This is a genomic window from Desulfoluna butyratoxydans, from assembly GCF_900699765.1.
GTDB classification, from domain to species: Bacteria; Desulfobacterota; Desulfobacteria; order Desulfobacterales; family Desulfolunaceae; genus Desulfoluna; species Desulfoluna butyratoxydans.
On record NZ_CAADHO010000012.1, the window covers coordinates 115,344 to 173,014 of the forward strand.

A 57,671-nucleotide genomic window follows, 5' to 3' on the forward strand; every position below is an offset into this window, starting at 1 on the left:
AAAATTGCCTCCGGCGGCCCTGCCGGGGGCCAAACTTTTAAAAAGTTTGACAAACAGGTCTTAAGTAAGCCTTCCAGGCTACGCCGAAACAATTTCGACATTTTCTGCCTTAGAAAAGTTTTTTGCGGAGCTTTTTTTTAAAAAAAGCGACCCGCCGGAGGCATAGCTGAATAGTTACAGTCAAGGAAATCCAAAACAGCCTTTTAGGGCCATGCCACGAATAAATTACACATGACGGGATCATCCCATAAGTCCTCAGCATGATGCTTTGATCGTTGCTTCGACACATAACGAATTTAAGGTGGAGTATCGTTATGTATTATTATTTTAGGGCATAGCCCTTACCTGTATCCGGAAGAGTGACATGGGCCTCTCCTGCAAAAACGGTTGCCACATGTCACACCCCACGCGAATGCCCCGATAACGCGGGCAGAATGGCTGCCTTCATGCATTCGCCACAGGGTTTCCAGGTGTCCCCACCTGGCCGCCGGAGGCAACTGAACAGTTACCCTTTTCTTTATTACATGAACCTGGGAGGCCGGATGCTGCACGTTGTTCCCCACGATGCCGCCGGGGACGGGACCCCGGTGGTACTTCTCCACGGCTCCATGAACACCCGGCGCCAGTGGCGTACTCTTTTTGACGAACTTACGCCGACCCATCGCCCCGTTGCCGTCGACCTGACGGGCTATGGGGAGGCGCCCTTTCCCGAGGACCCGGAGTGTCACTCCATGGATGCCGAGGCCGAAAGGGTTCATGGGCTTGTGTACGGCCATTTGCAGGCCCGCGGTCCCTGCCATCTGGTGGGGCATTCCTACGGAGGTGCCGTGGCCCTGTGTTATGCGGTCCTGTTTCCCGGGGCCGTCAAGAGCCTGGTGCTCTTCGAGCCCATGTGCAACCATGTGCTCGACGAGACGGATCATCCCCTTCAACACGACGGAAGGGCCCTGATAAGTCGTATTACGGGGCTTCATGATCGTGGCGATGATGAGGGTGCCGCCCGGGAGTTTTTCAACAGCCTTACGGGTACGGATGGCTTCCACCTGCTTCCGGACGGTGCCCGCAAAGCCCTTTCATCGGGGGTAGGCAAGATGCTCCTGGATTACCGCACCACGGTCTCCACCCCCCTGACCCTTTCGGATTACGGGCAAATCGACTGCCCTGTCTGTCTTGCCACCGGTCGGCACAGTCCGGTACTCACCACCGCCATCTCAGCCATTTTGGGCCGCCATCTCACCCGGGTACGGACCGTGACCGTGCCCGGAGATCACATGGCCCCTGTTTTTTACGCCTCTGAAGTGAATGCCCTGGTGAAGGAACATCTGAACTCGGTGTAACCGTTTCGGCGGCTGCCGCCTCAATGGCCTTTTTCTCTTCTGCTTTTGGTGGCTTGTCTTCTCTGTGTGAATAATGTTACGTAATGTAAACATGACGACAGGGCGTCTCAAGTCACCATAATGTTGCGGGCAACCAAAGGGAGAAGGGGATGAAGAGAAGCAGAAGCAGAAGGAGGGTTACAGGCTGGGGTGGGACGGCCGTTTTTGTTGCGGCTTTTTTCTTTTTCGGCAGCGGGGTGTGTGCGGAGGTCATGGTGGCCGACCCCCTCGCCCGGGTGAAGCGGTCCCTTGAGACGAGTCGCTCCCTTTCCGATTACACGGCGGTCCTCGTGAAGCGGGAGCGGTTCGAAGGCAGCCTTGCCCCGGAAGAGGAGATCCTCTTTAAGTACGCCCAGCCGGGGCGGGTGTATATGCGATGGATCGGAAAGGTCAACAAGGGGCAGGAGGCCCTGTACGTCAAAGGGGAAAACGAAGACCGCCTAAAGGCCCACAAGGGTGGCTTTTTGGGGCTGGTTACGGTGAACGTGGATCCCACGGGCAAGATGGCCATGGAGGGCCAGCATCACCCGATATTCCATGCAGGCATCGTTTTTACCACGGAAGTCGTTCTCCGCGATTTGGAGAAAGGCTTGAGCCGCAATGAAGTGCGTGTGATGGACCGGGGCCGTCAGATCCTGGACGGCCGTGAGGTGGTGGTCGTGGAGGCCTTTTTCCCGGAAGAGGTGAAAGGGGCTGTTCACACGGTGAAAAAAGGGGAGACCCTCTGGGATGTTGCGGCCCAATACGATCAGGATATGTTCGTGATTCTTTCGGTGAACAAGGGCGTGGATACGCCGCAGGATGTGAGGGAAGGGCAGGCCCTGAGGATTCCTGACTACTACTGTCGCCGTTCCGTCAGCTATTATGACGCGGCTTCGGAGCTTCTCGTGAAGATCGAGAATTACGACTGGAACAACACACTTTACGAGGCGTACCACTACAGGGACCTGCAGCTCAACGTGGGGTTGAGCAGCTATGACTTTGACCCCGATAACAAAGGGTATTCGTTCTGATGGCGGGCTGAATGGCCCCCCTTTTTGAGCCGCATTGATGGAGCGGACCGTGACAAAAAAACCCGGCGAAAGCCGGGTTTTTCCGTTTTATCCGAGGTCTGGCACGGACCGTGTGAGTCGTGAACGGACGACGGCGTGATCAGTAAAACTCTTCACGCTTGAAGTGGGACGCATCACAGGCATCGTTGAGGTTGCCGCCGGACGTTTCCAGAAGGCTTGCGATGGTGATACTGTCCAGGGATTCGTAAAGGTTACGCGTTGCATCGGCCCAGACGGTGCGCACCCTGCATTCGTCGGAAAGTTTGCACCCTTCGGGGTCTGCGACACACTCCACGAGATCGCTCTCGCCTTCGAATTTTCGGACGATTTCACCGAAGGTGATGGCCTTGGGGTCTGCCATGAGCTTGTATCCGCCCTTGGGCCCTCGAAAGCTGGTGATGTACCCGTCTTTTTTAAGGTCGCGAATGATTTGCTCCAGGAATTTCACGGGGATGTCCTGAAGCCTTGAAATGACGCCCACCTGAATGGGATCGCCCTCTTTATGGCGCGCGAGTTCAAGAAGTACTCTGACGGCATATCTGCTTTTGCTGGATAGTCTCATATGTTTTTTACCCGAATATCAAGAGAGTCTGTGCCACGTTTAAGTCCCTGATGTCTTTTCCCTGTGTATGGTATGCTCCGCGTCGTGGCCCGGGGCACGACCCCCATGGGGCGCTTTTGGCTCGACCCTGAGGTCTCTTGAGCGGAAGCAATCCCGGTAAATGGACGTCTGACGGGACTAAAAGATTATGTTGCCGGGGGAAGTTCTGTCAATGAAAACTTTGGAACCTGGTTCCCTCTGGGGGAAATTTGTACCCATACTGATGAATAAAAATGAATGTCAGTCTCTGTAATAAAAGGGCTGTCAAGGGGCGGGCCATGTTCAGGGCGCGGGGTCCGGCACATCGGCAGAGGGGGTGTCCAGGGCACCGAGCTCTTCCGGGGAGGGCAGGTCGTCCACGCTGTTGAGGCCGAAGAGCTCCAGAAAGTGGCGTGTGGTGGCATAGATCAGCGGGCGCCCGGGGATCTCTTTGCGCCCGGCCACCCGGATCAGTCGCATGTCCAGGAGGCTTCGGATAATCCCGCCGGAATCCACCCCCCTCAGGTACTCCACCTCGCTTCGGATCACCGGCTGGCGATAGGCGATGACGGCCAGGGTTTCCAGGGCGGCCCTGGAGAGCTTCAGGGACGGGGCCTGGTGGAGCTTGGCCGTCCAGGGGGCCAGGTGGGCCGCTGTGCGGAACTGGTAGCCGCCTGCCACCCGGACAAGGTGGACGCCGCCGTCCCGGGCGGTGTATTCGGCCACAAGCTCACGGACCGTTTCCGGCACCCTCTCTTTTTCCGTTTCCGGGACCAGGCGACGGAGTTTGTCCATGGACAGGGGGTGGGGGGCGGAGAAGAGGAGGCCCTCGACGATCTGTTTAAGGGTTGGCTGGGGCATGGAGGGCTGTCTCCTCATGGGCCGGAGGCTCCGGCATGGGGGCGAAAACGCGGATGATACCGCTCTGGACGTGCTGCATGATTCGCAGGCGGCCCTGCTTGGCCATCTCCAGGATGGCAAGGAAGGTGACCACCAGCTCGGCCTTGGACTCTTTGGGGTGGAACAGGTCGGTGAACAGGACGGATCCTTTCTGTGCCAGCTTTGCTGCCACCTCTTCGATTCGCTGGCGGACACTGAGTTTTTCCGTGGAGAAGTCCACTGCATGATCCCGGTAACGCCCTGCCATGAGTTCTTTGTAGGCGTTGACCAGGTCCATGAGGTCGGCCTCCACGAGCCGGTCTTCCCCTGCAGGTGGTTCCGGCGCGGGCTCCCGCTCCTGGCGGACAAAGGTGGCGGTGCCGAGCATCTCCCGGTCCCCCAGCCACTCGGAAGCCCTTTTCATGCGCAGGTACTCCAGAAGAGGCCGCGCAATCTCCATACGGGGGTCTTCATCCTCCTCGCCCCCTGTCGGGGGGAGGAGCATGCGTGACTTGATGTGGGTGAGGGTGGACGCCATGAGGAGAAAATCCCCGGCAAATTCGATGTCCAGGCTCTTCAGCATCTCCAGGTAGGCCATGTATTGCTCTGTGATGATGGCGATGGGGATATCGAGGATATCCATGTCGTTTTTGATGACCAGGTGGACCAGAAGGTCCATGGGGCCCTCAAAGACATCGAGCTTGACGGCGTAGCGGGTACCGAAGAGTCGGTTCATGGCGTTCCTGTTTCCGTGTGCGGGGTTATCCCAGGGGGGTGAATCCCACGGCTTCCCGGATTTCCTTGAGGAAGGGGACGCTGTACTCGCGCGCCCTGTCCCTGCCCTTGATGAGTTCGGCCTCAATGTCTCCGGGGTTGGCAATGAGCCGGTCGTAGGTGTCCCGGAAGGGGGAGAGGGTTTCGTTCAGGTACTCGAAGAGGAACTGCTTCATTTCGCCCCAGGCAATGCCGGCTTCATAGCGCTTTTTCACATCGGCAACCTCGTCTGCGGAGGCAAAGGCCCGGAAGATCTCAAAGAGGGTGCACCCTTCGGTCGCCTTGGGTTCACCGGGTTCCAGGGAGTTGGTCTTGATCTTCATGATGTGCTTGCGCAGCTTTTTCTCCGGCAGGAAAAGGGGGATGGTGTTGTTGTAGCTCTTGCTCATCTTGCGGCCGTCGAGGCCGGAGAGGACGGCCACGGAGTCGTCGATCATGGCCTCCGGGAGCACAAAGTGTTCGCCGTAGTGATGGTTGAAGCGGGCGGCAATGTCCCGTGCCATCTCAATGTGCTGAATCTGGTCTTTTCCTACGGGAATTTTGTGGGCCTTGAACATGAGAATGTCCGCGGCCATGAGGATGGGGTAGCTGTAGAGCCCCATGGTGATCCCCTTGTCCGGGTCGCCGGTGCGGTTCTCTTCGTTGACTTGGACCTTTGCCTTGTAGGAGTGAGCGCGGTTCATGAGGCCCTTGGCCGTCATGCAGGTGAGGACCCAGGTGAGTTCCGGGATCTCGGGGATGTCCGACTGGCGGTAGAATACGGCGTTGTCGGTGTCCAGGCCTGTGGCAAGCCATGTGGCCGCCACTTCCATGCTGGACTGCCTGAGTCTTTCCGGGTCGTGGGAGCTGATGATGGAGTGGTAGTCCGCCAGAAAATAGAAGGAGCGGACATCGGTTCTGCGGCTCGCATCGATGGCGGGCCGGATGGCCCCGACGTAGTTGCCGAGGTGGGGGGTTCCGGAGGTTTGTATCCCTGTCAGTACGGTCTCTTTCATCGCGTTCATCCTTAGGGTGGTGTCCCGCAGGGGGTGCGGAAAACCGGGTATCAATGCAGTCAATAAGGCGGCCCCTTGGCGGGGTCACACGGTGTCTCTTTTTTAATCCTCAAGGCGGGGCTGGCCCACCGGGTGCCCCCCTTCTATGCCGGAAAAAAGGGGAAAGATCAAACGTCAATCGGTTTGCCTCGGGCGGGTCACCCCTATAGGTAACCGGCGGCAAAGGCCAGCTCGTCGTCTCTGTCCTTGAGTTGACCGTCGAGTTTGGCGGCCAGGGTGTCTGCCAGGATCTCACCGTAGCGAGGTCCGGGTTTGAGGCCCAGGGTCTTGAGGTCACGGCCCCTGATGGACAGGGTAATGTGGCGGAGCTGGCTCATGTAATGGGAGATGGATTTTTTGATGGCCTCGCCCTTTGATATGGCCATGACGTACAGGAGCAGCTCGGTCCTCAAGGGGGAGAGCTGCCGGTGCAGGTCGCTGTTGGCGGCGGGCAGGCCGTGGGTGAGCCAGGTGTAAGCCCCCCTGGCATGGAATCGTTCCTCGGTGAGGATTTTTCGGTACTTCGGGGGCAGCATGAGGCGCCTTGCTACCACTTCGGAGACCTCCCGGTCGCACGGGGCCAGCAGGGTCAAAAAGTAGATGATCCAGCGTTCGATGGGTTCGTCCGTGTACATGAGGTCATGCCAGGCCAGGACTTTTTTTGCTTCGTCCAGCTGGTCGATGAGCTCGTTGTGCCGGGTGATGCCCGGGTGGATGATCTCCATGAGGCCCAGGTCGAAAATCCGCAGGATGGACGGGATGGGGTTCTCCTCTTCCAGGATCTGACGGAACTCGTTGAAAACCCGAAGGCCCCCCAGTTCCCGGAACACGTCCAGGTGGATGGCGTTCTTGATCATCTCCCGGGTGACCTTGCCGATGGTGAACCCGAAGCGCTGCTCGAACTTGATGGCCCGGAACACCCGGGTGGGGTCCTCCACAAAACTCAGGTTGTGCAGGATCCGGATGCGTTTTTCCTTGATGTCCCGCTGGCCGTTGAAAAAATCGGTGAGGGTGCCGAATCCGTCCGGATCCAGGCGGATGGCCAGGGTGTTGATGGTAAAATCCCTGCGGTACAGGTCGAGTTTGATGGAGCTGGTCTCCACCTCGGGCAGGGCGGCCGGAGAGGGGTAGTACTCCATGCGGGCCGTGGCCACGTCCACCTTGAACCCGTCGGGGAAGATGATCACCGAGGTGCCGAATTTGGTGTAGGTGTTGATGCGGGCCCCCATCATCTCGGCAAAGGCCTTGGCAAAGGTGATGCCGTCCCCTTCGATGACGATGTCGATGTCGTCGTTTTGCCTTCGCAGGAGAAGGTCCCGCACAAATCCGCCCACCACAAAGACCCCGAAACCCATGTCGCGGGCAACGTGCCCGATCTGCTTGAGAAGGTCGAGGATCTCTTTGCTAAGGCGCTCCCGCATGAGGGAGACCACGGGTTTCTGTTTCGGGTAGTGGGGCGGAGCGCTGACTTCACTGCCTTCGGGGCGGGCGTGTTCCTTGCTGTAGACCAACAGGTTCAGCAGGTCCGTGCGGGTCACCACCCCTGCCACACGGTCGTTCTCCATAATGGGCAGGAGCCGCTGCTTGTCGCCGATGATGCGGTCCACCAGGGTGTTGAAGTCGGTGTCCGGGCTGGCCGTGGCCACGGAGGAGAACATAAAGTCCTGCACAGGGCAGGCTCCCAGGTTGTGGGAGAGGGCCCGTTCAATGACCTGGCGGGTGATGTAGCCCAATAGCTGCTCGCTCTCGTCGTCAAAGGTGGTGACCACCAGGGCGTTGATGCTGTAGCGGGTCAGGAGCCGTGACGCCTCGGACAGGGGAAGCAGCGGTGCCGCGGTGATGGCCGGGGCGCTCATGAGGTGACGGGCCGTGCGGATGGGCTTGACCCGTGCGGCCAGCAGGGCACCGAGTCTCTCCTCCACCTGGGCCAGGGGCATGTTGCGGATGGAGGCCGAGGCGGCAAAGGGGTGCCCGCCCCCTCCGAGGTCGGATAAGATGGCCCCGCAGTCCACCTCGGGCAGGCAGCTTCGGGCCACCACATGGATACGGTTTCCCATGCCGGCCAGGACGAAAAGGACCCCCAGGCTCTCCATGCGCATCATTTTCTGCACAAGGGTCGCCAGGTCCGGGATGTACTCCTCCAGGGCCAGGGTGACCAGGGTGACCTCCACCCCGTTGATCATCCGTCGCTCGGACCGGTTCAGCATTTCGTTGATGAGGGCCACCTGGGCCGGGTCCAGCTCCTTTGCGATGAGGCTGGAGACGATGTCCAGATTGGCTCCCAGGGAGACGAGCCATGCCGCGGCCTCAAAGTCTTCCGGGGTGGTGGACGCGTAGGTGAAGGAGCCGGTGTCCTCGTAGATCCCCAGGCAGATGATGGTGGCCTCTTCCTTGGAGAGCTCGATGCCGCGCTCCCGGATGAGGCCGGTGAGGATGGTGGCGGTGGCACCGGTGGGGCGGATGACCTCAAGGGCTCCGGACAGGGCGTCGGGCAGGTCGGTGTGGTGATCGTAAATGTGGATCTCCGGGGCCTGCTCATTGATGATGGCGGCCACCTCCCCTAAGCGGGAAAGATCCCGGGTGTCCACGAGGACCACCCGGCTGACCTGCTTGCCGGCAATGTCAGTGCTCCGTTTCATGTTGAACAGATAGAGCAGGGAGCTGATGAAAAAGTTCTTCAGGTTTTTTTTCTCTCCGGCATTGGGCAGGACCACCACGGAGCCGGGGTAGAGTTTGTGGGCGGCAAGCACCGAGGAGATGCCGTCAAAATCAGCGTTGATGTGGGTGGTGATGACGGTCAGGCCGTCCTGGCTGGTTGGGTTGGTTTCGTGCACGGGCTCCCCTTTTAAACGTCTGTGGTGGCCGGGAAGAGTGGAACCGGGGTTCCCGGCATGCGGGTTGCGGAAGGTGTTCACGGCCTGGGCTCGGGCGGCAACCGGTTCCTGTTCTGGTCGTCGTTTTTGCGTCTTGTTCCCGGGTGTGCGAGAATGCAAAAGCCTTGAACACGGGTCACGCTGTGGGGGCGCGTCCGGTTACGTGACCGGCGGCCTTGAAATCGCGCGAGAAATTTGTTTAGCTTCGCGGGTCGCGACGCGCATGAGCATGATATAACCAAGTGCCTTCGTCAGGTCAAGGCCGGTGCCGGGCGTCGGAGGCCTTTTCATATTTTTTCAGGAAGTGAGGACGTTTCATGACAGAAGAACCGTATGTCTATCTTTTCGGGCCCGTGCCCTCCCGTCGCTTGGGCCTTTCCCTGGGCGTGGACTTGGTGCCGTCAAAGACCTGCTCTTTGGACTGTGTGTATTGTGAAAGCGGGGCCACCACAAAGCTTACGGTCAAGCGCTCCGCCCTGGTGCCGAAAGAGGCCGTGATGGCGGAAATCGATCGGTATCTCGCCACCCATGAACCCCCGGACGCGGTGACCTTTTCCGGGGCAGGGGAGCCGACACTCCATGAGAGCCTGGGGGAGATTGCAGATCACATCAAATCCCGCTGTCCCGGTGTCCGCGTGGTGCTGCTTACCAACGGTACCCTCTTTGACCGGGAGGATGTGAGGCGCGATGCGGCGCGGACCGATCTGGTCATCGCTTCCTTTGAAGCGTCGGGCAAAAAGGTGTTTCGCGCCCTGAACCGGCCCCATCCCTCCCTGGATCCCGAGGCCATGGCCGAGGGGCTTGTCACTTTCCGGCAGGAGTTTTCCGGCGAACTGTGGATCGAGGTCTTCATCGTGCCCGGCCTCAACGACGACGACGACGAGGTGGCGCGACTTGCCGAGGTGGTGAAACGCATCGGGCCGGACCGTGTGCAGGTGAACACCCTGGATCGCCCCGGCACCGAGGCCTGGGTGAAACCGGCGGACCCGGAGCGGCTGAAAACCATTACCGAGGCCCTGGGCTCAGGGGAGGTCATCGGGGCGTACACCCCCCGTTCAACGGGCGGAGACAGCGACGCGGATGTGGGGTCACGGATTCTGGGGATGGTGAAGAGGCGTCCCTGCACGGCCGAAGATCTGGCCGAGAGCCTGGGCGTTCCGCAGGAACAGGTGGACGAGGCCTTGGAAACACTGACGCGCACAGGGCGGATCCAGCAGGAAACCCAAGCCCGGGGAATGTTTTACAAGCCCTTGTAAAGCGGCGACAAACCAAAAATTGATTGATAAAATGGAGAAAAACATTTAATGAAATCATAACCGCGTTTTCGTTTCCTGAATTTCTGTCTCAGGAAAGATGGGGCATGGCAGGCGGCCCTGCCGTGTTCCCAGGCCCATCCAACCAACCGCAAGGCCGTTTCGATGCCACACCCATGCCCGCGCCGGGCATGTTGATGCCAACCCGCTCTCCAGTTTTTGTAGGAGGTTGACGATGCCTGTTTATCTCTGGGAAGGGAAGAACAGAAAAAACGAAACCCGTAAAGGGGAAATGGAAGCCCGCAGTGAAGAGGCGGTCCGAGCGAACCTCACGCGCATGCGCATTGTGCCGGGCAAGATCAAGCAGAAACCCAAAGATATCCTGGAGAACGTCACCTTCCTGCAGCCCTCTGTGAAGGAAAACGATATCATTGTTTTTGCACGGCAGTTTTCCACCATGATCGACGCAGGTCTTCCCATTATCCAGTGCCTTGAGATTCTGCTGAATCAACAGGAAAATCCCACCTTTAAAAAGGTGATTAAGGAGATCAAAGGGGATGTGGAGGGGGGGCAGACCTTTGCCGCGGCCTTGAAGAAGCACCCGAAGCTCTTTGACGACCTGTTCGTGAACATGGTGGCGGCCGGAGAGGCAGGGGGTATCCTTGATATCATTTTGCGCCGTCTGTCCAACTACATGGAAAAGATGATGAAGCTTAAGCGCCAGGTGAAGGGCGCCATGACGTATCCCATTGTCACCATGGTCATCGCCGTTTTGGTTGTGGCCGTGATCCTGGTGTTTGTCATTCCCTCTTTTACGACGATGTTTTCAGATTTTGGCGCGGCCCTGCCCCTGCCCACCCAGGTGGTCATCAACATGAGCGAGTTCGTCCGTGGAAAAATCCTGTACATTCTGACCGGTATCGTGCTTGCGGTCATCGCTTATAAGCAGTTTGGCAAGACGGTGAAGGGGCGGAAGGTCCTTGACCGGACTTTTCTGAAAATTCCTGTCTTCGGGATTCTGATTCGAAAGGTGGCTGTCTCCAAGTTCACCCGCACCATGGGGACCATGCTCAACTCAGGCGTGGCCATTCTGGATGCCCTGGATATCGTGGCCAAGACCTCGGGCAACGTGGTCATCGAAGAGTCCATCTACGAGGTGCGTGCCGGAATCTCCGAAGGGCGCACCATGGCCGATCCCCTTGTCGAGAGCGGGATCTTTCCCTCCATGGTCTGCTCCATGATCGCCGTGGGAGAGTCCACCGGGGCCCTGGACACCATGCTGGAGAAGATCGCGGATTTCTACGACGACGAAGTGGACCAGGCCGTGGAGAACCTGACGTCTCTCATTGAGCCCTTTATGCTGGTCTTTTTGGGAGTAGTGATCGGGGGGCTGGTCGTGGCCATGTACCTTCCCATCTTCAAAATGGCAAGCGTTGTGGGCTGATGGCCACGGGCGCCGTGGGAACTCCACCGGATCGCCGGGGACAGGGTGCGCGTGCAGGAGATACGGAGTTTGTGCGGAAACTCCGGTGGCTGATGCTCGGACGGGCTCTGTTTGCCATGCTGACCCTTGGCGCCATCCTTGTCTATCGCGCAGGAGAGCGCCTTTCGTTTTTTGTGGAGCCCCTCACCTCCCTGTATGTGGTGGCGGGCTTCGTGTTTCTTGTAAACCTTCTTTACCTGGCGACCTTCCGATGGTTCCGGCATGAAGAGGCCTTCGGCGGGATCCAGATCTTCGGGGACGTCCTCGTCGTCTCCGCCATAGCCTACCTTACAGGGCTTCTCTACAGCCCCTTTCTCTTTCTCTATCCCATTGTCATTATCTGCGGCACCATCATCCTGGGCCGCATGGGCGGGTATTTTACCGCAGGCGTCTCCTGTATAGCCTTTGGGGTGCTGGTGAATTTTCAGCACTACGGCATGTTGGCGCCTCCGGGCTTTGAGTCCTCTCCCTTTGCACAGGATTTTACCGGGCAGGTTGTCTTTTACCGGACCTCGGTGCTGTTTCTCGCATGCCTCGTCACCTGTCTGGTGAGCGGGTACATTGCCGAACAGGAGACCCGGGCCCGGGCGGACCTGGCGGTAATGGAAGAGCAGGTCAAGCGGGTGGAGAAGATGGCCATCATCGGAGAAATGGCAGCCGGTCTGGCCCATGAGATCAAAAACCCCCTGGCCTCCCTCTCCGGCTCCATCCAGATGCTCAAAGGAGAGAAAGGATGGGAGCCCCACCATGAAAAACTCATGGGGATTGCCGTGCGGGAAACCGCTCGGCTTTCGGGGCTGGTGACGGAGTTTCTCCTTTTTGCACGGCCCGGCTCCGGCAGTCCGGTGCCCATTCTGGTGGCGTCAGTGGTGGAAGAGACCGTGGCCCTGCTGGAGCAGGACGCACGGTACGGGCACCATGTGGGGGTGGAGGTTCTGGTGGTGGAGGGCCTGACAGTCCGCATGGACCTGGGGCATCTGCGCCAGGTGATGCTCAACCTGTTGATCAATGCTGCTGAGGCCGTCCCAGACGGAGGAACCGTCATTGTGTCCGGCTACAGGCAGAACCGGAACGCAGTGGCGCTCTCCGTGAAAGATGACGGGGTGGGCATTGACCCGGACATCGTAAAGCACATTTTTGACCCCTTTTTTACCACCAAAAAAGAGGGCACGGGTCTGGGGCTTTCCATCGTTCACAGGCTCCTGGAAGAGAGCGGCGGCGGGATTCAGGTTGTGAGCTGTCCCGGGGACGGGGCGGAGTTTCTGCTTTCGCTTCCCTGTGACCCCGGAGGCCCATCGCCCCGGGAACTTCGGGACCGCTGTTGACAGCGGCAAATGAAATTGGTTAGGTTAGGGACCTTTGGTCGAATCGGGGCAAAGCTGTCTTGAAAACCGTCTGATTCGAGGGCGGAGGTGCGGCCCGTGCGGCCGGGGGCACCTGGGGACCAAAGCGGTTTCGAACCAGGAAATATCCGAAGCCTCGGCTTCTGAACATAATCTAATGATGATGCGACCGTAAAAAAATATGCTGCGAATGGTTCTCCCTCTCCATACATGGAAGGGGCAACCCCGGCATTGGATGTGCCGGGGCAGGGCTGTTTTTTTACGGGGCCATCAATAAAGTGAGCAGCAAAAGAATGAGCAAAGAAAGCGCACAGGACGTCGTTGAGCAGAGACGAGCGAAGAATGAAGAGCTGAAAGGGCGGGGCATCAACCTTTACCCCAATGACCTGCGGGTAACCCATACTGTGGCCGATATCAAGGCCTTCATCGAAGCCGAGCCGGAGAACACCGGAGAAGAGGGAGCCGTCTTTACCGTGGCTGGCCGCATCATGGCCATCAACCGCATGGGCAAATCTTCTTTTGTCCGGTTCCGTGACCGCAGCGGCCTGATGCAGGCCTTTGTGGCCAAAGACAAGGTGGGGGATGAGGCCTACGATCTGTTTAAAAAAATGGATATCGGCGACTTCCTCGGTCTGACCGGCACCCTTTTTAAAACCCGCACCGGTGAGTGGACCCTTCAGCCCACCTGCCTCTCCCTTGTGTGCAAGTCCGTGCGCCCCCTGCCCGAGAAATTCCACGGTCTCAAAGACCCGGAGAAACGTTACCGCCAGCGCTATGTCGACCTGATCATGAACCAGGACGTCAAGGAGATCTTCCGCAGGCGCAGCCGCATGGTCCAGGCCGTGCGCGAGTTCCTCCTCGAGCGGGACTACCTCGAGGTGGAGACCCCCATGATGCAGCCCATTGCCGGCGGTGCGGAGGCCACTCCCTTTGTGACCCATCACCGCGCCCTGGATATGGACCTTTACCTTCGCATCGCCCCCGAGCTCTACCTGAAGCGACTGGTTGTGGGCGGGTTCGAGCGTGTGTTTGAGATCAACCGCAACTTCCGGAACGAAGGGGTGTCCACCCGGCACAACCCTGAGTTTACCATGATCGAATTCTACCAGGCCTACGCCAACTACGAAGACCTCATGGACCTCACCGAGGAGATGTTTGCCTATGTGACCGAGAAGACCACCGGGTCACCGGTCATCGAGTACCAGGGCAACACCATCGACTTCAGCAAGGCATGGCGACGTATTCCCCTCCTGGACTCCCTGGTGGAGATCGGCGGGGTGGACAAAGAGATCCTGGACGACCATCAGGGCCTCCTGGCCTTTGCCGAGTCCAAGGGCATCCACATCACCAAGGCGGACCGCATGGGCAAGGTGATTACCAAGCTCTTCGATGAGCTGGTGGAACCCAACCTGATCCAGCCTACCTTCATCACCGGCTACCCCGTGGAGGTGTCTCCCCTGTCACGGCGCAGCGACGTCCACCCTGAGCTTACCGATCGCTTTGAGCTGTTCATTGCAGGCCGTGAGATCGCCAACGGCTTTTCCGAGCTTAACGATCCGGAAGACCAGCGCGACCGTTTCCTCCAGCAGGTGGCGGACAAGGAAGCGGGCAACGAAGAAGCCCACAACATGGACAGCGATTACATCGAAGCCCTGGAGTACGGGATGCCCCCCACGGCCGGCGAGGGCATCGGCATCGACCGGCTTGCCATGCTGCTGACCGACTCCCCGTCCATTCGCGAGGTGATTTTGTTCCCCTTGATGAAGCGGATTGAAAAGTCATGATAAGACGCCGTCGGCGGGGCAGAGCCCTGCCGACGGTTTTTTTAATACCTCCTGTGAAACGATGGTTGAATGAGCCGAATCGGATCGCCCCTTTCCATATCGTATGAACTCCTCATTGCCTTGCGCTATCTGAAAGCCAAGCGCAGGCAAGCCTTTATTTCCCTGATTTCCTTGCTGTCGGTCGCCGGTGTTGCCGTGGGGGTGATGGCCCTCGTGGTGGTGATTGCCGTGATGACCGGGGCGGAGAAGGATTTCAAGGCCCGTATCCTGGGATTTCAGTCCCATATTACCGTGATGAAACGTGGCGGCGGCATTGCCGACCCGGCAAACCTGCTGGATGTGATCCAGGGGGTGGACGGGGTGACGGTGGCCGCCCCCTTTGTCTACGGCCAGGTGATGCTGCGCTCCGGTTACGGGGTGTCCGGTGCCGTGGTCCGCGGGGTGGATCCTGCTGCCGGTGTGACCCAGGTCGAAGGGTTTGACCCGGATCGCCTGAAAGATAAGCTCGCCCGCAAAGCCCCCTCCCGGGGGAGGCCCCCTGCTCCGGGGGTGGTGCTCGGCAAGGAGTTGGCCCTGAACCTCGGCGTGGGGGAAGGGGACATGATCTACCTGATCTCTCCCAAGGGGATGATCTCCCCCATGGGGCATGTGCCCTCCATGCGGCGGTTTCGGGTGGCCGGTCTCTTTGATTCCGGCATGTACGAATACGACAGCGCCTTTGCCTATATTCACATTGAGGACGCCAAATCCGTTTTTCGCCTTGGGGACAAGGTGACAGGCATGGATGTCTGGATCGATGCCCCCTATGAAGCCCACGAGGTTCGCGAAGGGATCCTCGGGCAGCTGGGGCCCGTGTACTGGGCCCGGGACTGGATGCAGATGAACGCTAGCCTTTTTTCAGCCCTTAAGCTTGAAAAGGCGGCCATGTTCGTGATCCTGATTCTCATCGTCCTGGTGGCTGCCTTCAACATTGCCAGCAGCCTTATCATGATGGTGATGGAGAAGACGCGGGACATTGCCATTTTAAAGGCCATGGGCGCCACGGACGGCAGTATCATGCGAATATTTGTCTACCAGGGCACCCTCATCGGCATGGTGGGCACCTCCATCGGGGTGGCCTTAGGGGTGGCGCTCTGCTTTGTCCTGAAGCATTTTAAGTTCATCGACCTGCCCAAGGTCTACATCTTTTCAACCCTGCCGGTGCGGCTGGAGGCCATGGACGTCCTGGCCATCTCTGCGTCGGCCTTTGGCATCTGTTTTCTGGCCACCCTGTACCCTGCCTGGCAGGCTTCCAGGCAGAACACGGTGGAGGCGATACGTTATGGATGATTCCAAAAGAGGCGCCAGCCTGATCCTGGAGGGCATTTCCAAGTCCTACAGCGCCGGAGGCGTGGACCTGGACGTGCTCAGGGACGTGGACTTTTCCATGGTGGGCGGTGAGCGCATTGCCGTCACCGGAGCGTCCGGTATCGGCAAATCAACCCTGCTGCATATTGTGGGTGCCCTGGACCGGCCAGACGCCGGACGGCTTGTGTGCGACGGCGTTGATGTGTTTGCAGCGGACGACAAGCACCTTGCGGATTTTCGCAACAGGACCATCGGTTTTGTGTTTCAGTTTCATCACCTGTTGCCGGAGTTTACAGCATTGGAAAATGTGATGTTGCCCCGGCTCATCAGAGGGGAAAAGGGAGAAGCACCCGTTAAGGACGCCGAAGCGATCCTCGACAGGGTGGGGCTTTCCAGGCGGCTTCACCATCGGGCTGGGGAATTGTCCGGAGGGGAACAACAACGCGTGGCCATTGCACGAGCGGTGGTGGGACGGCCCGCGATTCTTCTGGCTGACGAACCGACCGGTAATCTGGACGGTAAGAACAGCAGCCAGATCCATGAGTTGCTCGACGATTTGAACCGTGAAACCGGGATGACCGTGGTGGTGGTGACCCACAACATGGAATTGGCCGGTTACATGGACCGCCAGGTAACCCTGGAAGGGGGGCAGCTCGTTGAACGGAATTGATTACAAGGAAAACAGCATGATGACTCGACTGACCAGATCACTTTTCTCTTTTTTGATGATCATGATCGTGGTGATGGCCGGAGCCGATCCCGTTCGGGCTGAAGAGGCGGCGAAACGAATCGCCGTTCTTCCGTTTCGCGTGGTTTCTGAAACAGATCTTTCGTACCTTTCCGATCAGATCCCTGCAACCCTTTCCGGCCAGCTCCAGCGAGATGGGGGCGAGATGGTGGACGCCGGGCCCCTGATGGGTGCCGTGGGAGAAGACGGGGCCGTGAACACCGCTCGCCTTTCCACCCTGGCGACATCCGAGAACATCGATCATGTGGTCTGGGGAACCATGACCCAGACAGGGGATACCTTCAAGCTGGACGCCAAGCTGTTTGACGTGCGCCGTTCAACCACCACCCCCCTTTCCAGCGAGGGCAGGGGCGTGGAGACCCTCATCTCCACGGTGGGGGACCTGGCCGTAAAGATCGGCTCCCGTATCTTCAGCTTTGAGACCGTGGCCGATGTCAAGGTGGAGGGGAACCGCCGTATCGAGTCCGACGCGGTGCTTCGCGTGGTCCGTGTCAAGGCCGGGGACCGTCTGAAAAAGGACGCCCTCACCCGGGACATGAAAGCCATCTACCGCATGGGGTACTTCGAGGACATCAAGGTGGTGGCCGAGCACCATGACGATGCCACGGCCACGGTGGTCTTCCGCGTGAAGGAGAAACCCACCATCCGAAACGTTCTGGTGACGGGGAACCATGTCTTCGACGACGAGAAGATCAAGGAGAACATCACCCTCTCCAAGGGGGCCATCTTCAACACCGGCGCCTTGAACACCTCCATCAAGCAGATCGAGAGTCTTTACAACGAAAAGCATTACTATAAGACCAAGGTGAGCTACCGGCTCATCGACGTGGAGAACAACCAGGCGGATCTTGAGTTTACCCTGGAGGAAGGGGAAAAGATCTGGATCAAAAAGATCTCCGTTGAGGGCAACGATTTTTTCTCGGACAAGAAGATCCGGAAGATGATCAAGACCAAAAAGAAGGGGTTCTTCTCCTGGCTGACCTCCTCCGGGACCCTGGAGATGGCGGACCTGAACGTCGACATGGCGGTGATCAACGCCGAATACCAGAAAAACGGTTTCATCGACTGCCGCATCGCAGACCCCGTGGTGGAGTACAAGGGCAAATGGATCTTTGTCACCATCAAGATCGAAGAGGGCATCAGGTACTCCCTGGGCAAGGTGGATGTTTCAGGAGATATCCTGGATACCAAGGAGGCGCTTTTCGAGAGGCTGACCGTGGAGCAGGATGAGTTCCTCAACCGCGAGAAGGTCCAGAACGACGTGGTGGCCCTCACCGACACCTACAGTGATGAGGGGTATGCCCGGGCCTCTGTGGTTCCCGACATCCGGCGCAACCGCAAAGAGAAGGTGGCTGATGTGACCTACCGGGTCACCAAAGGGAGCCTGGTTTACTTCGATAAGATCATCATCACCGGCAACACCGTGACCCGGGACAAGGTGATCCGCCGCCAGCTCAAGGTCTACGAGCAGGAGCTCTACCGGGGGGCAAGGCTCAAGGAGAGTGTGCGGAACCTCTACCGCCTGGAGTACTTCGGGGACATCAAGGTCAACACTCTGGACACCACGGACCCGGACAAGGTCAACCTCTCCATCGACGTCAAGGAGAAGCCCACCGGGACCTTTACCTTCGGCATGGGCTACAGCAGCGAGGACAAGCTCTTCGGTACCACCTCCATCTCCAAGCGAAACCTCTTCGGCAGGGATCAGTCCCTGGACCTGAAGGCCCAGTTCGGCGGAACCGGCAACAAGTTTACCTTGAGCTTTGTGGAGCCCTGGCTTTTTGACATTCCCCTCTACTCCAAGTATGAATTGAAAAAGTGGGACGACGAGTACACCTCCTATGACAAAGAGAGTGTCGGCGGCGGGCTGACCCTGGGTTACCCTGTTTTCGACTACACCCGCGCCTTTGTCTCCTACACCTTTGAGAAAAACACCATCGACGACATCGACGCCACGGCATCGGATCAGATCAAGGAGATGGAGGGCGAGAATACCCTGAGCAGCGCCGCCTTCAGTCTCAACTACGACTCCAGGGACCGGCGGTACAACGCCCAGACCACCCGGGGCTTCAACCACACCCTCAGGGTGGAGCACACCGGTGGGCCCCTGGGGGGCGACATCAGCTACTCCAAGTACACGGCCGAGTCCAGCTGGTTCTTTCCCGTTGCCTGGAAGCTTATCGGCATGCTCCACGGCGAAGGGGGCCTTGTCCATGAAAACAGCGGCGGGTTTCTTCCGGACTACAAGAAGTTTTACTTAGGGGGCATCAACTCCCTGCGCGGCTTCGACTTTGAGGATGTGCACCTGGAGGACGATGAAGGCAAGACCATCGGTGGTGAAAAGTACGTGCAGTTCAACGCCGAGCTCATCGCCCCCCTGTTCGGGGTGGACGGTCTGGTGGCCCTGATCTTCACCGATGCGGGTAACGTGTACGAGGAGAACGGAAACATCGATCTCTCGGACCTTCGTCACACCTACGGCTTTGGCTTTCGCTGGTATTCGCCCATCGGTCCCATTCGCTTTGAAAGGGGCTACATTGTGGATCCCGAACCCGACGAAGGATCGGGACGCTGGGAGTTCACCATGGGCACGGCGTTCTAAAGCCAAAGCATACTGCGGAATCAAACGGGGGTTATTATGCGATGCATTACCAGGTGCCTGATGGCATTGGCTTTCCTTGCTCTGCTGGGGGGAAGCGTTCAGGCCGCGGACGTGGCAAAAATCGGCGTGGTGGATTTCCAGCGCGTGCTCAAGGAGTCCAAAGCGGGGCGTGAGGCTGCAGAAGCCTTTCGAACCAAACAGGCAGAACGCACGGCAGAACTCGGGCGCCTGAAAAAGCGCATCGGGGTCCTGCAGGGTGAACTGGAGAACCTTGAGCTTTCCGCCACCACCCGCGAGGTGGGCGAAAAGCGAAAGGAGCTGGAGACGCTCTTAGGCGAGTTCAAGGCGGCGGACAGGAAGTACAGCCGCCTTTTTGAAGATATCAACCGCAGGCAGACGGAGAAGATCCGATCGGATCTGGCCGGGATTATCGACCGGCTCGGTCGAAAAGGGGGCTACCTGCTGATTGTCGAAAAAAAAGAAGTGCTCTACGCCCCCGAGTCCATGGATATGACAAGCAGGCTCATCGGCCTGTACGATAAGGCATACGAAAAGAGGTAAGATGAAGCGGACCGTTCAAGAAATCGCCGACATGCTGGGAGGAACCGTCATTGGTGACGGCTCCCGGGTTGTCACGGCTCCGGCGCCTTTTGAAGACGCAAAGGAAGACCAGGTTGTCTTTGCAGGGGATGCAAGCTACCTGAAACGGCTCTCGGAGACAGGCGCCGGCACGGTGCTCGTGCCCGAAGCCCGGGACGACAGCGACAAGGCACTCATTGTGGTGGACAACCCCAGGGTGGCCTTTATCAAGGTTATGGAGTTCTTTGCCCCCAAAGGGGACGTGACCCACAAGGTGAGCCCCCGGGCGTGTATCGGAGAACAGGTCACCTTCGGGGGGCCTGTTGAGATCGGTCCCGGCGCGGTGATCTGCGACAACGTCACCCTGGGCGCGGGTTGCCGCATTTTTCCCGGGGTGGTCGTGGAAGAGGGCGCCCGCCTCGGCGACGGCGTTACCCTGAAATCAAACGTCACCATCGGCCACGACTGCATCCTGGGAAATCGGGTGATGGTCCACTCCGGAAGTGTCATCGGCAGCGACGGGTACGGCTTTGCCCCGGAAGGGACAAGCTACCGGAAAATTCCCCACACCGGCATTGTTCAGATCGACGACGACGTGGAGATCGGTGCCCTGAACGCCATTGACCGGGCCACCTCCGGGCGGACCTGGATCAAACGCGGGGTGAAAACCGACAACCTGGTCCATGTGGCCCACAATGTGGAGGTGGGGGAAGACACCCTTCTGGTGGCCCAGGTGGGCATTGCCGGCAGCACCACGGTGGGCAACCATGTGATCCTGGCCGGCAAGGCGGGGATCTCCGGCCATATTCATATCGGCGACAACACCATCGTCGGTCCCGACGCCGGGGTGGTCAAGTCCCTGGGTGAGGGGGAGGTGGTCTCCGGGACACCTGCCATGCCCCACAAGCTGTGGCTGAGGCTTATCAGCCTCATGCCCAAATTGCCCGAGCTCAAGCGCACGGTTTCCCGCCTCGAAAAGCGGGTCTCCCGCCTTGAATCCGGCGAGTAAAGGCGCAGGGAAAGGGACCGCCCGGTTGCTTCCCGTTGCGAGGTTCCCTCGTAAGGTATACACTGTAGGGGATCTTCGGTGCATCGTGCCGTGATATCAGAACCGATCAAAAGAACTTTGAGAGCATTTGCACCGATTTGGTGTGCAGAATATATAAGGACGTGCCATGACAAACATACACCCGACAGCCATCATTGACCCAACGGCAGAGATTGACGACGATGTCGTCATCGGCCCCTACACCATCGTCAGGGGCAACACCTCCATTGGAGCCGGAACCGAGATCGCCTCCCATGTGGTCATCGACGAGCACACCAGCATCGGCCCGGACTGCCGGATTTTCCAATACGCCTCCGTGGGAGCGGCTCCCCAGGACCTGAAGTTCAAAGGCGAGGTAACCCACCTCAAGGTGGGGCGGGGCACCGTGATCCGCGAATTTGTGACCATCAACCGGGGCACCGGCGTGGGCGGCGGCATCACCGAGGTGGGGGCCGAGAACTTTCTCATGGCCTATTGCCACGTGGCCCATGACTGCAAAACCGGGCGCCGGGTCATCCTTGCCAACAACTCCACCCTGGCAGGCCACTGCGAGCTCGGGGATTTTTCCAACATCGGCGGGTTCACCGCCATCCACCAGTTTGTCCGCGTTGGGGATTACGCCTACATCGGCGGCAAGTCCGTGGTGGTGAAAGACATCCCCCCGTATGTGATTTCCGCCGGTGATCGCGCCACCCTCCACGGGCTCAACAAGGTGGGCATGCGCCGAAGCGACTTTTCCGAGGCCACCATCACCGAACTGAAGCGTACCTACCGTCTCCTGTTCCGCATCGGGCTGACCCTTAACGAGGGCATCGAGCGGGTTCGGGCCGAGGTGAACCAGATTCCCGAGGTCGTGGCTTTCGTCGATTTTATTCAGAACTCCAGCCGAGGGATCACCCGCTAACGATGATACCCGGCAGACACGGCACCGGCACGGCTGACCGGGCACCGGAAAGGAATCACGCCATGAAGGTGGGGATCATTGCGGGCAACGGCCAGTTTCCCCTGCTGTTTTCGCGTGCAGCAAAAGAGAAGGGCTACCGGGTTTACGCCGCAGCGATTAAAAACGAAGCACTGGCCGACGTGGAAGGGCTCTGCGAAGAGACCGAGTGGATCCACATCGGCCAGGTAAAAAAACTGATCCGCTTTTTCAGGGCCCATGGGGTGGCGGAAGTGGTTCTTGTGGGCGGCGTCACCAAGACTAACGTCTTTCGGGATATCCGACCGGACACCAAGGCCCTGGCCTTTCTTGCCCGCATGCGCCATACCCACGACGACACCCTGCTGAGCGCCTTTGCCCTGCTCCTGGAAAAAGAGGGGCTGGCCGTGCGTTCGTCCACCTTTCTGGTGCCGGAGATCCTGGCCGATGCCGGTCTCTGGACCCGGAAGCGCCCCACCGATGCCCAGGCCAAGGACATGTGCACGGGCTGGCATATCGCCAAGGAGATCGGCCGCCTCGATGTGGGGCAGTGCATTGTCATGGGCGGCGGGTCGGTGTTGGCCGTGGAGGCCATTGACGGCACCGACGCCACCATTCGCCGGGGAGGCAGTCTGGGAACGGGCGACGCGGTCCTGGTCAAGGTGAGCAAGCCCACCCAGGACATGCGGTTCGACGTTCCGGCCGTGGGTCTGAATACCCTTCAGACCATGAAGGAGGCCGGGGTCACCGGGCTGGTGCTGGAAGCGGGCCATGCCGTGGTATTCGACCGCGACGCCATGGTGGCCTATGCCGACGAAAACAACATGGCCATTGTGGTGGTGGACGGTTCTCCGGCGTCCTGTCCCGTCCTTGGTGGGAAGTAAGGCGCCGCCAAGGTTCTCTTCTCCAATCAACCCTGTCAGTGATCGCCCCGTGACTCCCGGCGGGGCGTGCCTCTCTGTTGATCCATCCATGCCGCTTTGTTGACCTGCGGTGTGCTGCTCGCCCGAAAGGGGCGGGCCTAAGGTAAGATACATTATCACTATGAAACTATTTCAGGAATTGACCGCCGGTGAACGGCATCGCAAAATTCTGAGGCTCATCCGCAACAGCTGGGCAAAGCTGGGGATTTCCATGGTCTGCATGGCCTTGATCTCGGGCTCCACGGCGGCCCTGGCCTTTCTGATCAAGAATATCCTGGATGATATCTTCATTGCCCAGAACGGCGTGATGCTCAAGGTGGTGACCTTCGTGGTCCTGGGGGTCTCCCTGGTGCGCGGGGTGGCTGTCCTTGCCAAAGAGTACTTCATGAACAACGTGGGGCAGACCATCATCACCACCCTGCGGAACGAACTCTACGGAACCATCCAGGACCTGTCCCTCTCCTTTTTCCAGAAGGAGCGGACCGGGGTCCTCATGAGCCGCATCACCAACGACGTCACCCTTATACAGGCCATGGTCTCCACCTCGGTGACCGCCGCCATCGAGCATGTGTTCACCATCATCGGTCTTACCGGGGTGATCATCTACCGGGACTGGAAGCTGGCCCTGGTGGCTCTGGTGGTTGTGCCGGTGGCTTTTTATCCCATCGTGAAACTGGGCAGGCGGGTCCGCAAGGTGAGCACCGGCACCCAGCAGTCGGTGGGGGAACTCAACACCTTTCTCCACGAGACCTTTGCCGGGGCCAAGATCATCAAGGCTTTCGGACGGGAAGAGTACGAGAAACAGCGGTTTTACAAAAAGTCCTGGGACCTGTTCCGCTTTGAGATGAAAAAGGTGAAGGCCAAGGCCCTCTCCTCGCCCGTGACGGACGTCTGCGGTGGTCTGGGGATCGCGGCGGTGGTCTGGTACGGTGGCCACGGTGTGATCAAAGGCACCTCCACCACCGGGACCTTTCTCTCCTTTTTGACGGCTGTGATGCTGCTTTATGAACCCTTGAAAAAACTCAGCAAGCTCAACAACACCGTTCAGGAGGGCCTGGCCGCCCTGGACAGGGTGTTTGAGATCATCGAGATGGAACCGGAGATCACGGATCGTCCTGGGGCTGTGGAGCTTTCGCCGAGTTCCCACCGGGTGGCTTTTGAGGATGTTACCTTTTCCTATGGGGAAGATCCGGTGCTCAAGGGCATCAACCTCAGCGCCGAGCCCGGAGAGGTCATTGCCCTGGTGGGAATGAGCGGGGGGGGGAAATCCACCTTTATCAATCTTATTCCGCGCTTCTACGATGTGACGTCAGGGCGTATCGCCATTGACGACGTCGATATCCGCAACGTGACCCTGGCTTCCCTGCGCAGCCGCATCGCCATGGTAACCCAGGACGCCATTCTCTTTAACGAGTCCATCCGGGACAACATCGCCTACGGCAACAGCGATGCCACCTGGGAGGACATCGTGGCGGCGTCCAAGGCTGCCTATGCCTATCGGTTCATCATGAGCCTGCCCGACGGTTTTGATACCCGCATCGGTGAGCTTGGGAGCCGTCTCTCAGGAGGAGAGAAACAGCGCCTCTGCATTGCGCGGGCCCTGCTTAAGGATGCCCCCATCCTGCTGCTGGACGAGGCCACCAGTGCCCTGGATACAGAAGCGGAGAAGGTGGTGCAGGATGCCCTTGAGAACCTCATGAAGGGACGAACCACCTTTGTCATTGCCCACCGGCTTTCCACCATCCAGCACGCCGACCGCATTGTGGTGGTTTCCAAAGGGGAGATTGTCGAAGAGGGTAAGCACGACGACCTGCTCGCAAGGGACGGGGAGTATGCCAGGCTCCATACCATGCAGTTTGCAAGGCGGCGTGCCGGAGAAAAGAGCTGAACCGCTCGTAGCTACTCAGCCCAGAAGGGAGCCTCCGGCGGTAAGCCGGGGGCTCCTTGAAATCCTGTGCGGTTGTTGTGATACGAGTGCTCACACAGCTTTTTAAGGCCTGTGTTTGTTAAATCCGTCTTTATAAAATCAGCACAAACTAAAAAAGGCGACCCTTTTCAGGGTCGCCTTTTTTTGCATCTGGGATCAGCGGTTGAGGTTAGTCGTCACCGTTGATTTTGTCGCGGAGTTTACCGGAACACTTGAAGGTCACTACCTTGCGATCCCGTAAAATCATTTCGGCTCCGGTGGCAGGGTTGCGGCCCTTTCGCTCACCCTTGGTTTTGATGCAGAACTTGCCGAAACGGGAGATGAGGACATCCTCGCCTACGGCCAGGGTGTCTTTCATGATGGCCAGCAGTTTTTCGATGATATCTACGGAACGCTGCTTTGAAAATCCCATCTCGCTTACGCGCATCACAATGTCGTTTTTTGTAAGTGTCATACCAACATACTCCTGAAATTTTTGCTGCTTTGAATGCCCCCACTTGCGGGCATTGATAATACATATGGTGAGTTTTAGACTCGACGTCCCCTAAGCGGGGTAGGTGCCGTGTCTGAAAATATAGTCAAAATAATAGTCGTCGTATCCCTGGTCCACGGGGGAGGCGCTCCTGTCCTCTTCCTTGGCTTTGAGGGAACGTTTCCAAAGATCCCGCGCGTATTCGAACAAAACGGTCTTCAGCAACTCGGGATTGGGCGTGATCTCACAGTTGTCCACCACGAACTCGCCGGTCCCGTCGATGAGGACCCGTGTGCTTCGTGCAAACTCAGTGTCATCCATCTCTCCGGATTCATGCATGGCATAAAAATCGGAGATCACCTTTTTGGCCGTTCCTTCAATGGCGTCGATACAATTCATAGCTCAGCTGACGATATCCTTGGTCTGTGTGGCTGTTTCGGACATCCACGGCTCGGCTCCCCTTGATTCCACGGTTGTAACAGCATGGTGTGTTGCAACGCGGATGGGCTACGACATCATGTATGTCGTCGCCCCTTGGCAGAGGGATTTTGTGCCTCCGTGACGGATGTTCTTACACAAAGTTTTTTTAGATATACGGATATGTTATCCTTGTCAAGCATTGAGTGTAAAAGATCTTCTCGACTTCAAGCCCCAAGACCGGGAGACCCCCATGCAACGATGGTTTCTGTCATGCATGGTGCGGTTCCCTGCAGGGGATGCAACTGTCGCGATTTCCCATACCCACGTGTGGTTATATCGTTTGAGGGTTGCCTGTCAAGGGGTTTGTCCCCCACCAAGGCTTTTGGTATGCAATATGAAAATCAAGCGGGGGCGGCTGCCCGGTGCCTTCCGGGGAGAAGGCGTCCCTTGGCAATTGATTTCCTGCTCTAAAATTCATATGCTCGACGGAAAGGATTTGCCCCTGGGGCGTCCCGGGAAGGGCTCGCCATGGGGTGGGGCCGGGTAACGATCATTGTGTTTCAACGTGTATGGGAGTGACTATGGGTGATGAGGGGCTTGGCCGGGCGACGGTTGAGGTGGTGCGCCGCCTCCGGGATGAAGGGGTAACAAACCAGGTGGTGCTGATGCGGCATTCGGCACGCCATTACAGCGACGATCCCAGGCTGGATCCTTTTATGGGGCTGACGGACGAGGGCAAACGGGCCTCCCTGGCCTTTGGGAAAGACCTCGGGGCAGAGGTGCCTGTCACCCCGTGCTCCAGTTATATAGGCCGGTGCATTGAAACTGCCTACCTTCTGCAGCGGGGAAGCGGTTGTGCGGCGGAAAACCTCAATACCCTCGAAGAGGCCCTCTCTCCATTTTATGTAAAGGACATTGAGCGCACCGTGGGCCTGATTCTGGAACACGACCTCACCGGGTTTATCCGGCGCTGGATGGACGGGGCGTTTCCCACAGAGGTGATGGAACCGGCAGACCATGCCGCCTCCGTCATGCTGTCCTTTGCGGACGCGCGCCTTGCCGAAGGGGGCCCGGGGCTCACTGTGGCCGTGACCCATGACTGGAACCTCTTTGCCGTCAAGGAGCACGCCCTGCAACTGGCCCATGAAACCTGGGGCAAGGTGGGGTACCTCGAAGGGGTGGTGCTGTTCCGTGACGGTGAGCGTCTTATGGCTGCCAACCATCAGCGGGAACCCGTTGCTGTGGATGAGGCCCTTCGGTCGGTGACGGAGGTGTCGACGGTCCATGGGTGAGGACAGGAAACCAAAGCAGCGGGATAAACTCCGGCGCCACCTTGCCTGGCGAGTGGCCAGGGCCGTTCGGGAATACCAGATGGTGGGGGAAGGGGATCGCCTTATGCTCTGCCTCTCCGGCGGGAAAGATTCCCTGACCATGGTGGATCTCATGGTCTCCTACCGACGGCAGTGCAAAGAGCGGTTTGACATGGCGGTGGTCTTCCTCGATCACGGCTTCCCGGGCTTTGATGGGGCGTTTTTGCATCGGCACATGGCCGGGGTGGACCTTCCCTTTGAGGTGATCCGCCAGAATATATGGAAGACCCTTCAGGAAAAGTGCCCGGATGGCAAAAACATGTGCGCCCTCTGTGCCCGGCTCAGGAGGGGCGCCCTTTATGCCCATGCGGCATCCAACGGATTTTCCCACCTTGCCCTGGGCCACCACATGGACGACATGGTGGAGACCCTGCTGCTCAACCTTTTTTACGGGGGAATGATGAAGGGGATGCCCCCGAAGCTGGTCACCCGCAAAGGGGACTTGACCGTGATCCGGCCCATGGCCTTTGTGGCGGAGGCGGATATCGTCCGGTACCAGCGCCTTGCCGGGTATGAAACAGCGCCAAAGGATCTGTGCGGGGCAGGTGAAAACGAAAAACGGCGCGAGATCAAAGAGATTCTTGCCGGGTGGCGGAAACAGCATCCCGGCCGTGTGGAGAAAATTTTTCACGGGATGGGGCACGTGGTCCCTTCCCATCTTGCGGACACCTCGCTTTTTGACTTTTAAGCCGGAACGGTCCGGAGTAAGGTAGACCGTTAACCCATGCATCTCCAACGATGAGGAGCCGATGGCCATGATGTCTACACATCCGCCTGCACATGCCGGGGGGCTTCCCCGGGCGTTGTCCTGCCCTGGGGGCACAGGTTGTTTTATTCCCATGGAAACCAGGGATTGCCCGAGGAAAAAGGGGGGGCGCACCGGAAAGGCCTGGGAGCCAGCGCGCGAGAAAGGGATCGCCACCGAAGCGGTGGGCCATTCCGGCGGCGGGGTGGTCATTGTCTGCGCTACCTGCGGGTTCCCCATTACGCGGGATAACGCCCGCATGGAGGTGGGGGGATCCCATACCCACGGTTTTGCCAACCCCCACGGCCTTTATTACGAAATCGGGTGCTTTGCCTCGGCTCCGGGTTGCAGCTTCTCTTCGGATTCGTCCGCCGAATTTTCCTGGTTTGCGGGGTATCGGTGGCGACTGGCCGGTTGCCGGGGGTGCGGTTCCCACATGGGATGGCTCTTTGAGTCCAAAACCGGTTCCTTTGCGGGCCTGATCCTTTCCGCCCTGACCCGGGAAGAAGAGGGGGGAGAGGCGAGAGGGTGAAAAATAAGGTCAAATGGCCAAATGACCAAATGGCTAAAGGCTAAAGGCTAAAGGCTAAGGGCTAAGGGCTAAAGGTGAAGGGCTAAGGGGTTAAGCATTGGGTTCGTCGATTGGGTGTTATGGCGAGAAAGAGATTTTCAGGGAGGCAGTTTTTGGCACAGCGTATTGTTTTTTGTGATTTTGACGGCACCATCACCGAGCGGGACGGGTTTGTTAGCGTATGCAAAACCTTTGCGCCCGAGGCGGTAAAAACCTGGCTTCCCGGAGTTATGGACGGAAGCATCACCCTTCGGGAGGGACTCACCAGGATCCTTGAGACCATTCCCTCCTCACAGTATCCGGCCATGCTGGACCATTGCGAGACGGTTCCCATGAGGCCCGGGCTGGAAGAGCTTATCGACTGGCTGGCCGAGCGGGAGGTGCCCTTTGTGGTTATCTCCGGCGGGCTCAAGGGGCTGGTGCTTCGAAAGCTTGGGGACCTGGCCCATAAGGTTGCGGCTGTCTATGCCCCGGACCTTGAGGTGAACGGGCCTTTATTAAAGGTGGTCAGCGATTTCCCCGGCGAGACAGAGCTCCTGGCCAAGGCCGATGTCATGGCCGCCTATACCTTTGATGAGTCCGTGGCCATCGGCGACGGGATTACCGATTATAATATGGCCAAAACGGCTGATCGGGTCTTTGCACGGCGGCAGCTGGCAGAGCACATGGAGGCCCAGTGCCTTCCGTTTCATCCCTGGACGGATTTTCATGCTGTTCGTGAGGTCCTGGCCTCGGTATGGGACACAAAGTGAGTTGCTGCCCTGTGGACGTTTGCTCTATCTTGGGGCAATGACAACCATTGTCGCATGTGCCATGCTATGAATAACGGGTCCGAAATAGAAATTGTCCGGCCTTCGGGGGTGTGGTAAGGGTAAACCCACGGGGGGCTTGTAACTGCCGGACGATGCGCGGTGAATCCGATGTGGGTACGTCGGGGGCTGCTTCCGGCAGATGGTATATTTAAGGAAAGGGAAACGTAACTATTCAGCTCAAAAAAATAGCCTCCGGCGGCAAGGTGTGCCACCTTGAAAGCAGATAGCAGATGTGTTTCGCCCCTCGTTCCTCGGGTCAAATCACATCTGCCTTTAAAGTAAAAATTCACTCAAAAAGTTTTTTAAAACCTGTTTGTTAAACTTTTTAAAAGTTTAGCCCCCGGCAGGGCCGCCGGAGGCATAAGCTGAATAGTTACAGGGAAACAAGCCAAACCCGTCGTGAGGCGGGGACGGAAAGCCACGGGTCTTGATGGGTCAAGACAGCCGGGTTGCCCCCCGGGTGATTTCGGCTCATCCCCATGGGATGGGCCTTTTTTGTGCCCCCTTGTGGGGACGGACGGGAGGTCTGTCCGGCGCAGGTCCCGGGCCCGTTTTCCTCCGGTAGTCTCTTTTTTTGTGGGGATGCGTATGAGTCCGCAGAGTTATCGTCGGGTGCCCGTGGGGTTCGGTACATCCCGGGCTATGGGGTCTTGGGTCACATCATGTGTGGTGATGGCCTGCCTCACTGTGTTTTGCGTTGTCGCGCCCAATGCTGCGAAGGGCGAGGAGCCGGATGCGGCCCCCATCTCCTGGGATCGGTTCAGCGACACGATCATTCCTTCCTGCAGCCGTAACCTGGGGCGCAACCTGTCACCGACGGCCGCCGACCTGAACGGGGACGGGCGGGCCGAGCTGTATGTGGGGGCGTATGGAAAGCGGGTGATGGCCCTGGCCTGCTCTGCCATGGGCGGGGGAGCCTCAGGTGTCACCGCCAACCCTTTGGACGCCGTCACCATGTCCTATGAAAGCGATACCCCTTGCGTGGCCCTTGCCGATATCGACAACGACGGAGACAATGATGCCGTCTGGTTTGATTTTCGTCCCATGGACAACCGCATGTCATCCGTTTACCTGAACAGAATGGTTTTCCTTAAAAATCAGGGGAGCCCTGTGGCTCCAGACTTCCAGATCGTGTCCGAGGAAGAAAATCCCTTTGCGGGCATTTCGTCTGAATGGCAGGGGACACCGGCCTTCGGTGATTTCGACGGAGACGGCGATGCAGACCTTATTTTCGGTGATCGCTCCGGGACGTTTCGCTATTGTCGGAACCTTCTTGTTGAAGAAGGGGGGGCCGTCTATGCCGAGATGATGGGACGGCTGAACCCCTTCTTCGGCATTGATGTGGGGGACAACTCCAGCCCCGCCGTTCTGGATGTGGATGGCGACGGCGATCTGGACGTGGTGTCCGGGGAAATCCGCGGGGGGCTTCGGTGGATTGAGAACATCACGGCATCAGGCGGTCCTCTGACTTTTGAACTCAGGGAGCCCTCCCGTTGCCCCTTTGCCGCGTTGTCCGTGGGGATTGCCACCATGCCTGCCGTCCTGGATTTGGACGGAGACACCGATCTGGATATTGTTGTGGGAAGCAGCCAGGGCCGTCTTGCCTTTTTGGAGAATCCCTTTCTTCAGCCCGAGTCACCGCCACTCCAGGTGAAAAGCGCTGCGCCCAAGGATCATCAGGAGAACGTGGACCTGTCCGATGCACTGCTGGCGCTCAAGACCCTGGGGGGCGCCCTTGCAAAGGCCCTGGACCCCAAGACAGGCCAAGGCCCGGGTGACGGGGACGGTTCCCAGGAATGAATCACGCCCGGTATTTTTCCCAAAAGGAACTCACAGCAACGGCTCCTTATTGAATTGGCTTGACCGTTTTCCCATGAAATATCCGGGGTAGGGAGGGGGCCATACCATATGCCCTTGCAAATGGATCATTGCGGGTATATTTTGAGTATATGCTCATAATTGCTACCGGGAGTGGAGGCACACGGCCTCCGAGCTTTTACCCACGGCGGCCGATCAGTTGCCAAGGACCGTTTTTTATCCTTATAGGTTTATCATGAACTCATCACAGCCCACAGATCCCATGACCTCCGCCATTCTGGAGAGTATTTCCGACGGCGTGTTCACCGTGGACGAAGCCTGGCGAATTACCAGCTTCAACCGCGCAGCCGAAGCCATTACCGGTGTGGATCGTGAGGAGGCGCTGGGGCGGCCCTGTTGCGAGGTGTTGCGTGCAAGTCTCTGTCAGTCGGCCTGTCCGTTGAGACAGACCATGGCACAAGGCAAATCGCTTCTGGATATCCCGGCCTGGTTTGTGGATGCCGATGGTGAGCGGGTTCCGGTGCGACTCTCCACGGCCATCTTGAGGGACGCCAACGGCAAGGTCCTGGGAGCTGCTGAAACCTTTCGGGACCTTCGGGAGTCCGTGGGAACGGATCGAATCCGTGAGGCCATGCGTCGATTCGGGGACCTTACAAGCCGCAGCCCGAAGATGCAGCAGATTTTCGCCATTCTGCCCAAGGTGGCGGCCAGCAGGAGTACGGTGCTTATCACCGGGGAGTCCGGCACCGGCAAAGAGGTGTTGGCACGGGCCATTCACGGGGCGGGTCCCAGGGCCTCAGCCCCCTTTGTTGCCCTGAACTGTGCGGCGTTTCCCGATACCCTCATTGAAAACGAGCTGTTCGGGCATGAAAAGGGGGCTTTCACCGGTGCGGACCGCAAGCGGGAAGGCCGCATTGCCCAGGCCGGTGGAGGAACCCTTTTTCTGGATGAGATCGGAGACATCTCATCGGCCTTTCAGGTGAGGCTGCTGCGACTGTTGCAGGAGCGAACCTACGAGCCCCTGGGGACGGGACGGACCGACAGCACCGATGCGCGATTTCTTGCCGCGACCCATCAGGACCTGTCGTCCCTGGTTCAACGGGGTCTGTTTCGAGAGGATCTGTTATGGCGGCTGGATGTCATTCGGATTCATTTGCCCCCTCTGCGCGAACGCAAAGAGGATATCCCCGATCTGGCCGACCGGTTTGCCCGGCGGTTCGGGCGACTTGCCGGGCACGAAGAGATGCGGATTCATCCTGTGGCCATGGAACGGCTCCTGGCCCACGACTGGCCGGGAAACGTTCGGGAGCTCGAAAATCGCATCGAGCGGGCAGTGGTTCTTGCCGGCAGCAATGAAATATTGCCGGAATACCTGATGGAGTCCTCGGAGCAGGGGGAAAAAAAACAAGAAGGGTTGGTGTCCGGCCGGGATGCCGCGGAGATTCGCATGATTCGCGACGCCCTGTCCCGTACCGACGGGAATCGCACGGCAGCCGCCAAGATCCTGGGCATCCATCGGAGCACCCTCATCCGGAAACTGGCGAGGTATGGGGAAACAGGAAATCGGGCATAGAAGAAAGGGGCAGGCTGTCACCGGGGAAAAGGACCGTCACTCGGTATGGGTGAATTCTATGGATTGCCCTGACGTCACTTACCCTTGCCTTATGGCCTGTTGCATCCTTGCGACAGGTGCAACAGGGGGTGGTGCAAGATTGCGACAGTTGCCACAGGCATGTGTGAAGATGGTTTTGGAACTATGGTGCATGATATCGATGTGTTAAATGGAGAAAGCCCTCTTGGCATCGTTTATGCATTTTCTCCGGGTAAGAAAGGAGGTCTGCGATGATAATCGCTCTCTGCGTTTGGCAGAATCGGATTGCGCCGGTGTTTGATGTGGGAACCACCCTGCTCCTTGTGGAGCTGGAGGGGAACCATGTGGTACGCCGGACCATGGAGAGGGTCCCTGAGGATCCGGCGGGAAAGATCCACTGGCTCGTAACGGCGGGGGTCTCGGAGCTGATCTGCGGGGCTGTCTCCCGACCGATCCGGATGATGCTGGAGGCAGGGGGGATTGTGACCCACGATTTTCTCGCAGGCGATGCGGACGCCCTGCTCGCAGTGCGCCTTGAAACCGGAACAGTACCCGAGCATTTTCGGATGCCGGGTTGCGGAAGACGGCGACGGAGAAGGGATGGACGCGGAAAAGGACAACATCAATGCAAAGGAGGACGCCATGCCTCGAGGTGATGGAACAGGACCCAATGGACAGGGACCGCAAAGCGGCTGGGGAACCGGCCCGTGCGCACGTAACAATCAGGGAAACCAGCAGGGGGGCCGAGGCGGTGGCCGGGGCGGTCGCGGATTAGGCGGTCGTGGCGGCGGCGGAGGACGATGCCGAGGGGGGATGGGAGCGGGCTTTGGCCGTAACCCTATGCCCGCACCGCCCAAAGAGACCCCTTCTGACGAGTCTTAAGCAAGGGGCCCGTCGGGCACTTATTGCCCGGGGGGCTGTGAAATCGGCGAATAAGACGGCCTGATGCAATGGTGTGTTCAAGAGTGTCGGGCCGTAAGGGCCGGTCTTGCCGGTAAAGAGAATCTACACCCGCGGGTTTCAAGAGACGGGAACGAGCTTTTCACAAAGGTCGTTCCCGCTTTTTTTATCGGGAGAGCTCCCTGGGGCTTTCTTCGAATGGGTCCTCACTCTCCTCAATAGAGAGGCCTGCTGGAAATTTTACCAGGATTCTTGTGCCCGCCCCCTCACGGGAGTGGAGGGTCAGGGTCCCGCTGAGAAGGTTGACCCGCTCTTCCATGCTTTTAAGGCCCATTCGTTTTTCTTTCAGGGCAGACACCATCCTTACTTCGGGGTCAAAGCCCTGACCGTTGTCTTCGATGCGGAGGATGATGTCCGGGTGGGAACAGAGCAGACGCACCTTGATGATGCTGGCCTCTGCATGCTTGGAGGCATTGTTCAGGGCCTCCTGGATGATTCGGAACAGGTTGATCTTGGTGTCGGTATCAAGCTTGATTCTCTCAAGGCCTGCGGTATAGAGATCCACTGCAATGCCCGTCTTTCCACTGAACTCGACGCAGTACTGGTCGATGGTTTTCACAAGGCCGATGTCAGTCAGGCCAGGTGGCCGCAGATCATAGACAAGGTCCCGTATGGAAGCAATGGTATTCTTCAGGATTTCAGAGAACTTTTTATTGCGTTTTCTCACATCCCAGGGGATGTCCTTGTGATTTTCAAAGAGGGTGTCGCTTCGGATGATAAGGGACGCCAGGTCCTGGGCCACATTGTCGTGGAGGTCCCGCGCGATGCGCCGTCGTTCGTTTTCCTGGGCTTTGATGAGCTCTTGGGTCAGCAAATGGATCTGCTCGTGGGCCAACTTTAAACCGGTGATGTCCCTGGAATACAGTGCCAGTCGATCCACTTTTTTTTCGGAGTTGAACACAGGGTAGATGGTGTTCTGGTAGTACAGCCCGTTTAACTGGCTCTCGAAAAGAGCCGGTTCCCCTGTCGTGAGTACCCCTTTGAGATGGGTGGTGGTTGTGTCAACCATGGCTTCAGGGAAAAAGTCAGCGATTCGGGCCCCTTTCAGCGTGATTTGATTTTGTTTCATAAATGCGGAAAAAGCCTTGTTGACGGAGATGATGGTGCCGTCGGACTGGATAAGCAAGGCCAGGTCGCTGGTGGCGTTGAGCAGGGCCCGCGCGATCTCTTCACTCTCCCTCAGTGCCACCTGGGCCATGGTCCGATCTCGGAACAGTTCATCAATGTCCGACTTGATTAAGGCGATGGCATCATAGACCGTTTTAAAAGGATGCTCATCATCCTTGGGCTCAGTTAATTCTTTACCGCCTTCGACTTCCCAGTTGATGTTGCCTAAAAAACCGTTGAGTTCATCGGCATAGTGTTTGACCGCGTTTTTTCGGCCCACTTTTTTCGTAAAAAGACCGGATGTTGCGAAAGACTTATTTTCTTTATGTTGCTGGATTGTTTCCATTGCCTCATTGAAGCTATCGGCAAACACAAAAGAAAATGGACTGTTGTAAACTGCGACACTTAATCCTGCCCGCAAAAGCCGGTTTGCACCATAAACAATCACTTGACATATCTCTGGGTATTTCTCAATCCACTCGGCAAACAAGCGAGAGTGTTTTTTCCTTGCCTTCAGGGATGACCCCTTGAGTTCTTTGATGTCATTTACAAGGTAATAAGGGTGCCCAGAGAGTCCGCAGCTTTTGAATATTTTTTCCTGCAGCTCGTATACAGGCAACACATATTCAGCGCTGAGATATCCTTTGGAAATTTTATGAATTATGTTGTCGTTAATCAGTTCGTACTGAACAGAGTAGTCTGGAAATGAAGCTTGCCAAGTCTTTCGAGTAAAGCGTTTGAGTGGAATAAATTCTTCTTTTGCTTTTTGAAAGAATGGTAAAGTGGATTGAATTAAACGATTTATCTTCCGGCCATAAGGCTTTTTATCTTGGGTTTCAGTTAACGGAATATCCTCGACGGCATTTTTTTTAACATTTGCCGTGCCATGAAAAGCTTGTGCTCTCCATGCTGCTTGCTTTACAGCAGCGGAATAGTTTTTTTCAACAGTAAGGCCGAATTTAATGATTCTAAACTGCCGCGTAAGGTTGGCTGCAAGCATCATTATGGGGGATGGAGAGCATAGTACAAAGGTTTTGAGTTGTCTGAGGTTGTTTAAATAATTGATATAATATTTTCTGGCCTCTTTTGTCACTCCGGTGACGCCTGTAAAGTCACCAATATAAAATAGCTCTTTTTCTTTGGGCAAATAAGCGTGAATAATACTTTTGGTAAAGTCCGTCGATTCTGCAACGACGTCGAGGGTCGAGAAGCCGTTTATTTTGACGAATAAAATACAATCCCCAATGATTTTCAAAGAGAATAAATAACTTTCTCCGAAAATAAGGTCGGTCCATTCAGGGCAGGTATATGTTGTCAGCCCGGTGTGTGGGCAAATGGACTCTGTTAATTGGTACGCTTTATTTTTTTGCTTTTCAAGCATGGCTTATCGTGACCGTTCATTGGGTTCAAAAAAGTCGTGGAAGATATCGTGAAAATCAACTTCGAAATGATTATCTTACCATAGGCATATAAAAAAAACATTCTTGAGTGAAGTAGTACATTGTCGTTTTTTGTGACTCAGTTGATGTGTGTTCCAGATTTGATGTTGTATCGGTATTACTCAAGAATTTAAAGTGGAATGAGATTTAATATTATCTTCTGTTACAGGTCAGTAAATTTTATATTTATGAGCCTTTGTTCATCCCGTCAAGTATTTCTTGCTTGATAGACTTCTTATGAACAATGCCGATAAACATAAATTTCCCATTTATTATACTGATAATGTCCGAGTATCGGGTGTCCCAGTGGTGGAAAAATTCAATGCAAGAGATTAGATGAATTATTTTTTATTCTCCTGCAAAGACATTACAATGCCTTTGCAGGAGGTGGGTGGTGTTGGTTCTCTATGGTTAAAGTTTGTTGAGAAATTCATCGATAAATTGAGCTACCTGTTGAGGCTTTTCAAATTGTAATGCATGAGCCGTATCGATGAATTTGAGTGTGTTGCTTGTGTTGGTATCAAACTGATTGCCTATGACAGAAATGATTTTTTTGTTGTCTACAATTCGATCATGATTTGCGAGTATGGCAATGGTTGGGCATGTGTTATCTTGAATTGCTGAAATTGCAAGGTTCTGAATTTCATCCATAATATTGGCTGATTTGAGTGTTATTTTTGTCGTTTTGAGTGTGTCACCCTCAATATAATCAAGCCACGACTCATTCATGGTGAAGTCCGCAGGCTCCATAGGGATGGGAAGCCACGCATGATTTCGATCTGGTGTGAGGTCAAATTCTGAAATCATGTCCATCATCACATTTTCAGAAATGGTAATCACCGAACGGAACCGCTCGTTCCAGAAGAATCCAGGTGTCATAAGAATCAGGCTGTCCGTTTTTTTTGCAAGCTTTGCGGCGGCTATGGTTGCGTATTGTGCACCCTGGCACCACCCGGCAAGGTGGACGCGGTCAAAGTGCGCCTGAAGGAAGGTCACGTGCTGAACCACATCGTCAATGACCTGGTGGATGGTTCCCAAGTCACCACGGTTCGGATTGAGGCCGCACCCCCTCCGGTCAGCAGCCATGATCGTGATGTTGTCGCGGCGATTTCGTAACGCCTCGGCCAAAGGAGCCTGCCAGCCCGAGTGACTCATCCCACCGTGGAGGATAAGAATGACGTCTTTCCCCCTGTCCTCTCCCCAGATTCGGTAATGAATAGGGTACCCGTCGGGCATGGTTAGGGTTTCGATGCGGGGGGCACCGTCATTGATCGTTTTAGGCATTCTTCCTTTGACGCCCAGGCCCTTGTTCCATGCATCCGGTGGGACGCATTCCAAGCCCCGGACAGTCTTCAGAAAGTAGGGCCGTCGCAGGTTGAGGTTGCCTTTCCGGTTGAATGTCAGGGTGGGGAAAGCAGGCTCACGGTCCATCAGGTAGTCTCCGAAGGCTCCCTCGTGTGCAAGGAGGGACTTTCCGGCCATAGAGGCCGCAACCAGGCCACATCGGGTGAGGGTTGAGGTTTCCCCCACGTGACATCCGATAATGATCTTCCACCCCATGGATTGCAAGCTGTTTATGAGAGCTTTGGTCCTCAGCAACCCGCCAACACGCGATATTTTGATGTTGGCGATAAATTGTCCGGGAAGGTCGCGATAGCTTTCTAAGTCTCTCATCGTGCAGAGGCTTTCATCCAGAATGACAGGGAGTCCCGTCTCTACAGAAAACTGGCTTAGCATCTTTGGCTTTTTCGCCTTTAAAGGTTCTTCAACGGCGAAAAAATCGCCCTTGAGTTGGTTTATGTAGGTGACGGCTCCGGCCAGGTCCTCCGCCCAAAGGTTGTTTGCGTCCAGTCGTATCCTGAGACCCTCGGCCTGGTGATCCTTTGCCAGTGTCTCTAAAATAGTCAGTTTTTCCTGGTCTTTTTCCATTTCGCCGCAAAGCTTTACCTTGAAGTCAGTCATTCCCTTGGTGAGGTAGAGATCGATCTGGCCTTTAAATTTCCATGGCTTTTCGTTGCCAAGCACAGCAGAGTACCGGGTGGACAGTTCGGGTTCGGCAAGGCCTAAGAGCTTCTCCACCGACTGGGAACGTTCCTGTGCAAAAAGGTCGAGGAGTGCGGTTTCCACAGCGCACCAGGCCGATGGGTAGGTATCAATGGGAGCATTGTTGTTATCTACCCACCGGGTGATATCTTCAATATTGCGAATAGATGGAGCATCGTCTGCGAATTTTTGGGTGACCCATGCCAGGCTCGTTTCCAGATCGTCTCCCGCAACGTAAGAGCGGGGACAACCTTCGCCGTACCCTGTGAGTTCCCCTCTGCGAGCTTGTACCCATATGCTTTCGCCGTTTTTTCGCGATGCACTGGCGTGGCGAACTGTTGTTTTTAATGGGATTTTAAGGGCTGTTGATTGGATTTGAATAATTTCTGATTGGAATTTTGAGTACATCATTTGTTCCTTGTCCTATTTGATTCTATAGACATTAAAGCTTCATGCGGACTATTTAGCCAAAGCGAAAACTACGATATTATCAGTGAACTCGTACTGCAATGAGTTTGATTCGAATTCGTTAAATCGCTTGATTATGTTACTCTTTAACTGCTTTCTATGTCTCAAATAAAAAGCATATTGATCTTGGACTTAGTCTTTAGTGTGACTTGTGAGATAAAGGTGCTGTGTCGGCGACGTGTTGCATGAAATCATCAAAAAAACGGTTGTTTAGTACCCAGAAGTGGTATCGTTTCTGATAGTTGAATCCAGTCCGATCGACCCAGTCTAACGGATGAATAAGCACAGGTGTTCGGTGTGTCTTGTAGTTTTTTATAAGTATATTTAGTGTGTTGGTGAGAGTTTGTTTGTCAAGTATGTCTGGTCTGATAATGCAGACCTTGATACAGTTGGTAAGTTCCGACATGTTAAGAGCTATATCGGATGTATTTACTATGAGTATGGCTGCTGTTACGTTTTTGTGTCGAATGGCCCATATTTGCCGGTTTCTGTTTAACCCTGCATGGCTGTATCGTTCTCTTAGGACTTCAAAAGAGGCTTGCCTTTGAAAAAGATCTAATGCTTCAATCAACATACCTTTAGATGTCTGATTGTAGTACGCCTCCAGCTCAGTGAGGTCTTTCTCAGTTGCTTCATTTAGTTTCCATTCGTCTGGGAATTTTGTATCATCATTACTCTCACTTTTAAAATAGACATATGCAAATAAGTCTGAGGAACAGATTTTGGGGTCGTTTTTTTTCTTTCTAAAGCCATCGAAAAAAAAGTTAGGAAAATGATTCTCCGGCCTAAAATAGCATATTAGGTATTTAAAGCATTCCGGCTGGATATATTGCGATGCAATAATGTAGTTTCCAATTTGGTTAAGAACACCAAGTCCAACTCTTATAGATGCACCTTTTAGGGCTGCGTGGTGATGAACGAGCCAAGCCCCTTCTGAATATCTGAGCATTGAAATATGTCCCATTGTTCTTCCATTTTCTTGATACGCTACATGACAAGTGACATTTGATGGTGTCGAGTAGATTGTTTCATAGGTTTTTTTGATATTTTTCTTGTTTTCAAGGAATAGTCTGTATTTATTTTTGTAAATAAAGCCTGTTTCAAAAAAAAAACGCCATAAATCATCTTCCTCTAATGGGTAACATATACGAATGTCTTTGTTTTCGGCCTTGTGTACCATGGTCTGGAGTTTTCTATGGTTTTCAGGTGACATCTCCAGAAATGAGATGTGACATTTTTCTTCTTTTTTAGCTTTGTATTTTTGAGTGCAGCATTTTGTTACTTGAGCAGTTAATGGTAATCTATAAAGGTCGCCAAGTGTAATTGCAGCATCCTCCAGTAACATTCCAGGAATAAGGGGAGGGGTTTCTTGGTGAAGTGTAAGGTGCATATCTACTGCCGAGAGCGAATCAATAACAGCTGTACACACGGTTTCTGTCAAGGGGTGAGAGAATACAAAGTCAGGAGCAGGAATCATTTCGAATGACTTTTTTCCAAAACATTGACCAGTGTGAGGATCAGGTATCGATTTTGCTGGCTTTAAGTTTATAATGACGCTCTCTCCGTGGTATTCCTTTTTGAGAAATCTTGCTTCGGTTTGAAAAAGGGGGATCTTTTTTTTGCAAAACGTGAGGTTCAGGGGCTCTTCGGGGATGATCCCACTGAGATAATGGGCACTCAAGGGAGAGAGTGTGATTTCGATGGTATCGGGCTCAAGGGACGTCAGGCTCCCTTTGAATTTGATTCCCCTTTGCAGGAAGTGAACCCGGATGTCTCTGTATGAGCACTGAACCCGTTGTCCTGTTTTTGGCAAAACGATGCTCAGCCCTGTTGAGCTTGAAGCTCGCAGAAGGGGAATCGCGTGAATTTCGCCGTTTCCGTCAGGGATAATTAGACCGGTAAGGTGCTCCGGGAAAACCCCTTGGGGGAGGGGTTGCAGGGGCTTGAAGGTTGGGTAATCGCTTAACACGGGCATGGGGTATGCCTCGATGCGGAATGATGCATCATTATATGGCTCTGTAAACACAAGGGTTACGCTTTCTTCTTTGAAGTTGATGTGGTTGAGAGCGTTGATCAGATGCTTTTTGCTTACCTCCTTTCCTTTCAGCAGTTTCGTTGATTTTTGGTTGACGTTGCGTGACGGCAAGTTGAGGGTCAATACTGCTTGCGATGCGGTCATGGTACGTTCTCCTTTGTCATGGATAGACCCCAACGCGGTGCACGCATGGGTTTCGGATTGAATTCGGATTGTAAAACACCCCGTAAACAGGTCAGCCGGTAATGCAATGCCTTGTATTGCCGTTGTCGCAATTCCATCTGTCTCTTTACGCCGCACATGTGGTGACGTTGGGAGGGGAAGCTTTCACTGCTCCATGCTTCGGTAGAGTTTTCAGGTCCGTACGTGTTCACCACGCTGGGATTAATTAAAAAAAAGGTTTTGTTTCTATCTCGAAGGAATCCTTCGAAAAATCGTAATCGGATTAGGCGTGAAACGTTGGATGAGGAGCTTTCTGCTGCCTTGGGCGATGATGATGTTCGGCGGTCAGGACAGTGGGAGGAAAACACTGAGTTGTATCGTGACAAGCGTTTGTGTCTCTTGCCACGGATCGTTGTGTCGATGTGGCGAGATGGAAATAGCATTTGCCCGGCACACTTGTTCTTTCCCATAACACATAGCTCATGGGCACGGTGATAGCCCCTGAGCCTGCATGCGCAGCCCTGCCGTCGCAGGTGGCTCACCTGGCCCCTGCGGCATCGGTTTTTTTTCATTTGGTTTGGTTTTATTCCCTGATAGTGAGGGCGAGCTTTCCTTCTGCCGGGGTTCGGGGCATCACCGGTAAACCTCTATCCGGTGGCCAGCGACCCCTAAAGCGCCTCTGTATATGGCTATATACAGTAAAACTAGAAAAGTAAATCTTTGACGTAACTTCAAGGGCATCTCGGGTTGGAAGGGGCAAGGTGCCGGGGCGGGCTTCTGCTTTTCCAGTTGTTGCATTTTTGATGGCAGTGATTTAGAATTATTCAACTTTTCCTTCGCCTTCGAGAAAGGACCCGCCCATGAATCCTCCACTCAACATTGCCGTCATAGGTGCCGGTGTGTCCGGGATCACAGCGGCCTGCCTGTTGCAAGACCACCACAAGGTAACCCTTTATGAAAGGAACGGGTATATCGGCGGTCACACCCATACGGTGGTGATCGACCGGGGACCCGACGCCGGAACTCCCGTCGACACAGGTTTTATCGTGATGAACAACAGGACGTACCCGCTGTTCACAAAGCTCCTTTCCCGTCTCAAGGTGCCCCTTGTTGAGACGGACATGTCTTTCAGCTATACCTGTCGACGTACGGGGCTGGAGTATGCCTCTACCAGCCTCAACACCCTGTTTGCTCAGCGAGAAAATGTGTTGAGGCCATCGTTCTGGCGATTTTTATGGAGCGTGCGTGCTCTGATGCAGGCCATACGAAAGGACCTGGCAGATGGGCGCCTTGCAGGTGTTACCCTCGGGGAGTACCTGGCGGGGGAAGGGGTCAGTCGTGAGGTGGTCGATCGCTTTGTTCTGCCCATGGCTGCAGCGATCTGGTCAGCCCCGGATGCGCAGATGGCCGAGTTTCCCATGGAGACCTTTGCGAGGTTTTACGAGAACCACGGGTTGCTGACCTTGACCGAGCACCCTCAGTGGTCGGTGGTGGCCGGGGGCAGCCACAGCTATGTGAAAGCGTTTTTGAACGGATTTAATGGAAGGGTGGTGGAGGGGACGCCCGTCACGGGTATTCGGCGGACGGAATCAGGTGTGATGGTCACGGCGGAAGGGGCGCACCCGGAGACCTTTGACCGGGTGGTGGTGGCTGCCCATGCGGATGAAGCCTTCAGGATGCTGGAGGATCCGTCCGACGAGGAGACCCGACTGCTTTCACCCTGGCGCTATGCCTCCAACCGGGTGATTCTCCATACCGATGCCTCCCTGCTCCCGTCGCGGGCCAGGGCCCGGGCATCCTGGAACTATATCCGTGAGGCGGGCTCCGGACAGGGAGAGCCCATTACCGTCACATACTTCATGAACCGGTTGCAGCACCTGAAGACCCGCGAGACCTGGTGCGTCACCCTGAACCCTGCAAAGGAGATTCCGGCCTCATCCGTCCACCGGGAGCTGCTCTACGATCATCCGCTGTTTACTTTTGAGTCGGTGGCCACCCAGGAGGGGCTCAAGGCATTAAACGGAAAGCGTGATACCTATTTTTGCGGAAGCTACTTTGGGTATGGTTTTCACGAGGACGCTGTTCGGTCAGCGGTGGATGTGGCCGCTGAGCTGGGAGGGGCACTGTGAATTCATGCATCATCAAGGGAGTTGTCGAGCATGCTCGCCTGAAACCAGTAGAGCATCGATTCCGGTATCCGGTGTATCTGTACTGTTTTGATCTTGATGAGTTGGAGGCCCTTGATCGCCGCTTGCCCTTTTTCGGGTACAACCGTCTTCGCCCGGTATCCCTATACGATGCCAGGTATCTGGATAATGGGCCCGGGAGCATCAAGGAGAAGCTTTATCGCTACCTTAGGGAGAAAGGCTGCCATGACACGGTTCGGCATGTCATGCTCATCACCTCCCCAAGTTACTTTAATCGCGTGTTCAATCCCGTGAGTTTTTATTACTGCCTTGCTGAAGACCGTCGGCCTGTGTGTATCGTGGCCGAAGTCAACAACACCTTCGGGGACAGGCATTTGTACCTGCTGAGTAAAGACGAGCAGGTGGCCGCCGGTCCCGCATCGGGCTTTCCGGTGGAGTACACGGCTCCCAAGGCTTTTCATGTCTCTCCTTTTAATAATATGGAAGGAACCTACCGGTTTTACATCTCCTCACCCGATGGAAAGCTGTCTATCCGTATCCACCTGATGCGTGACGGGGACAAGGTGTTGTCTGCTTCCCTCAAGGGAGAGAGCATCCCCCTGACGCAGAAAAATCAGTTGCGGACCCTGGTCTCGCGTCCCGTGATGCCGTGGAAAACCGTCCCGCGCATCTTAAGGGAGGCCCTGCGTCTGTTTGCCGGGAAGAAGTTGCCTGTGTTCGATCGTCCCGTTCCCAAAAGCCCCATGACCATCCGGCACAGGGGGGGGACGATTCTGGAACGCCTTTGTGAAAAACAGGTGCTGGGGTTGCTTCACCGTATCGGAAACGGGTGTGTAACGGTTCGTTTTCCGGGTGCTTTGAAGGGCAGGGCGGGAGGCGCCCAAAGGGTGTATGGCGATACATCCTCCCCGCTTCAGGCCGATCTGTCCATCGCAGATCCCCGGTTTTATCCGCGGGTGGTCCTCGGCAGCGATATCGGTTTTGGGGAGAGTTTCATGGAGGGGATGTGGACAAGTGAAAACCCGGCGGATCTGATTCGGATCCTTATCCGCAACATGGATACGGCAACGGATTCCCAATTGCCCCTGGCCTGGCTGGCCCATGGCATGGGGCGTTTGCTGGATCGGGCTCGCCACAATACCCTGACGGGCAGCCAACGGAACATCCGAAAACATTACGACCTGAGCAACGATTTTTTTGCCCTGTTTTTAGACGAGACCATGACTTATTCCGCGGCCCTCCACGGCGATCCGGGTGAGACCCTTGAAGCAGCCCAGATGAGCAAGCTGCACCATCTGATCGATAAAGCCCGGATTTCACGGGATCACCATGTGCTGGAGATTGGCTTCGGGTGGGGTTCCTTTGCGGTGGAGGCTGTGAAGCGCACCGGGTGCCGGGTCACGGGGATTACCCTGTCCGAAGCTCAGCACGCCTTTGCCCTTCAGAAGGTCAGGGAAGAGGGGTTGGAGGATCGCATCACCCTGCTCATCAAAGACTATAGGAACATGTCCGGGACGTTTGACAGGGTTGTCTCCATTGAGATGTTGGAGGCCGTCGGCCACAGGTACTTAGGGACTTTTTTTCGGCAGTGCGACAGGCTGTTGACACCGGAGGGCCTCGTGGTGCTCCAGGTGATTACCGTGCCGGACCAGCGCTATGATGCGTATCGGACCCATGAGGACTGGATCCAGCGCCATGTCTTCCCCGGAGGTCACCTGCCGTCCCTTTCCGTGCTCTCCCGGGCCATGACCCGGTCGTCACGGCTCATCGTGGAGCACCTTGAGAACATTGGCCCACACTATGCCCGGACCCTCAATGCCTGGCGGGAGCGCTTCCTTGCCAACGCAGACAAGCTTGCCGCCTTAGGGTTCGATGAGGTGTTCAAGCGCAAGTGGCTCTTCTATCTTGCCTGCTGTGAAGCCCAGTTTGCCGAACGATCTCTGGCCAACCTGCAGCTGGTGTTGAATCGGCCGGGAGGCGCGGGCACGGGGTAGGCATGGTTGCAAAGCCACACAAACAAAAAAAGCCTCCGGCATTTTTGCCGGAGGCTTTTTTTACGGTGTCCTTGCAACCAGTAAAGGCATCAGCTATCGGACGCTTTTTTTCTTTTAAGCCGGGTTATCCCCAGGAGGCCCACTCCGAGGCCGAGGAGAACAGCGGTGGTCGGTTCGGGAACCGGGGCGGGTGCCGGAGAAGGGGTCGTTTCCAGGGTGACCGTGGCAAAGATGTCGGCGTCGCCTTCGCTCCAGCAGGGGCCGTGGGGGCCAGTCCACATGGAGCTTGAAAACGTGGCGTCGCTCAGTTCAATGGAAAATCGTCCCCCGTTTCCGAAGTCCACATACACAGGATCATCCCAGATGACCTGCCAGCCCTGATTGAACTCGAATTTTCCCGAAAACCCGGTGGATTCTCCGGATATATCCTGGGTGATGTCCGGGAGGTCAAAATCCATGTATGCCGTGACCTCCATGGCCTTGAGGTCGTCCTCATTGATCCAGCTCTCGTGTGTTCCCATGTGTGCAAACTTGAAGCTGAAGGATTCTCCCGGGTCCAGTAAAAAAGCCTGGGATGAAACCGATTGGTAGATTTCGGCCCACATGGACAACCCCTGGGTGGTTTTGGAGACGTCGATGGAGGAGGAGTCTCCCATCTCAAAGGTGTACGGTGTCGCCAAGGCGGAGCCGCAGGTCAGCAGCATGGAAAAGATGAAGCATAAAATCCGGATCGATCTGTTCATTGGGTCTGGTCCCTTCATGTGTCCACGGGCAAGGGGCATTCGAGCTCCCTTGTCCGTGAATGGTTTTTAGTGTTTGTCAGTGTTCCGCTTCAGGCATTGGGTAGTAAATGATCAAGGCCTTCCTTGTTATGTATGGAAGGCCTGTAGATTGACTCATTTGTAAAGCAATATAGCAAAATATATGCCACGGATCGTGGATGTGAAATGGCCATGATCAGGAATGGTTATCTCCTGGGAGAAAGACGCCTGTGTAACGGGTTACATAATGTGGTGGGTAATGGAGCGGATAGAGGGAAGCGAGGTAACACTACGCCCTGTTGGTCTGGTAGGGTTGAATAATGTAGAGGCACTTGATTTTGCCCTGGAGAGTCTGGGCCTTTATCAGTTCTGGCCTGAACTGAGGGAAACACCGGTGAGCCCATTGGTATCCCGTTCAAACCGGACCTGGCTGCTGTGCTTGTCTGAAATACGCTCAAGAAACACAGGAAAAGCTGACTGCTCTACCTGGGGAAAGCTGTAGGTCAAGCCACCTTTGGTTTGGGCTTTGTAATACCCACTCTTCCCAGAAGAGCTCGGCCCCGCTGGGCTCATCTGTGACGCGCCTTGAATCCCGGAGGTATTGAAACACGGACCCTCCGGGAGACCGGTCGGAACAAGGTGGCCAGCCCGGCATCGTCCATGGCGAGGTACGCATCCGCCGGTGTCCGCCCGCCGTGGCATTGAGAGCCTGTCCCCTTATCGTTTGAGCTCAAGCCGGAAGGCGACTTTTTAACACCCTTTTATAATACTGTTGGATCTTTTTTTAATCTTTTTAAAAACTCCTTACATGCATCACTCTCACTCTTAAAGGTCTTGCATGATGACCTTAACCCCCGCTCACTGTAATAAACAACCCACGTCCCAGGTCCATCACACGATATTACATAACATTCATCACATGCATCCCCCTTTAAAGAGTATGCATCGGGGTTAATCATAAGTTCATTTAGTTTTATTTGTAGCTCGCTAAGATTCATTCCAAGCCTCTCTTATGGTATTCGTCTTATTATTCCTTGTTCAATTAAATCTGCAACAGATGATGGCAACTCGTATTGAACACCCATTCCTGGCTCCCCAAACCATGGGGCTACATAACCAGCTTGAACATCAATTGGTTTTATAACTTCATATACATTATAAGGCTTAGAAGCCGATGTTGGGTGTAATGCACGATTCTTAAAAGGAACTCCTTTTGGCGATACAAAACTACCACCTTCATAACCATACCTATCAATCACAGTACCGGGATTAAGTGTCTGGTTTTTTGGCTTTCCAAAAAAACCGCGATTAGGAGGCCAAGGAGAAGTGAGAGCCTTTGTTGCCGGTACTTCATTACCCACCTCTCCACACAACCCCAACGGGTCAATCCATCCCCACACATTCGGAGCATACCGATAAAGGTTCGTCCCCGCTTCCAGCCCAAGAGGGTCCCTGCTTATGAACGAGCCTGTTTTTGCATCAAAATATCGATGCCGATTGTATGAAAGACCTATCTCTTCGTCGTAATACTGCCCCTGGAACCGAAGAGGGTTGTCGATGTCGTTCGCATAAAGCTTTTCGATGGTGCCCAAGCTGTCGTAGCGCGCCGACCAGGCTATGTTTCCGTGGGCGTCGGTGATTTCCTGTGGGAGACCAACGGCGTCGTTATGAACGTAAAAAACATGCCGGTCTTTGTCAATGAAGGCCAGGGGTATAAAGGTACCGGGGTAAAAGACAAACTCTCTCGGGTTGTTGCCGCCGACATTGTCGGAGAGCAGGTGGTCGCCGTCCCAGGTGAACGTGGTGGTGGTTTCTCCGGTGGTTTTGGAGAGTCTTCGGCAGGCGGCGTCATAGGTCATCTCTGTCTTGACGCCGTCAGGTGTGGTGGCAGAAATCAGTCGTTCGGCGGCATCCCACTCAAAGGTCGTGGTGCCGTTCTTGTCGTTGCGCTTAACGAGGTTCCCGGCGGGGTCGAGGTGATCCTCTATCCCCGGGTAGGCAAGGTGCCTGCCGCCGGTTTTCTCGTTTTTTCTCTCTTTGAACAGGTTCCCGGCGGGATCGAAGAGGAACTCTTCTATTTTTTGTTCGGGGTTGATGGCCTTGGTGATCTGGCCCTGGGGGTTGTAGGTGAAGTAGCTGCTTCCCTTTGTCGAATCTGTCCGGGAAGTGAGGTTGCCAGCGGGGTCGTATTCGTAGGTCCTCTCAATGGCAAGGCCGTTTTGACCCAGGATGCGCTGGTTTGTCAGAAGTCCATCGGTGTTGTGCCGGTATTCCCGTTCCATGCCGGTGGAGAACGTCTCTTTGACGGGGAGGCCTGCGGCATCCCGTGCGATCTCCACATACGCGTCGTTGTTGATGCTGACCCGGGTGGGGTTGCTCAGCTGGTCGTATTCGAACTGGATGTCGTTGCCGTGGGAGGTGCGCCGACGCACCCGGTTCCCGCTCAGGTCGTATTCGTTGATGACCTGATGCTCTCCGCGGGACTCCATGACCACCCGGTTTTCAGAATCGAAGAGCCGGGAGACCGAAGCGGTCTCATTCTCGTGGAACGTCAGGTTCCCGTTGGGATCATACCCAAAGGATTCAAGGGTTCCGTCGTACCGCTTTTTGGCCGTAAGGCGTCCGAGGGGGTCAAATTTAAACTCGGTTTTACGGTTCAGGGGATCGATGGTGAGCGCAAGGTTGCCCGCGCTGTCGTATCCGTAGGCGCGCCTGTTTCCGTAATAATCGATCTCTTCGATGATGCGCCCGGCATGGTCCCGCCTGAAGACAAAGGACTCGCCGACTTCGTTGGTCAACCCGGTGAGCCGGTCTTCCGTGTCGTAGGTGTAGCCGATGGTGGTGCCGTCCGGGTTGATCCGACGGGCCACCTTGTTCAACCCGGTGTATTCAAACCGGGTGATCAACCCGGCTTCGTCCGTGTACTCGATCAGGTTGTCTTCATCATCATACCTGCACGCGATGGTGTCGCCGGACGGCTTGACGCTGCCGATCAGCCGGGACTTTACGTCATAGGTGTAGGTGGTGGTCCGGCCTGACGGGTCCGTGGACGAGATGACATTGCCGTACGGGTCCATCTCAAGGCCGATGGTTTTACCCGAAGGGTCGACAATGCCCGTGATGTGACCATTCTCATCGGGTTGGAACCGGGTCACCGCGCCTTTGGGGTCGGTGACGGAGGTCAGGTCGCCGTGATCGTTGTACTGGTAGCGGGTGGTTGCGCCGTAGGGGCTTGTGCGGGGGATGAGCTGGTTATTCTCGTCCCAGGCCTGCCTCCAGGTGTTGTGGTTGGGATCGGTTATTGCAACCGGGTTGTGATTTGAATCGTAGGCAATGCACACCCGGGTTCGGTCCGGCCGCGTCACCTCCAGCAGGTTGCCGTGGCCGTCGTAGAGATACTCTGTGCGGTTACCGGACGGCTCCGTGATGGCGATGGGACGCCCCTTCGAGTCGTACTCGTAGGTGGTCAGGCGGCCTTCGTGGTCGTAGACCTTTACCGGCCGGCTGTTTTCGTCATACTCGAATACTTCGGTGTGATTCAGGGAGTTGGTGATGCGGGTCCGGTCACCGGATTCTGAGTACTCAAACCAATACTCGTAGAGACGGTCGTCCCCGAAGGTGTGAACGCACCGGGCGTCTGGCGCCGGCAACGAGCAACTTGATTAATACAATAATGATAGAACTTCTAAAATCTTATGCCCCCAAAGACTGCCATTCAATATACAATTTTGGTTCAAAAAATACTTTGAGAGTAGTTTTGCTTATCAAAGATCCACACTCACACTTAAGTATCTTCACTCCTTTTTCTTCAATAATATCAATTTTATTTACGCCTTCATATGAAACACTCATAACCTCATCTCCATTTAGATAAAGGCTTGACTGAATTGATTTCTCTATAATATTGAACGACAGCCTTAATAAGGCTCCATTAATATCGCCTCGTTCATAGCTCCAAAACCCGTCATTAGGATATGACTCTATAGGTTCTGATTCAAAAAATTCCAACAATTCAATTTCATCAGGAATATCTGTACAGTTATTTACGTCCACTCTTATTGTCCTCCATATGGAATAATAGTCGTAAGGCGTCGACTACCATCGGGAACAACCTCCCATGTCGACTCGAATTTTGAAAATTTGCCTGATGGTCCAGCAAACAAGGATTCACGTACTTCATATGTGCCAAATTTATTTTGAAAACTTCGCATAATATTGTCATCATGCTCAAGTGTATTTCTTAAATGGTTTCTTAGTATTTCATGCCCTGACTTTGTATCGGGTATACCTAGACGTTTCATCTGCATTGCATTCTGATTTGATCGAGGTTTATTATGTATTGCATTTTTTGAGCCCTTAACCCGGCCAAAAAGATAATCAAACTTACCATCCTCAATATTTGCTATTCTTTTTGGTATAAAACTATCAATATCATCACTATCTATCTGTTTCAATCTTGAAACAGGTAAAGAATCCTCATTTCCTAATGGTTTACTTCCCGGCTCAATTTCAACAAGTGTTTCAACTGTAACCTCCTGCCGCTTGACAGGTACCGAAGAGACAGGCTCATCAAGATTAATATGCGTCTCGGAATTTTCAATATCCGCTTTGGTAAGCCGCGTCTTGTTGGCCTTGAGGTTATCGATATCGGCTTTTGTCCCCTTCATGGACACATAGGTAACCATGGCGGCTATGCCCGCAGAGCGAAGCACCTCCATGATCCTGTTCAGGCGCTCGTCAGGAGAAAGGGTGTCATCGTCCATGACGGTTTGATAATCGTTGTAGAACTCTTCTCCCAGCAGGATCCCCTGAAGCCCGTCTGTTGAGACCTGGCCGATTAAAAAGGTTTTTGTGGCGCCAAGGGAAACCGATGAGACCCTCGCCCCCGCTTTCCACGCCATACCAGCCCCGGCAAAAAGGTTGCCCACAATGGAAAGGCCGTCAAATGCGTCCTCTTTCCAGTTGCCAAACCCCTCGCTGTGCCGCTGGGCAATGTTGATGGTGGCAGCGGTGGTGCTGGTGAAAATGGATGCCCAGATGGCGGCGGAGACCACGCGGGATCCCGGCACCGGAAGTACCAGGGTAGCCACACCGGCAACGACGGCGCCCCCGAGGGCCACGTAATCAAGCCAGCTCGAAACCGCATCCAGAAAAGATTTGCCGTCGGTTTCCATCTCTCCGGAAAGGGACACACCGTGGTTGGGAACCTTGAACTCATAGGAGAGGACCCCGATGGGATACCTGTTCTTGGTTTTCCAGTCATCCAAAAGGTTTCGGATGGCCTCCTCGTGGGTCTCGCCGCTGCCCTCGTAGCGCCCTGTGGTGAATTTGTACATGGGGTTGGTCCAGTCAACCAGCGTCCAGGACGGCACCCCGTCATCCCCCGTTGTGTTGACCAGGTGAACCAGCAACCGGGTCCGCTGAGAGCTCCTCTCAGCCATGTGCATGGCATCCACAGCCAGGCTTTCTTTGCCCTCAAGCCCTTCAAGGTGTGTGCTTAAATGCCCGATGTACGACTCATATTCTTCCACCTGCTTTTCATGGGCCTCCCGTTTCTCCTCCGGGGGCGGTTTTACCCTGGCAATGTCAAGGAGGACCTTCAGGGTCATCTCTCGGTGCCGCAACACCTGAAACGGCCCCGGCTCCCCGTCGTTTGAGCTGGGATCAAACTCCCGGCCCAGGATGTGTGAGGCCGAATCCACCCACTGCCTGCGTTCGTAAACATCTTTTGTGCCGTCCGGGTGGGTGACGTACAGGGCAATGGTGTGACGGCCCGCCACCACCCATCGCGCCGTTTCCCAATTCTGGGTTTTGGGGCCATTGAAGATATGGGAGCCATACTTGCGCAGCGTGGTGGGGTCGTTGAAACAAACCCATCTGAAGGTGGTGCCTTCGGGAACCGGGCCGCTTTCGGGGTCCACAAGCTCAGCATGGTACGACACCATGGCACCGGGGGAGATGCACTGAAAATCAGGGTAAGAGACGATTTTGAATTGGGGGTTGCTCATGCCGGTTGCGTCTCCTCGTAGAGTGTGAGCGTGCCATCATCAGCCAGGCCTGTCTTCACAAGTAAAAAATCAACCACATCTTTTTGGGTGTCGGAACTGAAGGCTCCTCGTATCGCCTCGCCTGCATCGCCTTTGTAATTCTCTTGGTATGCCGCGCGGACAGCGCTGAAATCCACCGCGCTTTGCAGCAGGCACATCAGGCTCTCCATGTCTGCCCCCTTGATGGCAGCATGCATGTTTGCAGCATGGCTTTTTGCCATGAGATCCCCCTCGTCGGCATAGGTGATTTCGCCCTCAAGGTCGGAAGGAACGCCTGTAAACAGAGCCACGCCGTCTTCATCGGAGATGGCCGTCACAGAGGAGTCATCCCCCAGGGTGAGGGTCGCCTCTACATTGGGAATCGGATGGTTTGCACTTGTCAGGAGCCTGGCCTTTACATCCCGTTGCCCGGCCTTCTTCAAAAAGGCCACGTGCTGAGTGCTCGTGGAAAGGCCCGTTTTCTCGACGGGGTCGGGAATATAGATCGTTCCTTCGTTCAGATAGTATTCTTCCCCTGAGGGAGCCAGCTCTCCACACGTGAATCTCAACTGTTGCTGCTCAGGAATCCTTTGCTTGTCTTTGGAGCCCCAGTTGAAAAAAGCCAACTCTTCCAAAGAGAAGCCATGTTTTTTTGCCACACTGCTGAAAAGTTCACCCTTTTGAACCTGGTGAGCTTTGATTTTACATAAATGCTTGAACGCGGAGTGATGCCTGCTTTGGTTACCCTTCCCGCCGGAGGGCTTCAATTTTTCCAACTCACCGGCACGGGGCTGATCCACTTTCTCAAGTGAATAGCTGTTCCCTATCCAGGCGGCAGGATTCTTGCCACTGAACCCTGCCAGGGTGTAGCGCCCTTTTTGAACATCCTTCAAGCAGTAGCTGCCGTTTCGTGAAGAGAGCACATTCTGGGATTTCCCGTCCGGGTGAGTAATTTTTGCGTTTACATTGCCGACGACCTCCATGGTGTCGTGGTCCACAAACATAAGATTGAATGTCCCCGGGTCTTCAACACTGGGAGGCAGGGCCGCCCCGGAAAGCAATTCAGATTCCTCTTCCGGGTCATGGAGCAGTTTTTTCGAATCCGATGTTTCTGTCAGGCCGAGTTCATCCACCCAGCGAATGGTCCGGTATGAAAAAGAGACATACTCCATATGCCGATATCGCTCATTCTCCCGGAGAAAGGTCAACTTCATTTCAGGGGAGACATCTGTGATGATGGCATCTTCCAGTACGATGGTGTGATAATTGATTTCTTTGCCACCGGGTCCATATTTATAAAATCGCATGGTTACATCGGAAAGCAAGCCACCGGTCACTAAGTGCTGGTAGAGAACAGGGCTGGATTTGTCAATCTCCTTGCAAATGGTCAGAGGATCGTGGAATCGCAACCCGCCGTCATCACCATCCGGATTATCGCGTGAGACATGGACACGATGCTCAAAACTGTAAGCGAGTACCACAGCGCTCAGGCCGTACATTTGACTCGAGCCCTTTATTTTACCGGTCGATTGACTGGTTATCTCAACAATAAACGGGAGAGGCATTGGAGAGTTCTCCGGCATCCGAATGAATATATTCGCGAAAATTTCAAAAATACGAAGGGGGGAATACTATAAGTTTGGAAGTTATTTATATTTCGTCGACAACACAACTACAGGTGTAGTTATATGTCAAGTGAATTATGGACGTGTTAAAACCAATGCGCATCGCTAATGGTTCGGAAATGTAGATAATTCTCTTTTGAATTCTTGGCTCTGATAGCCATGGAATAGACAGCTATTCGTCTTGTCTCGGGTGTTTTGTGAGAAATTGATGAAGTCGCAGGGAGGGCATTATAATGCCCGGCTATTCCAAGGGAAAAGCCGGGCTGTTCGAAGTGGTAAGCTATTTTTTGGCGGCGGTCTGTTCCTCATTTTTTATCAGAGCCTGGAAAGCTTCCCGAACCCTGGCCGTATCGGGGCCGGGGGTGCCGGTTCCGATGGTCCGGCCGTCGATGGTGGTGACGGGGATCATCTCAGCGGCGGTTCCCGTAAGGAAGCACTCATCGGCAGTGTAGAGATCGTACAGGGTGGACGGGGTTGCCCGTGTCTCCATGCCGATGCCTTCGGCTGCCTCGATGACGGCGTCCCGGGTGATGCCCTTGAGGGCTCCCTGATCGGAAGCAGGGGTCAGGAGTACCCCGTCCCGGATGTAGAAGATGTTGTCCCCGGTGCATTCTGCCACCTTGCCCTCGCGGTTGAGGAGGATCGCCTCCAGGCACCCGGCCTGCTGGGCCTCCAGCTTGGCCATGATGTTGTTGAGGTAGTTCAGGGATTTGATCCTCGGGTCCACGGCGTCCGGGCTGTTTCGGCGGGTGGAGGCGGTGATTACCTTGATTCCCCTGGTGTAATGCTCTTCAGGGTAGAGGCTGATGTCGTCCACGATGACAATGACCGACGCCTCAGGACAGGTAGCCGGGTTGATGCCGAGGTCGCCCACCCCCCGGGTAATCACCAGGCGGATGTACCCGTCGGTTTTTTCATTTTTAGCCACGGCTTCAAGCAACAGCTCTGCCATCTCTTCTTCGCTCATGGGGATGGTGAGCAGAGTGGCCCGCGCGCTGTCGTAGAGTCTGCGCACGTGCTCCTTTAATCGGAAGATGGTTCCGTTGTAAATGCGAATGCCTTCGAAAACCCCGTCTCCGTAAAGAAGCCCATGGTCAAAGACCGAGATTTTTGCGTCCTCTTTTCCAACCCAGTTGCCGTCGATGTATATCTGCATGGAAGTCTCCTTGGTTTCCCGTTGGGTGTTTTTTGAAACGTGTTACGCCAGATCGGTGTCGTTGAATATATCCCGCAGGTGGTGATAGCGGTCTCCGAAGGTGTCATGTAGAAGGCCGTCGAAGCGGCGGACGATCTTCATGATGTAGATGTCGTGTTTGATGTAGTCCTCGGCCAGGGTGATGAACCCCTGGTTGAGGCTCCATGCCCCCTCCACGCGGTTGGTGTTGGTGATGGTGGCCACGATGGCCGCCGTGGCGTCTGTCACCAGCACAAAGCCCCGCCCCCCTTTCTCTTCAAAGAGGGTGTCTTCGATGGGGTGCTCGAAGATGCGGCCCGCCGCTGTTTTAATCTCTCCGAAGTGGACCGTGGCAATGCGGACCCCCCGGGCTTCGGCCTGGGACAGGGCAGGCTCCAGAGTGGCCGCTTCGTCGGGCCATGTGGAGAGCAGCAGACTCTCTTTGGCGCCTTCGATCATCCGCTCGGCCTTGTCGATGAGCACGTCGTACTCTGTGATGTTCCAGATGAAGGAGACGTCATCGGCCTTGACCGAGAGCTGCTTAAGGCCCTCTTCAAGGGTGTCGAAGGTTCGGTGGAAAAAGCGGCGCCTGCTCTCCACGAACTCCTCGGGCGGTGTGCCCACGTATTTTTTCTTGCGTCCTTCGCCTTCCACAAAGACAACGCGTTTTTCCACAAGGCGCCCCAGGATCTCATAGATCTTGGATGACGGAATGCCTGATGCCTGGGAGAGTTCATACGCAGAGGCCGGTTGCACCGCCAGAAGGTGCACGTAGGCCTTGGCTTCGTATTCGGAAAATCCCAGGGCCGTGATTTGTGGGATAATATTGTTAACTACCATAGTAGTTAATATTGCGCCGAAGGGCCTTGTCTGTCAACGGAAAAATGAGGACGCCCGCAGGGTGAATCATTCAGGAGATGGGGGGCTGGGCCCTGGGTTTCGGGCACCGGAAGGGATTTGAGGCACAAAAAAAGGCGGATCGTGTCAAACGATCCGCCTTGCTCCCGTCGTGTTGGTCCGAAGGATTCACACTTGGTCAAACCAGTCATTGGTGCTTTTGGGAAGGACCCATTTGTTCTTGGCCTTCATCACCACAAAGGATTCGCAGGACTCGATGTCCCCTAAGGCGGGAAGGTCCTTGGTCATGAACTCATAAAGGGCGGGCATTTCCGGGACCACCACCTCGATGAAGATGTCGAAGCGTCCCGTGACCACCATGGCCGAGTGGACCTGTTTGAGTTTGGAGATCTGCTCCAGCCTCTCTTCAAGTTTGGTGCCGTCGACGATCTTGAACGCCACAATGGCCATGATGAGGTCTTCGGTTTTAAAAATATCGATGAGCCCGGCAATCTTGAGAACCCCGGAGCTGAGCATACGCTTCATCCTCGAGTAGAGGGTGGGGGGGGTGACGCCCAAGTGCTCCACAAGCTTGTTCACCGGCATGCGGCCGTCGAGGCTGAGCTGTTTGATCAGGGTGCGATCCGTGGCGTCGAGTTGTGATTTCATGGTCGGTCCTTTGGGCGGAAAGGGTGGTTTCCACCGGTTCGTATGGTTTTACAGAGGCGTCGTTGTCGGCGCCGGAGAGCCGTATCTTGCGCCCATCATACCAGAATGGAATTCACCTCGAAATGCCAAATTAAGTGTTCCTTTTAAGCTGAAAAAGCGCGGGCTTTCAAGGGCCGTTGACGAGGCTGAAAACGCGTTCCTGCAACAGCCCTCTTTGCCTCCATCTGCTTACCCGAGCACCCGGATGCCGATTTGCAGCACAATTCCGGCCATGACACCAGCGGCCACATCGTCCATGACCACCCCTGCGCCGCCGGGCAGGAGTTTTTCCAGGGTGCGCACCGGAACCGGCTTGAGGATGTCGAAAAAGCGGAAAAGAAGGAACCCGGCCAGGGCCACTTTCCAGGTAAGGGCAACCCCTGCAAAGGTGACGAACATGCCTGCAAATTCGTCGATGACCACGCAGGAGGGGTCTTTTTCCCCCAGGAGCTTCACGGCCTCTTCGGCCACCACCACAGAGAGGATCACCAGGGCAGTGACGAGGAGAAACGAAAAGGGCGTACCAAAGGCAAGGCCGGAGAGCCAGATCAGGACGCAGAAGGGCAGGGCGGCGGCGCTGCCGAAGGTTCCGGGGGAAAAGGGAGCTTTGCCGGAGCCGAAGCCCGTGGCAAGTAAGAGAATGTGCTTGTCAGAGAGCCGCATCATGTCAGTCCTTTTGTGATGTTTGTATAACCTGTTTGTCTAACGTATCTAAAGCCTGGCCCCCGGCAGGGCTGCCGGAGGCATCGTTTAGTTCAGCAGGGCCTGGGCTGCACCCAAGGCTTCGGTGTAGATCTCAGCCAGGGAGCATCCCTTTTGTTCGGCCAGGGCTTTGCACGCTTCATATTCCGGGGTGATCCGGCGTGAACCACCCGGGAGCGTCACCTCTTTGGCGGCCACCTCCCCGGAGGGACAGGCCAGGGTGATGGCCTTTCGGGTCAGGGTGGTGCGGCTGAGGCGCTGCCAGCGGACCCCGATGGTGGTGGTCTCGGAAAGGATCTTTTCCGTGAGGTGTTTTCGGTCCTCTTCCCGGCAGAGGCAGGAAAGCTGGCTGGCGGGCCGGTTTTTTTTCATCTGGATGGGCGTGAACCAGACATCCAGTGCCCCGGCATGTAGCAGGGTCTCCATGGCATGGCCGAGGATCTCCGGGCTCATGTCATCGATGTTGCAGGAGAGTTCCACCACGGTGTCGGCGGATTCGGACGTCTCGCACAGCACCATGCGTACAAGGTTGGGGAGGCCCTTGGTCTCGCGTTTTCCCGCCCCGTAGCCCACGGCAGCCATCACCCGCTCGGGCATGGGGCCAAAGTGGTCGGTCAGCTCGGCGGCCAGGGCCGCGCCCGTGGGGGTGAGGACCTCACATCCGGCGTCGTTTCCGTAGACGGGGATTCCTTTGAGGATCTCCAGGGTGGCCGGGGCGGGCACGGGAAGCTCGCCGTGGGCGCAGGTCACCGTGCCGCTTCCCAGGGGCAGGGGAGAGCAGCTGACGGATGTGACGCCCAGGTAATCCAGGGCCAGGATCACGCCAACAATGTCTGCCACGGCATCGATGCCCCCCACTTCGTGGAAGTGCACGGTGTCGATGTCGCAGCCGTGGATTTTGGCTTCGGCCACGGCAATGCGGTGGAACACGCAAAGGGCGCGCTCTTTTACCGCATCCTTTAAAGGGGAACCCTGGATGAGAGTCCGGATTTTTCGGTAATCCAGGGCGTGATGGTGGTGATGGTCTCCGTGGTGGTGGCTGTGGCTGTGATCGTGCACCGTCACGTTTACAGCATGGATCCCCCGCTTGAGAACCTGCTCGCAGGTGATATCGAACCGGTCCTCAAGGAGCGGGGTGAGCTGCTCCTTGAGCCAGTCCA

45 protein-coding genes and 1 riboswitch (1 of these 46 only partly in view) are annotated in these 57,671 nt (G+C 55.7%); of the genes, 24 read left to right on the forward strand and 21 right to left on the reverse strand.

What is annotated here, in order from left to right:
• The first annotated feature begins 542 nt into the window (after positions 1-542).
• Both MSL71_RS23400 and MSL71_RS23405 read left to right on the forward strand, forming a co-directional pair.
• On the forward strand, positions 543-1,337 hold the full coding sequence (locus MSL71_RS23400; RefSeq protein WP_180145875.1) for an alpha/beta fold hydrolase: 795 nt from the start codon (positions 543-545) through the stop codon (positions 1,335-1,337).
• A gap of 149 nt (positions 1,338-1,486) precedes the next feature.
• Entirely contained in the window at positions 1,487-2,389 is a 903-nt protein-coding gene (locus MSL71_RS23405) for a DUF1571 domain-containing protein (protein ID WP_180145878.1), read from the forward strand.
• 139 nt (positions 2,390-2,528) lie between these two features.
• Here MSL71_RS23405 and MSL71_RS23410 read toward each other — a convergent pair whose 3' ends face one another.
• The 5 genes from MSL71_RS23410 to MSL71_RS23430 all read right to left on the reverse strand — a co-directional run bounded on the left by MSL71_RS23410 (position 2,529) and on the right by MSL71_RS23430 (position 8,529).
• A complete protein-coding gene (locus tag MSL71_RS23410; RefSeq protein ID WP_180145881.1) occupies positions 2,529-2,990 on the reverse strand; it encodes an RrF2 family transcriptional regulator in 462 nt (153 codons plus the stop codon).
• A 321-nt stretch (positions 2,991-3,311) separates the two neighbouring features.
• Complete coding sequence (scpB, locus tag MSL71_RS23415; protein WP_180145886.1) at positions 3,312-3,869, reverse strand: SMC-Scp complex subunit ScpB; 558 nt, start codon at positions 3,867-3,869, stop codon at positions 3,312-3,314.
• Complete coding sequence (locus MSL71_RS23420) at positions 3,850-4,623, reverse strand: segregation and condensation protein A (protein WP_180145889.1); 774 nt, start codon at positions 4,621-4,623, stop codon at positions 3,850-3,852. The genes scpB and MSL71_RS23420 overlap by 20 nt, the downstream gene beginning before the upstream one ends.
• Positions 4,624-4,648: 25 nt before the next feature.
• On the reverse strand, positions 4,649-5,656 hold the full coding sequence (gene trpS / locus MSL71_RS23425) for a tryptophan--tRNA ligase (protein WP_218951123.1): 1,008 nt from the start codon (positions 5,654-5,656) through the stop codon (positions 4,649-4,651).
• A gap of 203 nt (positions 5,657-5,859) precedes the next feature.
• Positions 5,860-8,529, reverse strand: coding sequence for a CBS domain-containing protein (locus MSL71_RS23430; protein WP_180145895.1), 2,670 nt, complete (start codon positions 8,527-8,529; stop codon positions 5,860-5,862).
• A 356-nt stretch (positions 8,530-8,885) separates the two neighbouring features.
• On the opposite strand from MSL71_RS23430, the gene MSL71_RS23435 reads away from it, so the two are divergent.
• From MSL71_RS23435 to MSL71_RS23490, 12 genes are all read left to right on the forward strand, one after another.
• Entirely contained in the window at positions 8,886-9,824 is a 939-nt protein-coding gene (locus MSL71_RS23435) for a radical SAM protein (protein WP_180145898.1), read from the forward strand.
• Between the two features lie 232 nt (positions 9,825-10,056).
• Entirely contained in the window at positions 10,057-11,265 is a 1,209-nt protein-coding gene (locus tag MSL71_RS23440; protein ID WP_180145901.1) for a type II secretion system F family protein, read from the forward strand.
• 71 nt (positions 11,266-11,336) lie between these two features.
• A complete protein-coding gene (locus tag MSL71_RS23445; protein ID WP_180145904.1) occupies positions 11,337-12,629 on the forward strand; it encodes a two-component system sensor histidine kinase NtrB in 1,293 nt (430 codons plus the stop codon).
• Between the two features lie 311 nt (positions 12,630-12,940).
• Complete coding sequence (gene lysS / locus MSL71_RS23450; protein ID WP_180145907.1) at positions 12,941-14,431, forward strand: lysine--tRNA ligase; 1,491 nt, start codon at positions 12,941-12,943, stop codon at positions 14,429-14,431.
• 69 nt (positions 14,432-14,500) lie between these two features.
• A complete protein-coding gene (locus MSL71_RS23455) occupies positions 14,501-15,760 on the forward strand; it encodes a lipoprotein-releasing ABC transporter permease subunit (RefSeq protein ID WP_246317892.1) in 1,260 nt (419 codons plus the stop codon).
• Entirely contained in the window at positions 15,753-16,448 is a 696-nt protein-coding gene (locus MSL71_RS23460; RefSeq protein WP_180145910.1) for an ABC transporter ATP-binding protein, read from the forward strand. Before MSL71_RS23455 ends, MSL71_RS23460 begins: the two co-directional genes overlap by 8 nt.
• Positions 16,449-16,464: 16 nt before the next feature.
• Positions 16,465-19,128 carry an outer membrane protein assembly factor BamA gene (gene bamA, locus MSL71_RS23465; protein ID WP_180145913.1) on the forward strand — a complete coding sequence of 888 codons (2,664 nt, stop codon included), beginning with the start codon at positions 16,465-16,467 and terminating at the stop codon, positions 19,126-19,128.
• Positions 19,129-19,188: 60 nt separating this feature from the next.
• A complete protein-coding gene (locus tag MSL71_RS23470; RefSeq protein WP_180145916.1) occupies positions 19,189-19,689 on the forward strand; it encodes an OmpH/Skp family outer membrane protein in 501 nt (166 codons plus the stop codon).
• 1 nt (position 19,690) lies between these two features.
• A complete protein-coding gene (gene lpxD / locus MSL71_RS23475) occupies positions 19,691-20,716 on the forward strand; it encodes a UDP-3-O-(3-hydroxymyristoyl)glucosamine N-acyltransferase (protein ID WP_180145919.1) in 1,026 nt (341 codons plus the stop codon).
• 166 nt (positions 20,717-20,882) lie between these two features.
• Entirely contained in the window at positions 20,883-21,659 is a 777-nt protein-coding gene (gene lpxA / locus MSL71_RS23480; protein WP_180145922.1) for an acyl-ACP--UDP-N-acetylglucosamine O-acyltransferase, read from the forward strand.
• A 62-nt stretch (positions 21,660-21,721) separates the two neighbouring features.
• On the forward strand, positions 21,722-22,558 hold the full coding sequence (locus MSL71_RS23485; protein ID WP_180145925.1) for an LpxI family protein: 837 nt from the start codon (positions 21,722-21,724) through the stop codon (positions 22,556-22,558).
• Between the two features lie 160 nt (positions 22,559-22,718).
• Positions 22,719-24,485, forward strand: coding sequence for an ABC transporter ATP-binding protein (locus MSL71_RS23490; RefSeq protein ID WP_180145928.1), 1,767 nt, complete (start codon positions 22,719-22,721; stop codon positions 24,483-24,485).
• 208 nt (positions 24,486-24,693) lie between these two features.
• Here MSL71_RS23490 and MSL71_RS23495 read toward each other — a convergent pair whose 3' ends face one another.
• Positions 24,694-24,978 (reverse strand): integration host factor subunit alpha, encoded by a 285-nt coding sequence (locus MSL71_RS23495; protein ID WP_180145931.1) that lies wholly within the window; start codon positions 24,976-24,978, stop codon positions 24,694-24,696.
• Positions 24,979-25,068: 90 nt separating this feature from the next.
• Positions 25,069-25,395 (reverse strand): hypothetical protein, encoded by a 327-nt coding sequence (locus MSL71_RS23500; protein ID WP_180145935.1) that lies wholly within the window; start codon positions 25,393-25,395, stop codon positions 25,069-25,071.
• 602 nt (positions 25,396-25,997) lie between these two features.
• Here MSL71_RS23500 and MSL71_RS23505 point away from each other — a divergent pair.
• From MSL71_RS23505 to MSL71_RS26990, 8 genes are all read left to right on the forward strand, one after another.
• Positions 25,998-26,708 carry a histidine phosphatase family protein gene (locus MSL71_RS23505; RefSeq protein ID WP_180145938.1) on the forward strand — a complete coding sequence of 237 codons (711 nt, stop codon included), beginning with the start codon at positions 25,998-26,000 and terminating at the stop codon, positions 26,706-26,708.
• Entirely contained in the window at positions 26,701-27,474 is a 774-nt protein-coding gene (gene ttcA / locus MSL71_RS23510; RefSeq protein ID WP_180145941.1) for a tRNA 2-thiocytidine(32) synthetase TtcA, read from the forward strand. Before MSL71_RS23505 ends, ttcA begins: the two co-directional genes overlap by 8 nt.
• 151 nt (positions 27,475-27,625) lie before the next feature.
• Complete coding sequence (locus MSL71_RS23515; RefSeq protein ID WP_180145944.1) at positions 27,626-28,063, forward strand: cereblon family protein; 438 nt, start codon at positions 27,626-27,628, stop codon at positions 28,061-28,063.
• A 152-nt stretch (positions 28,064-28,215) separates the two neighbouring features.
• Entirely contained in the window at positions 28,216-28,854 is a 639-nt protein-coding gene (locus tag MSL71_RS23520) for an HAD-IB family phosphatase (RefSeq protein WP_218951124.1), read from the forward strand.
• Positions 28,855-29,291: 437 nt separating this feature from the next.
• A riboswitch (cyclic di-GMP riboswitch) is annotated at positions 29,292-29,371 on the forward strand.
• A gap of 215 nt (positions 29,372-29,586) precedes the next feature.
• A complete protein-coding gene (locus MSL71_RS23525) occupies positions 29,587-30,714 on the forward strand; it encodes an FG-GAP repeat domain-containing protein (RefSeq protein WP_180145951.1) in 1,128 nt (375 codons plus the stop codon).
• Positions 30,715-30,967: 253 nt separating this feature from the next.
• The gene (locus MSL71_RS23530; protein WP_180145954.1) at positions 30,968-32,305 is read left to right on the forward strand and encodes a sigma-54 interaction domain-containing protein; all 1,338 of its coding nucleotides are present in this window, start codon (positions 30,968-30,970) and stop codon (positions 32,303-32,305) included.
• Between the two features lie 269 nt (positions 32,306-32,574).
• Positions 32,575-32,979 (forward strand): NifB/NifX family molybdenum-iron cluster-binding protein, encoded by a 405-nt coding sequence (locus MSL71_RS23535; protein ID WP_180145958.1) that lies wholly within the window; start codon positions 32,575-32,577, stop codon positions 32,977-32,979.
• The gene (locus MSL71_RS26990; RefSeq protein WP_180145961.1) at positions 32,966-33,205 is read left to right on the forward strand and encodes a DUF5320 domain-containing protein; all 240 of its coding nucleotides are present in this window, start codon (positions 32,966-32,968) and stop codon (positions 33,203-33,205) included. Before MSL71_RS23535 ends, MSL71_RS26990 begins: the two co-directional genes overlap by 14 nt.
• A 184-nt stretch (positions 33,206-33,389) precedes the next feature.
• Here the strand turns inward: MSL71_RS26990 and MSL71_RS23545 are convergent, their stop codons facing one another.
• From MSL71_RS23545 to MSL71_RS23555, 3 genes are all read right to left on the reverse strand, one after another.
• A complete protein-coding gene (locus MSL71_RS23545) occupies positions 33,390-35,771 on the reverse strand; it encodes a PAS domain-containing sensor histidine kinase (RefSeq protein WP_180145964.1) in 2,382 nt (793 codons plus the stop codon).
• 469 nt (positions 35,772-36,240) lie between these two features.
• Positions 36,241-38,283, reverse strand: a complete 2,043-nt coding sequence (locus tag MSL71_RS23550; RefSeq protein ID WP_180145967.1) for an alpha/beta fold hydrolase — start codon at positions 38,281-38,283, stop codon at positions 36,241-36,243.
• Positions 38,284-38,479: 196 nt separating this feature from the next.
• Positions 38,480-40,519 carry a hypothetical protein gene (locus tag MSL71_RS23555; RefSeq protein ID WP_180145970.1) on the reverse strand — a complete coding sequence of 680 codons (2,040 nt, stop codon included), beginning with the start codon at positions 40,517-40,519 and terminating at the stop codon, positions 38,480-38,482.
• Between the two features lie 878 nt (positions 40,520-41,397).
• Between MSL71_RS23555 and MSL71_RS23560 the strand changes: the two genes are divergently transcribed.
• Both MSL71_RS23560 and MSL71_RS23565 read left to right on the forward strand, forming a co-directional pair.
• The gene (locus MSL71_RS23560; RefSeq protein WP_180145973.1) at positions 41,398-42,666 is read left to right on the forward strand and encodes an NAD(P)/FAD-dependent oxidoreductase; all 1,269 of its coding nucleotides are present in this window, start codon (positions 41,398-41,400) and stop codon (positions 42,664-42,666) included.
• Positions 42,663-44,678, forward strand: coding sequence for a DUF1365 family protein (locus tag MSL71_RS23565; protein WP_180145976.1), 2,016 nt, complete (start codon positions 42,663-42,665; stop codon positions 44,676-44,678). The genes MSL71_RS23560 and MSL71_RS23565 overlap by 4 nt, the downstream gene beginning before the upstream one ends.
• Before the next feature lie 89 nt (positions 44,679-44,767).
• On the opposite strand, the gene MSL71_RS23570 is transcribed toward MSL71_RS23565, so the two are convergent.
• From MSL71_RS23570 to larC, 11 genes are all read right to left on the reverse strand, one after another.
• On the reverse strand, positions 44,768-45,421 hold the full coding sequence (locus tag MSL71_RS23570; protein WP_180145979.1) for a PEP-CTERM sorting domain-containing protein: 654 nt from the start codon (positions 45,419-45,421) through the stop codon (positions 44,768-44,770).
• 779 nt (positions 45,422-46,200) lie between these two features.
• Positions 46,201-46,437: a hypothetical protein gene (locus tag MSL71_RS23575; RefSeq protein ID WP_180145982.1), complete on the reverse strand. Its 237-nt coding sequence runs from the start codon at positions 46,435-46,437 to the stop codon at positions 46,201-46,203.
• Positions 46,438-46,449: 12 nt separating this feature from the next.
• Positions 46,450-49,089 (reverse strand): glycohydrolase toxin TNT-related protein, encoded by a 2,640-nt coding sequence (locus tag MSL71_RS23580; protein WP_180145985.1) that lies wholly within the window; start codon positions 49,087-49,089, stop codon positions 46,450-46,452.
• A 43-nt stretch (positions 49,090-49,132) separates the two neighbouring features.
• The gene (locus MSL71_RS23585; RefSeq protein WP_180145989.1) at positions 49,133-49,492 is read right to left on the reverse strand and encodes a hypothetical protein; all 360 of its coding nucleotides are present in this window, start codon (positions 49,490-49,492) and stop codon (positions 49,133-49,135) included.
• A 2-nt stretch (positions 49,493-49,494) separates the two neighbouring features.
• Positions 49,495-51,447, reverse strand: a complete 1,953-nt coding sequence (locus MSL71_RS23590) for a hypothetical protein (protein WP_218951125.1) — start codon at positions 51,445-51,447, stop codon at positions 49,495-49,497.
• Positions 51,444-53,030 (reverse strand): type VI secretion system tube protein TssD, encoded by a 1,587-nt coding sequence (gene tssD / locus MSL71_RS23595; RefSeq protein ID WP_180145993.1) that lies wholly within the window; start codon positions 53,028-53,030, stop codon positions 51,444-51,446. The genes MSL71_RS23590 and tssD overlap by 4 nt, the downstream gene beginning before the upstream one ends.
• A 340-nt stretch (positions 53,031-53,370) precedes the next feature.
• Positions 53,371-54,246 (reverse strand): branched-chain-amino-acid transaminase, encoded by an 876-nt coding sequence (gene ilvE / locus MSL71_RS23600; protein WP_180145996.1) that lies wholly within the window; start codon positions 54,244-54,246, stop codon positions 53,371-53,373.
• A gap of 42 nt (positions 54,247-54,288) precedes the next feature.
• Positions 54,289-55,104 carry a TrmB family transcriptional regulator gene (locus tag MSL71_RS23605; protein WP_180145999.1) on the reverse strand — a complete coding sequence of 272 codons (816 nt, stop codon included), beginning with the start codon at positions 55,102-55,104 and terminating at the stop codon, positions 54,289-54,291.
• 186 nt (positions 55,105-55,290) lie between these two features.
• Positions 55,291-55,770 (reverse strand): Lrp/AsnC family transcriptional regulator, encoded by a 480-nt coding sequence (locus tag MSL71_RS23610; RefSeq protein WP_180146003.1) that lies wholly within the window; start codon positions 55,768-55,770, stop codon positions 55,291-55,293.
• 228 nt (positions 55,771-55,998) lie between these two features.
• Entirely contained in the window at positions 55,999-56,475 is a 477-nt protein-coding gene (locus MSL71_RS23615) for a phosphatidylglycerophosphatase A family protein (RefSeq protein WP_180146005.1), read from the reverse strand.
• 84 nt (positions 56,476-56,559) lie between these two features.
• Positions 56,560-57,671: the 3' portion of a nickel pincer cofactor biosynthesis protein LarC gene (larC, locus tag MSL71_RS23620; RefSeq protein WP_180146008.1), read on the reverse strand. Its footprint extends 79 nt past the window's final position; only the last 1,112 of its 1,191 coding nucleotides appear in the window; its start codon lies off the right edge, out of view; it ends in the stop codon at positions 56,560-56,562.

Coding starts and splice junctions, on each gene's coding strand:
- MSL71_RS23545 (WP_180145964.1), bottom strand. CDS start 35,771: ATGCTTGAAAAGCAAAAAAATAAAGCGTACCAATTAACAGAGTCCATT.
- MSL71_RS23440 (WP_180145901.1), top strand. CDS start 10,057: ATGCCTGTTTATCTCTGGGAAGGGAAGAACAGAAAAAACGAAACCCGT.
- ilvE (WP_180145996.1), bottom strand. CDS start 54,246: ATGCAGATATACATCGACGGCAACTGGGTTGGAAAAGAGGACGCAAAA.
- MSL71_RS23505 (WP_180145938.1), top strand. CDS start 25,998: ATGGGTGATGAGGGGCTTGGCCGGGCGACGGTTGAGGTGGTGCGCCGC.
- trpS (WP_218951123.1), bottom strand. CDS start 5,656: ATGAAAGAGACCGTACTGACAGGGATACAAACCTCCGGAACCCCCCAC.
- MSL71_RS23410 (WP_180145881.1), bottom strand. CDS start 2,990: ATGAGACTATCCAGCAAAAGCAGATATGCCGTCAGAGTACTTCTTGAA.
- MSL71_RS23555 (WP_180145970.1), bottom strand. CDS start 40,519: ATGACCGCATCGCAAGCAGTATTGACCCTCAACTTGCCGTCACGCAAC.
- MSL71_RS23495 (WP_180145931.1), bottom strand. CDS start 24,978: ATGACACTTACAAAAAACGACATTGTGATGCGCGTAAGCGAGATGGGA.
- MSL71_RS23420 (WP_180145889.1), bottom strand. CDS start 4,623: ATGAACCGACTCTTCGGTACCCGCTACGCCGTCAAGCTCGATGTCTTT.
- bamA (WP_180145913.1), top strand. CDS start 16,465: ATGATGACTCGACTGACCAGATCACTTTTCTCTTTTTTGATGATCATG.
- MSL71_RS23550 (WP_180145967.1), bottom strand. CDS start 38,283: ATGATGTACTCAAAATTCCAATCAGAAATTATTCAAATCCAATCAACA.
- MSL71_RS23535 (WP_180145958.1), top strand. CDS start 32,575: ATGATAATCGCTCTCTGCGTTTGGCAGAATCGGATTGCGCCGGTGTTT.
- MSL71_RS23490 (WP_180145928.1), top strand. CDS start 22,719: ATGAAACTATTTCAGGAATTGACCGCCGGTGAACGGCATCGCAAAATT.
- MSL71_RS23570 (WP_180145979.1), bottom strand. CDS start 45,421: ATGAACAGATCGATCCGGATTTTATGCTTCATCTTTTCCATGCTGCTG.
- MSL71_RS23455 (WP_246317892.1), top strand. CDS start 14,501: ATGAGCCGAATCGGATCGCCCCTTTCCATATCGTATGAACTCCTCATT.
- MSL71_RS23590 (WP_218951125.1), bottom strand. CDS start 51,447: ATGAGCAACCCCCAATTCAAAATCGTCTCTTACCCTGATTTTCAGTGC.
- MSL71_RS23500 (WP_180145935.1), bottom strand. CDS start 25,395: ATGAATTGTATCGACGCCATTGAAGGAACGGCCAAAAAGGTGATCTCC.
- lpxD (WP_180145919.1), top strand. CDS start 19,691: ATGAAGCGGACCGTTCAAGAAATCGCCGACATGCTGGGAGGAACCGTC.
- scpB (WP_180145886.1), bottom strand. CDS start 3,869: ATGCCCCAGCCAACCCTTAAACAGATCGTCGAGGGCCTCCTCTTCTCC.
- lpxA (WP_180145922.1), top strand. CDS start 20,883: ATGACAAACATACACCCGACAGCCATCATTGACCCAACGGCAGAGATT.
- MSL71_RS26990 (WP_180145961.1), top strand. CDS start 32,966: ATGCCTCGAGGTGATGGAACAGGACCCAATGGACAGGGACCGCAAAGC.
- MSL71_RS23485 (WP_180145925.1), top strand. CDS start 21,722: ATGAAGGTGGGGATCATTGCGGGCAACGGCCAGTTTCCCCTGCTGTTT.
- MSL71_RS23605 (WP_180145999.1), bottom strand. CDS start 55,104: ATGGTAGTTAACAATATTATCCCACAAATCACGGCCCTGGGATTTTCC.
- tssD (WP_180145993.1), bottom strand. CDS start 53,030: ATGCCTCTCCCGTTTATTGTTGAGATAACCAGTCAATCGACCGGTAAA.
- MSL71_RS23400 (WP_180145875.1), top strand. CDS start 543: ATGCTGCACGTTGTTCCCCACGATGCCGCCGGGGACGGGACCCCGGTG.
- MSL71_RS23460 (WP_180145910.1), top strand. CDS start 15,753: ATGGATGATTCCAAAAGAGGCGCCAGCCTGATCCTGGAGGGCATTTCC.
- MSL71_RS23530 (WP_180145954.1), top strand. CDS start 30,968: ATGAACTCATCACAGCCCACAGATCCCATGACCTCCGCCATTCTGGAG.
- MSL71_RS23470 (WP_180145916.1), top strand. CDS start 19,189: ATGGCATTGGCTTTCCTTGCTCTGCTGGGGGGAAGCGTTCAGGCCGCG.
- MSL71_RS23575 (WP_180145982.1), bottom strand. CDS start 46,437: ATGAATCTTAGCGAGCTACAAATAAAACTAAATGAACTTATGATTAAC.
- MSL71_RS23515 (WP_180145944.1), top strand. CDS start 27,626: ATGGAAACCAGGGATTGCCCGAGGAAAAAGGGGGGGCGCACCGGAAAG.
- lysS (WP_180145907.1), top strand. CDS start 12,941: ATGAGCAAAGAAAGCGCACAGGACGTCGTTGAGCAGAGACGAGCGAAG.
- ttcA (WP_180145941.1), top strand. CDS start 26,701: ATGGGTGAGGACAGGAAACCAAAGCAGCGGGATAAACTCCGGCGCCAC.
- MSL71_RS23560 (WP_180145973.1), top strand. CDS start 41,398: ATGAATCCTCCACTCAACATTGCCGTCATAGGTGCCGGTGTGTCCGGG.
- MSL71_RS23435 (WP_180145898.1), top strand. CDS start 8,886: ATGACAGAAGAACCGTATGTCTATCTTTTCGGGCCCGTGCCCTCCCGT.
- MSL71_RS23405 (WP_180145878.1), top strand. CDS start 1,487: ATGAAGAGAAGCAGAAGCAGAAGGAGGGTTACAGGCTGGGGTGGGACG.
- MSL71_RS23615 (WP_180146005.1), bottom strand. CDS start 56,475: ATGATGCGGCTCTCTGACAAGCACATTCTCTTACTTGCCACGGGCTTC.
- MSL71_RS23525 (WP_180145951.1), top strand. CDS start 29,587: ATGGCCTGCCTCACTGTGTTTTGCGTTGTCGCGCCCAATGCTGCGAAG.
- MSL71_RS23610 (WP_180146003.1), bottom strand. CDS start 55,770: ATGAAATCACAACTCGACGCCACGGATCGCACCCTGATCAAACAGCTC.